This is a genomic window from Olivibacter sp. SDN3, from assembly GCF_014334135.1.
Classification (GTDB): domain Bacteria; phylum Bacteroidota; class Bacteroidia; order Sphingobacteriales; family Sphingobacteriaceae; genus Olivibacter.
The window spans coordinates 5,017,420-5,075,090 of sequence record NZ_CP060497.1 but is presented as its reverse complement, the minus strand read 5'-3'; the positions used below and the strand labels follow the sequence as shown (position 1 = coordinate 5,075,090).

50 protein-coding genes and 1 tRNA gene (1 of these 51 running past the window's edge) are annotated in these 57,671 nt (G+C 40.3%); 28 read left to right on the top strand and 23 right to left on the bottom strand.

What is annotated here, in order from left to right; all coding sequences use genetic code 11:
- The 6 genes from H8S90_RS21490 to H8S90_RS21465 all read left to right on the top strand — a co-directional run.
- On the top strand, nt 1–606 hold the 3' portion of the coding sequence (locus H8S90_RS21490; RefSeq protein ID WP_187339849.1) for a FecR family protein. 552 nt of this gene lie to the left of the window's left edge; only the last 606 of its 1,158 coding nucleotides appear in the window; its start codon lies beyond the left edge, outside the window; its stop codon occupies nt 604–606.
- Between the two features lie 99 nt (nt 607–705).
- A complete protein-coding gene (locus tag H8S90_RS21485) occupies nt 706–3,996 on the top strand; it encodes a TonB-dependent receptor (protein ID WP_187339848.1) in 3,291 nt (1,096 codons plus the stop codon).
- A 40-nt stretch (nt 3,997–4,036) separates the two neighbouring features.
- Entirely contained in the window at nt 4,037–5,500 is a 1,464-nt protein-coding gene (locus H8S90_RS21480) for a RagB/SusD family nutrient uptake outer membrane protein (RefSeq protein WP_187339847.1), read from the top strand.
- Nucleotides 5,501–5,537: 37 nt separating this feature from the next.
- Nucleotides 5,538–7,532 carry an FAD-dependent oxidoreductase gene (locus H8S90_RS21475; protein WP_187339846.1) on the top strand — a complete coding sequence of 665 codons (1,995 nt, stop codon included), beginning with the start codon at nt 5,538–5,540 and terminating at the stop codon, nt 7,530–7,532.
- A gap of 26 nt (nt 7,533–7,558) precedes the next feature.
- A complete protein-coding gene (locus H8S90_RS21470) occupies nt 7,559–9,259 on the top strand; it encodes an FAD-dependent oxidoreductase (protein WP_187339845.1) in 1,701 nt (566 codons plus the stop codon).
- Nucleotides 9,260–9,354: 95 nt separating this feature from the next.
- Nucleotides 9,355–9,798, top strand: a complete 444-nt coding sequence (locus H8S90_RS21465; protein ID WP_255501687.1) for an Hsp20/alpha crystallin family protein — start codon at nt 9,355–9,357, stop codon at nt 9,796–9,798.
- A 90-nt stretch (nt 9,799–9,888) separates the two neighbouring features.
- Here H8S90_RS21465 and H8S90_RS21460 read toward each other — a convergent pair whose 3' ends face one another.
- From H8S90_RS21460 to H8S90_RS21450, 3 genes are all read right to left on the bottom strand, one after another.
- Nucleotides 9,889–10,890 (bottom strand): aldo/keto reductase, encoded by a 1,002-nt coding sequence (locus tag H8S90_RS21460; RefSeq protein ID WP_187339844.1) that lies wholly within the window; start codon nt 10,888–10,890, stop codon nt 9,889–9,891.
- A 77-nt stretch (nt 10,891–10,967) separates the two neighbouring features.
- Complete coding sequence (locus H8S90_RS21455; protein WP_187339843.1) at nt 10,968–11,882, bottom strand: AraC family transcriptional regulator; 915 nt, start codon at nt 11,880–11,882, stop codon at nt 10,968–10,970.
- Between the two features lie 15 nt (nt 11,883–11,897).
- On the bottom strand, nt 11,898–12,356 hold the full coding sequence (locus H8S90_RS21450; RefSeq protein WP_187339842.1) for a DinB family protein: 459 nt from the start codon (nt 12,354–12,356) through the stop codon (nt 11,898–11,900).
- A 157-nt stretch (nt 12,357–12,513) separates the two neighbouring features.
- On the opposite strand from H8S90_RS21450, the gene H8S90_RS21445 reads away from it, so the two are divergent.
- Nucleotides 12,514–13,368, top strand: coding sequence for a lysophospholipid acyltransferase family protein (locus H8S90_RS21445; RefSeq protein ID WP_255501686.1), 855 nt, complete (start codon nt 12,514–12,516; stop codon nt 13,366–13,368).
- 122 nt (nt 13,369–13,490) lie between these two features.
- Here H8S90_RS21445 and H8S90_RS21440 read toward each other — a convergent pair whose 3' ends face one another.
- Nucleotides 13,491–13,733, bottom strand: coding sequence for a hypothetical protein (locus tag H8S90_RS21440; RefSeq protein WP_222852155.1), 243 nt, complete (start codon nt 13,731–13,733; stop codon nt 13,491–13,493).
- 114 nt (nt 13,734–13,847) lie between these two features.
- Between H8S90_RS21440 and H8S90_RS21435 the strand changes: the two genes are divergently transcribed.
- Nucleotides 13,848–14,498, top strand: a complete 651-nt coding sequence (locus H8S90_RS21435) for a hypothetical protein (protein ID WP_187339840.1) — start codon at nt 13,848–13,850, stop codon at nt 14,496–14,498.
- A 6-nt stretch (nt 14,499–14,504) separates the two neighbouring features.
- On the opposite strand, the gene H8S90_RS21430 is transcribed toward H8S90_RS21435, so the two are convergent.
- The 3 genes from H8S90_RS21430 to H8S90_RS21420 are packed head-to-tail and all read right to left on the bottom strand — an operon-like array spanning nt 14,505 to nt 17,207.
- Nucleotides 14,505–15,581, bottom strand: coding sequence for a dipeptidase (locus tag H8S90_RS21430; protein WP_187339839.1), 1,077 nt, complete (start codon nt 15,579–15,581; stop codon nt 14,505–14,507).
- Nucleotides 15,582–15,603: 22 nt separating this feature from the next.
- Nucleotides 15,604–16,725: a D-TA family PLP-dependent enzyme gene (locus H8S90_RS21425; protein WP_187339838.1), complete on the bottom strand. Its 1,122-nt coding sequence runs from the start codon at nt 16,723–16,725 to the stop codon at nt 15,604–15,606.
- Nucleotides 16,726–16,736: 11 nt separating this feature from the next.
- Nucleotides 16,737–17,207, bottom strand: coding sequence for a RidA family protein (locus tag H8S90_RS21420; protein ID WP_187339837.1), 471 nt, complete (start codon nt 17,205–17,207; stop codon nt 16,737–16,739).
- Nucleotides 17,208–17,835: 628 nt separating this feature from the next.
- Here H8S90_RS21420 and H8S90_RS21415 point away from each other — a divergent pair.
- The gene (locus tag H8S90_RS21415; RefSeq protein WP_187339836.1) at nt 17,836–18,807 is read left to right on the top strand and encodes a sugar phosphate isomerase/epimerase; all 972 of its coding nucleotides are present in this window, start codon (nt 17,836–17,838) and stop codon (nt 18,805–18,807) included.
- Here H8S90_RS21415 and H8S90_RS21410 read toward each other — a convergent pair.
- The gene (locus tag H8S90_RS21410) at nt 18,800–19,825 is read right to left on the bottom strand and encodes a LacI family DNA-binding transcriptional regulator (protein WP_187339835.1); all 1,026 of its coding nucleotides are present in this window, start codon (nt 19,823–19,825) and stop codon (nt 18,800–18,802) included. The genes H8S90_RS21415 and H8S90_RS21410 overlap by 8 nt on opposite strands.
- A 284-nt stretch (nt 19,826–20,109) precedes the next feature.
- Between H8S90_RS21410 and H8S90_RS21405 the strand changes: the two genes are divergently transcribed.
- The 3 genes from H8S90_RS21405 to H8S90_RS26010 are packed head-to-tail and all read left to right on the top strand — an operon-like array spanning nt 20,110 to nt 21,456.
- On the top strand, nt 20,110–20,856 hold the full coding sequence (locus H8S90_RS21405; RefSeq protein WP_255501685.1) for a rhamnogalacturonan acetylesterase: 747 nt from the start codon (nt 20,110–20,112) through the stop codon (nt 20,854–20,856).
- An 8-nt stretch (nt 20,857–20,864) separates the two neighbouring features.
- Nucleotides 20,865–21,230, top strand: a complete 366-nt coding sequence (locus H8S90_RS26015; protein WP_222852154.1) for a pectinesterase family protein — start codon at nt 20,865–20,867, stop codon at nt 21,228–21,230.
- Nucleotides 21,181–21,456: a pectinesterase family protein gene (locus H8S90_RS26010; RefSeq protein WP_222852153.1), complete on the top strand. Its 276-nt coding sequence runs from the start codon at nt 21,181–21,183 to the stop codon at nt 21,454–21,456. The genes H8S90_RS26015 and H8S90_RS26010 overlap by 50 nt, the downstream gene beginning before the upstream one ends.
- On the opposite strand, the gene pelA is transcribed toward H8S90_RS26010, so the two are convergent.
- Both pelA and H8S90_RS21390 read right to left on the bottom strand, forming a co-directional pair.
- Nucleotides 21,446–22,507 carry a pectate lyase gene (pelA, locus tag H8S90_RS21395; RefSeq protein WP_187339834.1) on the bottom strand — a complete coding sequence of 354 codons (1,062 nt, stop codon included), beginning with the start codon at nt 22,505–22,507 and terminating at the stop codon, nt 21,446–21,448. The genes H8S90_RS26010 and pelA overlap by 11 nt on opposite strands.
- A gap of 3 nt (nt 22,508–22,510) precedes the next feature.
- Nucleotides 22,511–24,160: a glycoside hydrolase 43 family protein gene (locus H8S90_RS21390; protein ID WP_187339833.1), complete on the bottom strand. Its 1,650-nt coding sequence runs from the start codon at nt 24,158–24,160 to the stop codon at nt 22,511–22,513.
- 332 nt (nt 24,161–24,492) lie between these two features.
- Between H8S90_RS21390 and H8S90_RS21385 the strand changes: the two genes are divergently transcribed.
- From H8S90_RS21385 to H8S90_RS21330, 12 genes are all read left to right on the top strand, one after another.
- A complete protein-coding gene (locus tag H8S90_RS21385; protein ID WP_187339832.1) occupies nt 24,493–27,591 on the top strand; it encodes a TonB-dependent receptor in 3,099 nt (1,032 codons plus the stop codon).
- 10 nt (nt 27,592–27,601) lie between these two features.
- Nucleotides 27,602–29,299 carry a RagB/SusD family nutrient uptake outer membrane protein gene (locus H8S90_RS21380; protein ID WP_187339831.1) on the top strand — a complete coding sequence of 566 codons (1,698 nt, stop codon included), beginning with the start codon at nt 27,602–27,604 and terminating at the stop codon, nt 29,297–29,299.
- A gap of 123 nt (nt 29,300–29,422) precedes the next feature.
- Nucleotides 29,423–31,072 (top strand): glycoside hydrolase family 28 protein, encoded by a 1,650-nt coding sequence (locus H8S90_RS21375; RefSeq protein WP_187339830.1) that lies wholly within the window; start codon nt 29,423–29,425, stop codon nt 31,070–31,072.
- 1 nt (nt 31,073) lies between these two features.
- Nucleotides 31,074–32,981, top strand: coding sequence for a DUF4350 domain-containing protein (locus H8S90_RS21370; RefSeq protein ID WP_187339829.1), 1,908 nt, complete (start codon nt 31,074–31,076; stop codon nt 32,979–32,981).
- A gap of 37 nt (nt 32,982–33,018) precedes the next feature.
- On the top strand, nt 33,019–34,548 hold the full coding sequence (locus tag H8S90_RS21365; protein WP_187339828.1) for a tagaturonate reductase: 1,530 nt from the start codon (nt 33,019–33,021) through the stop codon (nt 34,546–34,548).
- A 22-nt stretch (nt 34,549–34,570) separates the two neighbouring features.
- Complete coding sequence (locus tag H8S90_RS21360; protein WP_187339827.1) at nt 34,571–36,214, top strand: UxaA family hydrolase; 1,644 nt, start codon at nt 34,571–34,573, stop codon at nt 36,212–36,214.
- 133 nt (nt 36,215–36,347) lie between these two features.
- Nucleotides 36,348–37,772 (top strand): glucuronate isomerase, encoded by a 1,425-nt coding sequence (uxaC, locus tag H8S90_RS21355; protein WP_187339826.1) that lies wholly within the window; start codon nt 36,348–36,350, stop codon nt 37,770–37,772.
- Nucleotides 37,773–37,950: 178 nt separating this feature from the next.
- The gene (locus H8S90_RS21350; RefSeq protein WP_187339825.1) at nt 37,951–39,324 is read left to right on the top strand and encodes an MFS transporter; all 1,374 of its coding nucleotides are present in this window, start codon (nt 37,951–37,953) and stop codon (nt 39,322–39,324) included.
- Nucleotides 39,325–39,449: 125 nt separating this feature from the next.
- Nucleotides 39,450–40,616 carry an MFS transporter gene (locus tag H8S90_RS21345; RefSeq protein WP_187339824.1) on the top strand — a complete coding sequence of 389 codons (1,167 nt, stop codon included), beginning with the start codon at nt 39,450–39,452 and terminating at the stop codon, nt 40,614–40,616.
- A gap of 415 nt (nt 40,617–41,031) precedes the next feature.
- A complete protein-coding gene (locus H8S90_RS21340; protein WP_187339823.1) occupies nt 41,032–42,438 on the top strand; it encodes an alkaline phosphatase in 1,407 nt (468 codons plus the stop codon).
- A 163-nt stretch (nt 42,439–42,601) separates the two neighbouring features.
- Nucleotides 42,602–42,689 (top strand) — tRNA-Ser (locus H8S90_RS21335).
- Nucleotides 42,690–42,801: 112 nt separating this feature from the next.
- Nucleotides 42,802–43,014, top strand: a complete 213-nt coding sequence (locus H8S90_RS21330) for a hypothetical protein (RefSeq protein ID WP_187339822.1) — start codon at nt 42,802–42,804, stop codon at nt 43,012–43,014.
- Between the two features lie 92 nt (nt 43,015–43,106).
- Here H8S90_RS21330 and H8S90_RS21325 read toward each other — a convergent pair whose 3' ends face one another.
- Nucleotides 43,107–43,664, bottom strand: coding sequence for a hypothetical protein (locus H8S90_RS21325; RefSeq protein ID WP_187339821.1), 558 nt, complete (start codon nt 43,662–43,664; stop codon nt 43,107–43,109).
- Between the two features lie 197 nt (nt 43,665–43,861).
- Here H8S90_RS21325 and H8S90_RS21320 point away from each other — a divergent pair, with 197 nt between their 5' ends.
- The 4 genes from H8S90_RS21320 (at nt 43,862) to H8S90_RS21305 (ending at nt 46,119) form a co-directional block, all read left to right on the top strand.
- Nucleotides 43,862–44,119: a hypothetical protein gene (locus tag H8S90_RS21320; protein ID WP_187339820.1), complete on the top strand. Its 258-nt coding sequence runs from the start codon at nt 43,862–43,864 to the stop codon at nt 44,117–44,119.
- An 896-nt stretch (nt 44,120–45,015) separates the two neighbouring features.
- Nucleotides 45,016–45,300 carry a hypothetical protein gene (locus tag H8S90_RS21315; RefSeq protein ID WP_187339819.1) on the top strand — a complete coding sequence of 95 codons (285 nt, stop codon included), beginning with the start codon at nt 45,016–45,018 and terminating at the stop codon, nt 45,298–45,300.
- A gap of 102 nt (nt 45,301–45,402) precedes the next feature.
- Entirely contained in the window at nt 45,403–45,684 is a 282-nt protein-coding gene (locus H8S90_RS21310; RefSeq protein WP_187339818.1) for a hypothetical protein, read from the top strand.
- Nucleotides 45,685–45,795: 111 nt separating this feature from the next.
- On the top strand, nt 45,796–46,119 hold the full coding sequence (locus H8S90_RS21305; protein WP_187339817.1) for a hypothetical protein: 324 nt from the start codon (nt 45,796–45,798) through the stop codon (nt 46,117–46,119).
- Nucleotides 46,120–46,288: 169 nt separating this feature from the next.
- Here H8S90_RS21305 and H8S90_RS21300 read toward each other — a convergent pair whose 3' ends face one another.
- The 12 genes from H8S90_RS21300 to H8S90_RS21245 all read right to left on the bottom strand — a co-directional run bounded on the left by H8S90_RS21300 (nt 46,289) and on the right by H8S90_RS21245 (nt 57,401).
- A complete protein-coding gene (locus H8S90_RS21300; protein ID WP_187339816.1) occupies nt 46,289–46,795 on the bottom strand; it encodes a hypothetical protein in 507 nt (168 codons plus the stop codon).
- 11 nt (nt 46,796–46,806) lie between these two features.
- Entirely contained in the window at nt 46,807–50,907 is a 4,101-nt protein-coding gene (locus tag H8S90_RS21295) for a hypothetical protein (protein WP_187339815.1), read from the bottom strand.
- A 1-nt stretch (nt 50,908) separates the two neighbouring features.
- The gene (locus H8S90_RS21290) at nt 50,909–51,076 is read right to left on the bottom strand and encodes a helix-turn-helix domain-containing protein (protein WP_187339814.1); all 168 of its coding nucleotides are present in this window, start codon (nt 51,074–51,076) and stop codon (nt 50,909–50,911) included.
- Between the two features lie 284 nt (nt 51,077–51,360).
- Nucleotides 51,361–51,849, bottom strand: a complete 489-nt coding sequence (locus tag H8S90_RS21285) for a hypothetical protein (RefSeq protein ID WP_187339813.1) — start codon at nt 51,847–51,849, stop codon at nt 51,361–51,363.
- A 44-nt stretch (nt 51,850–51,893) separates the two neighbouring features.
- Nucleotides 51,894–52,346 carry a hypothetical protein gene (locus tag H8S90_RS21280; protein WP_187339812.1) on the bottom strand — a complete coding sequence of 151 codons (453 nt, stop codon included), beginning with the start codon at nt 52,344–52,346 and terminating at the stop codon, nt 51,894–51,896.
- Between the two features lie 17 nt (nt 52,347–52,363).
- On the bottom strand, nt 52,364–53,056 hold the full coding sequence (locus H8S90_RS21275) for a hypothetical protein (protein WP_187339811.1): 693 nt from the start codon (nt 53,054–53,056) through the stop codon (nt 52,364–52,366).
- 11 nt (nt 53,057–53,067) lie between these two features.
- Complete coding sequence (locus H8S90_RS21270) at nt 53,068–53,496, bottom strand: hypothetical protein (RefSeq protein WP_187339810.1); 429 nt, start codon at nt 53,494–53,496, stop codon at nt 53,068–53,070.
- Nucleotides 53,493–53,966, bottom strand: a complete 474-nt coding sequence (locus H8S90_RS21265) for a hypothetical protein (protein ID WP_187339809.1) — start codon at nt 53,964–53,966, stop codon at nt 53,493–53,495. Before H8S90_RS21265 ends, H8S90_RS21270 begins: the two co-directional genes overlap by 4 nt.
- Complete coding sequence (locus tag H8S90_RS21260) at nt 53,941–55,302, bottom strand: DUF3987 domain-containing protein (RefSeq protein ID WP_187339808.1); 1,362 nt, start codon at nt 55,300–55,302, stop codon at nt 53,941–53,943. Before H8S90_RS21260 ends, H8S90_RS21265 begins: the two co-directional genes overlap by 26 nt.
- Nucleotides 55,303–55,328: 26 nt before the next feature.
- Nucleotides 55,329–55,592 carry a hypothetical protein gene (locus H8S90_RS21255; RefSeq protein WP_187339807.1) on the bottom strand — a complete coding sequence of 88 codons (264 nt, stop codon included), beginning with the start codon at nt 55,590–55,592 and terminating at the stop codon, nt 55,329–55,331.
- 1 nt (nt 55,593) lies between these two features.
- Nucleotides 55,594–55,866, bottom strand: a complete 273-nt coding sequence (locus H8S90_RS21250) for a helix-turn-helix domain-containing protein (protein WP_187339806.1) — start codon at nt 55,864–55,866, stop codon at nt 55,594–55,596.
- A 950-nt stretch (nt 55,867–56,816) separates the two neighbouring features.
- Nucleotides 56,817–57,401, bottom strand: a complete 585-nt coding sequence (locus tag H8S90_RS21245; protein WP_187339805.1) for a hypothetical protein — start codon at nt 57,399–57,401, stop codon at nt 56,817–56,819.
- Nucleotides 57,402–57,671: the final 270 nt, after the last annotated feature.

Here is a 57,671-nt window from a genome sequence, read left to right as displayed (position 1 = left end):
CCACCTACAAAAGATTATAAGCTTACGTTGGCCGACGGAACAAAAGTTTGGCTCAATTCGTCTTCCCGATTAAAATTTCCCATGGCCTTTTTAGCCGAGTCAAGAGAGGTGTACCTAGAGGGTGAAGCTTATTTTGAGATTGCCTCCGATGTGGAAAAACCATTTATTGTGCATACAGCTGAGAGTACAATTCGTGTGCTTGGCACAAAATTTAATTTATCAGCCTATGACCAGCAGGCTGTTACCACCGCGCTCGTGGAAGGAAAGGTGCAAATGGAAACCTCGGGTGGGGCTGTAGTCGAACTCATACCGGGATACAAAGGTGTTTATGATAAAAACATGCTCTCAAAAGAAAGTTTTGACGCAAGTGAAGTACTGAGCTGGAAAGAAGGTGTGTGTTATTTTAGAAACAGATCGTTACTTGAGATCGGTAATATCATTTACAGATGGTTTGATCTACCAGTTTTTTTTGATAATGACAACATAAAATCCAAAACAATAACCGGTTTACTTGAAAAACAGGATTTGGAAGGGTTTTTAAATGATTTAGAAGCAAGTTTGAATATAAAATATCGACTCAGCGAGAAAGGTGTTTACTTTTATTAGTATCACGCTTTCATAAATATTTTTTTTCGTTCACCCGTTTTGCATAGTTACGTGTACTTATAGTAAAACCAGGCTAAAAACCAATTTAAACGTTGAACTATGCAAAAAAAATGGACCAAGCACAGGTATCTGTACCTGTATTTTTCGAGAACCTTTCTAATACTATGCTTATTCCTACATGTGGAGTTACACGCAATTTCTTTGTTTGCGCAGCATAAACTGACTATCAAAGGTGAAGGGATGACATTTAACCAATTATTCCAAAGTATTAAAAAGCAAACAGGTTTAACCGTCTTTTACGGTAATCAATTGTTGGACGACAACGAAAAAATTACGGTTAATTACCGTAATGCTTCTCTAGAGGAAGTTTTAGAGCCACTCCTAAAACAAAAGGGGATCGGTTATGAAATTCGCCGCGATAAAGTGATTGTGTTAAGGCCGGCACGAAAGAAGAATGTGACAGAACAAATTAGTGACAGACAATCTGCCGTTACCGGACGAGTGGTAGATGAATTGGGGGAGGCACTACCTGGCGTTTCAGTGGCTGTCAAGGGGAGTCCCGGTACAGGGACAGTAACCGATCAGCAGGGGAATTATTCCTTGAAGGCATCGTCAACGGCTATTTTAGTTTTTACTTATACGGGTTACGGTAAACAGGAAATAAGCCTTGACAATCGAAGTGTATTAGAGGTAACCCTCTTACCGGAAGAGGCAGCATTGGATGAAGTTGTGGTAGTAGGTTATGGTACAGTTCGTAAAGGTGATTTGACAGGTTCCGTTTCTTCAGTGAAATCGGACGATATTACCGCTCTGCCTTCAATCAACGCGATGCAAAGTTTAACGGGGCGTAGCGCGGGTGTGCAGGTGATCCAAGGCTCCGGTGCCCCTGGGTCGGGTATTAATGTACGTATCCGTGGTGGTAACTCTCTACTGGGAAGTAATGAGCCGCTGTATGTGGTGGATGGATTTGCCATTTCCGGAAGTCCAACCATATTAGACCCTGCAGATATCGAGTCAATGGAAGTACTCAAAGATGCCTCTGCAACTGCTATATATGGTTCCAGAGGGGCGAATGGCGTAGTAATTATTACGACTAAAAGCGGGAAGCAAGATGTCAATCAGGTCAGTTTTAATAGTTATGTGGGCTTTCAGAACGTTATTAAAAAACTAGATATGCTAAATGCCCGTCAATTTGCGGAATTGGCCAATGAACGTGCTAGCAATGACGGTGTCTCGCCTTATTTTTCAGCAGACGAAGTTGCTGGTTTTGGTGAGGGGACCGATTGGCAGGACGCTATTTTTCGGACAGCCCCGATACAAAATCATAGCCTTAATGTAGCAGGAGGAAATGAACGTACGCGTTATTCGGTATCGGGCAGCTATTTCGGCCAGGATGGTATTGTAATCAATTCAGGTTATAAACGAGGCTCTATACGATCTAACCTGGAACAGCAGGTGTCGGAAAAGTTCAAGGTTAACCTGAGTACGATCCTTAGCCGTACCATTAATAATGCCTTAACGAATGATAATCAGTCGAGAGGATCGGGTGTCGTCTCCGCAGCTCTGGTTGCTCCACCTACGATCCCCGTTTACGATGAGAACGGCAACTATTCCAACGTGGTGCCCTATTCTTTTAGTTCCAATGCCGCAGAAAATCCGGTGGCTTTGGCTTACGAGCGCTTGAATAGAACGACAGGTAGCGGCGTGCTGTCAAATTTAGCTCTTTCCTATACCTTTATTGAAGGCCTTACCCTGCGGGTTTCTGCGGGGATTGATTACGCGAATTCAAAACGTGACTATTATTCCTCGAGATTGATACGATCGACTCCCGCAGGAAATGCAACGACCGAATATTCAACGCGCACCAATTTTCTTAATGAGAATATATTGAATTACAACAAAAGTTTTGGTGAGCATCAACTGGATCTTACGGGAGGTATAACCTATCAATCGGAAGTCACTCAAGGAAACATTCAAAGTGCCAGTGGTTTTACAACGGATGTGTTGAAAAACAATAATTTGCAGGCCGCAACGGTTATCGGTACTCCTGAGGCTAGCGTGAATGAGTGGAAATTATTGTCGGGATTGCTGAGAGCCAATTATACCTTGCAGGACAGATACCTGTTTACGGCCAGTATACGTGCCGATGGTTCCTCACGTTTTGGCACAACAAACCAATGGGGTTACTTCCCTTCGGCCGCTTTTGCCTGGCGTGTCAATCAAGAGGATTTTCTGAAAGATGTTAACAGTATTTCCAACCTTAAATTTCGTGCCAGTTGGGGGCAATCGGGCAATACAGCTATCGATCCCTATGGTTCATTGAATGTATTGTCGGGTTTCAATATTATTCTAGGGGATAATTTATACACCGGTTTCGCTCCACAAGATATACGGCCTAACCCTGATCTGAAATGGGAAACCACTACACAAACCAATATTGGATTTGATTTAGGGGTTTGGAATGAACGCTTGCGCTTAACCGCCGATTATTATATAAAGAATACCAGAGATCTATTGGCCAGTGTGCCGCAGCCGACCTCTACTGGTTACCTCAGTCAGTATCAGAATATCGGAAGTATCCGTAATCAAGGTTTGGAGATTGAGCTGGGTGCCGATATTTTCAGGGGAAACTTTAGATGGGATGCGTCTTTCAACATGGCAGCCAATAGAAATAAAGTACTGGAACTGGCTAATCATGCCGATGTATTTGGGCAATCACTATCGATTCCTTTAAGCGTGAGCCCCAATTTAGTGCGTGAGGGTCACCCCGTAGGTGTGTTCTTTGGATTTTTAGAAGATGGCCTAAACAGTGAAGGACGTATACAATACCGGGATCTGGACGGAAATGGTGTGATCAATAATCTGGATCGTACGATTATCGGGAACCCGAATCCCGATTTTATTTTTGGCTTTAATAACAATTTTAGCTATAAGAATTTTACGCTCAATGTTTTCCTCCAAGGGGTACAAGGGCTTGATATATTTAATTTCAATCTATCCAATCATGCCAATGCCTTTAATTTTGGTGAAAACCAAACGGTGGCTAGCTTAGATCGGTGGACAGCAGATAACCAGAATTCCACTGCTGCAAACCCAATGGTAAGCGTTGGATCGAGTTTTCGGGAATCGGACCGATTCATAGAAAACGGTTCCTTCATCCGCCTAAAAAATATTCGTTTAGGCTATGACTTGCCGGTGAGCAATTTGAATTTATTTAAATCTCTTCAGGTATATGTAAGTGGGCAAAATCTGTGGACCATTACTGACTACTCATGGTATGATCCGGAAGTAAGTACACGTACCGGGCAGTCGGCCACCACGCTGGGGATAGACCAGTCGAGTTACCCGGTGGCGAAAACATATACAGTAGGCTTGCAGGCCAACTTTTAATACTCAACAGAAAATGGTTAAACTTTTTGCTATTATTGAAATGAAAACAAGACTATATTTATACCTATCTATTCTTTTCTTTGCAGGCTGCAGCAAAACTTTGGAAGAAGTGCCGAGCGATCGCCTGTCAGAAGAGATTTTTTATCAAACGGCACAGGATGCGGAAGCTGCCGTCAATGCTATTTATGAACCTTTCCGTGAATTGTCTTACTATGGAGGCTTTTATATGTTACTTACAGAATCGTGCTCCGATTATGCCAATGGCAGAGGTTCTTTTGCCCCGGTAAGTGAATATAATGGTCTGGATGGCGCAAATATTGCCCGGGCAGAAAGTATGTGGACGCTGGCTTATAGAGCTATTTTGCGGGCAAATACGGTCTTAGATAAAGTGCCGACTATAGAAATGGACGAAAATGATAAGGCCGGACTGCTTGCCGAGGCCAGATTTCTTCGGGCGGTGGCCTATTTCGACTTGGTCAGAAATTTTGGAGGAGTACCTTTGAGGCAATCCATCGATGATCCTACGGATCTGCCCCGCAGCAGTACAGAAGAAATATATCAATTCATTATAGCAGATTTAGAAAGTGCTGCCAACGATCTGCCTAATGTACCCTCCATTGCGGGGCGACCAAATAATTTAGCGGCAAAAACACTGCTGGCATATGTGTACCTCACGTTGGAGGACTGGGAAATGGCCCGTGACCTTTCGGGCGAAGTAATTGATGCGGGCAGGTATCAATTGGTACCGGTAGTCGAAGTAGAAGATTTTGAAAATCTTTTTGGGGCTGGAGTGATCAACAGTTCAGAAGAAGTTTTCTCCTTTAAATATTCCTCGGCTGGTGGGCAAGGGTTTGAATACCTCGTTTATATCCATGGGGAGAATACTTTGTATGCTCCGTATGGTTTTAGAACAATTTACGCAAGGGAGATTTTTCCTTTAATTGCCGACTGGTCGGATGAAGATCTGCGTAAGGAGTTCAATTTATATGACTCCTATATCCACCGCAATAGCGGGGCTACAGTACAATTACCATCCAATGAACCTTATCAATTTAGGAAATTTAAAGATTATTCATCGGTTGCTTCAGATGCCAGTGCAAACGATATGCCTGTATTACGCTACGCAGATGTACTATTAATCTATGCCGAATCGGCAAGTCAAGCAGCAGGTGGCCCAACACCGGAAGCCTACGAAGCCATTAATCAGGTAAGGCGGAGGGCATATGGCAAGGCTATTCATATTGCCGATGCCACCGTTGATTTAACGGGCTTGGATCAAGTTGGTTTCCGGGAGGCCGTATTTGAAGAAAGAGCGTATGAGTTCATGGTGGAAGGTAAACGGTGGAACGATTTAAAAAGGCTTGGTAACGAGCGGGTTAAGGCTATTATACAGGAAGCGAAGGGAAGAGCTGTGAGTGACAGTCAGTTTTTGTGGCCAATTCCGAGAGTGGAGATGGACAACAATAATGCACTGGATGCAAGCGATCAAAATCCTGGATATTAACAAAAAATGTTTTGATATGTTGATTATTAAGAAAAAAATGAAATCAATTATTGTCTATAGTTTATTATGCTGCTTGTTGTCAACCATTTCAGCAAAAACAAAGCAAACAACCGAATATGACCTCTGTATCTATGGTGCAACATCAGCAGGAGTTATAGCTGCTTATACGGCGGCAAAAGCAGGTAAGTCTGTTGTGCTGATAGATCCTGGAAAACGATTCGGAGGTATGAGCGCTGGCGGTTTGGGCTATACGGATATAGGTAATAAGTATGTGGTAAAGGGTTTGGCTCTAGACTTCTACAGAAAAATAGGTCAGCATTATGGCACACTGGAACAATGGATTTTTGAACCGAAAGTGGCCGATAGTATCTTTCAAAGTTATATCCAGGCTATTGATATCGATGTGCTTTTTGAAAAAACACTCATAGCAGTACATAAAAAAGAAACGCAAATCGCTAAAATAGAGGTTCAAGCAGTTTCCGAAGCAAATGAAGAGCCTTTAAGTGTAAGTGCCAAAATTTTTCTTGACTGCTCATATGAAGGAGATCTCATGGCTAAAGCCGGTGTTTCCTATCATGTGGGACGTGAAGATAATCAGGTGTACGATGAAACGCTAAATGGTGTACAATTAATGGATGGGCATCAGTTTCCCGATGGCATCGATCCTTACGTTATTCCAGGCGACTCAAGCAGTGGTTTGTTGTGGGGAATCAATGCACATACACTACAGCCTGATGGCACAGGTGATCAAAAAGTACAGGCGTACAATTATCGGATTGCCTTGACGAATGTTCCAGAAAATCGTTTGCCAATAGAAAAACCAACCAATTATGATCCGACTAAGTATGAGCTATTGAAACGGCTAAAAGAAAAAAGGCCATGGAAAGGACTCAATGATGTGTTTATATGGAGTTTGATGCCGAACGGTAAAACAGATATTAACAATCGAAATGGTTTTTCTACCGATATGATTGGCATGAACTGGGAATATCCAGAAGCCGATTTTAGAAAACGGCAAGAAATTATTAAAAACCACGAAGATTATACGAAAGGTTTATTGTATTTTGTTGGCAATGATCCTTCCGTTCCAGCCTTTATACGTGAAGAAATGCAAAAATGGGGGTATCCAAAAGATGAATATCTAGAGAATAATCACTGGACTCCGCAATTGTACATACGTGAATCGAGACGTATGATTGGTGAAACGGTGATGACACAACATCATTGCCAGGGAAGAACAGTTGTTGACGATGATATAGGCTATGCGGCTTATACAATGGATTCGCATAACTGCGACCGTTTAGTGGTCAATGGCATGGTAAAGAACGAAGGGAATGTGGAAGTGGGAGGTTTCCCTCCTTTTCCTATTGCTTATGGCGCCATTATACCAAAAGCAAATGAATGTACCAACTTGTTGGTGCCGGTATGTTTATCCGCTAGCCACATTGCTTACGGCTCCATAAGAATGGAACCAGTATTTATGGTATTAGCACAATCTGCTGCTTTCGCTGCGTGTGAAGCTATTGATGCAAAAAGTACCGTTCAACAGGTTCAAATATCAAAAATAAAGGAAAAATGGATACAAAATCCTAAAGGCGATGGAAGGGTACCTGATAGGTGGGTTGACAGTCAGGATGAAAAATCAGTAACTTATACGGGCACGTGGGAGCAGGAAACCAAAGGTGGATTTGGGCTGGCCTATAAAAAGGCTGATAAGGCAGATCAACCTAGTACGGCGAACTTCAAATTAATAGATTTAGAAGCGGGATATTATGATATCTATACCTATTTTCCTAAACTTGAGGGTACAAGCAATGTGGTTACCTACAAAATCTACAATGGAGATCAAGTTGTGACAAAAGAGTTAGACCTGGCAAGTGTGCAGATTGAAGGGCAGACTTCTGGAGAATGGTTGCCTTTAGGTAATTACCAGATTAATGGAAAACAATCTTTTATCGAAGTAAGTAACGAAGATGCAGACGGGATAATTACAGTAAATTCTTTACTATTTATACCAAAAGGAAACGATTAGTTAGCTATTTTTAAAAATCTTTATTTATGATCAATCAATTTTTTTTGATAAGCCGTACCTATAACAGTTGTGCTTGTCGTGAAGCCTATTTATTTCTGTGTTTAGTTATCTGTCTCTGCTTGTTTTCATGTAGATCAGAAAACAAAGGTGAAATTCACGAAGCGGATGTAATTATTTACGGTGGTACATCGGCAGCGGTAACAGCGGCTGTTCAAGTTAAAAGATCGGGTAAAACCGTGTTGGTGGTTTCGCCAGATATCCATCTGGGAGGCTTATCTTCCGGCGGTCTCGGTTTTACTGATACAGGTGATAAGTCGGTGATAGGTGGTCTTTCCCGAGAATTTTATCATCGTGTTTATCTGCATTATCAGGATAGTACAGCCTGGACGTGGGAAAAGCGTGAAGAATACGGCAATATGGGGCAAGGTACACCTGCGATTGATGGAGATGCCCGTACGATGTGGATTTTCGAACCCCATGTGGCTGAACAGGTGTTTGAAGATTTCGTGAACGAAAATGAAATAAAAGTGTATCGTGATGAGTGGCTTGATCGCGAAAAAGGCGTGGAGAAAGATGGTAACAGGATTACAGCTTTCAAAACCTTAAATGGCAAAATCTTCAAAGCCAAAATGTTTATAGATGCTAGCTATGAAGGTGATTTAATGGCCGCGTCAGGTGTTAGTTACCATGTAGGACGTGAAGCAAATAGTGAGTACAATGAAAAATGGAATGGCATTCAAACGGGCGTTTTGCACCACGACCATTATTTTAAACACGACATCAGCCCTTATAAAATTGAGGGTGATAGCACGAGCGGACTGCTGTTTGGCGTTTCATCAGCAGATCCTGGTAAATATGGTGAAGGCGATCATCGTTTACAAGCCTACTGTTTTCGCATGACTTTGAGTAACCACCCTGATAACCGTATACCTTTTCCTAAGCCAGCAAATTATGATTCCGCAAACTATGAATTGTTGGCGAGAGTATTTGCCTCGGGGTGGAGGGAAACGTTCCGGAAATTTGACAAAATTCCCAATAGAAAAACTGATACCAATAACCACGGACCCTTCAGTACAGATTTCATCGGTGAAAATTATGACTACCCAGAAGCTAGTTACCAGGAAAGACAACGGATTGTTCAGCATCATGAAGATTATCAAAAAGGATTGATGTACTTTTTGGCGAATGATCCGAAAGTACCTGAGGATGTTCGTGAGGAAATGAATCAATGGGGCTTAGCTAAAGACGAATTTACAGATAATAACAATTGGCCGCACCAAATATATGTAAGAGAGGCACGCCGGATGATTGGAATGTATGTAATGACAGAACATGACACATTCAGTGAAAGGGAAATTTTAGATCCTATAGGTATGGGGTCTTATGCATTAGATTCTCATAACGCACAGCGTTATATCAAGCCTGATGGTTTTGTGCAGAATGAAGGTGATATAGGTGTACATCCCAAGAAGCCCTACCAAATTTCTTACAGATCAATTTTACCGAAAAAAGAGGAGTGTGGTAACCTATTGGTACCAGTGTGTTTGTCAAGTTCGCATATCGCGTTCGGATCCATTAGAATGGAACCGGTATTTATGATTTTAAGTCAGAGTGCAGCGTTGGCCGCCGTACAAGCTATACAAAATGAATATTTAGTTCAAGATGTTGATTATGAGTTGTTAAAAGAGGAGCTTATGCAAGAAAAGCAGGTACTATCAGTGGATTAATTTCTTCTAAAACATTTTATTTTTTATACTGTTTTTATAAATGTAATCGTGGCCTTATTTGGTGGTTTAAATAGAAGGATTAAAAAAGGAGGTTTATGATGTCACTAATGAGAAGAAGCGGGAATAATTTTCCCTCTATATTCGATGATTTTCTTAATCAAGATCTTTTTAACTGGGGAAATGCGAACTTTTCTTCAACGAGTACGACAATCCCTTCTGTTAATGTTAGGGAAACAACGGATAGTTATGAAGTAGAGATGGCAGCTCCTGGTATGAAAAAAGAGGATTTTAAAGTGGAGTTGGATGGAAACCTGTTAACCATATCCTCCAGCAGAGAGCAACAGGAAAAAAAAGAGGATAATGGTTATTCTAGAAAGGAATTCAGCTACCAATCTTTTCGTAGAAGTTTCAATTTCCCAAAGGATGTAGTGGACGAGGACAAAATTGAAGCAAAATATGTGGATGGTTTGCTGCGTTTAACCATCCCAAAAAAGGAAGAAGCTAGAAGAAAAGGGCCACGGTTGATTAATATTTCTTAAAAAAAGCAAGTGTAGCGTGCAAATGCCACGCTTGCTTTTTATACCTTTCTTATACAGTATCAATATAGAAAGAATAAAACAATAGTAGGTTTAATTATTTACTAACTTTAGCGCGCCATCACTGTATCGTTTGCCTACATTGGGATACTTATCAATCAATTGCTTTATTTTGACTAAATCCGCCTTTGTCAAAGTAACCTCTACAGCATTGGCATTTTCTTCTAAATATTTCCTTTTTTTAGTTCCCGGTATGGGGATAATGTCGTCTCCTTGCGCAAGCACCCAGGCTAATGCCAATTGGGCTGAGGTGATATTTTTTTCTTTGGCTATTAGCGCAAATTCCCGCGCTAAAGACTGATTGTTTTTTAAGTTCTCACCACTATACCTTGGAAGTGTTTTTCTAAAATCACTTTCATTAAGTGCATTCACATCAAGCGTATTGGTAACAAGCCCTCTTGCCAATGGAGAATAAGGCACTAAGGAAATGCTTAAATCTCTGGCGGTCTGCAGGATTTTACCTTCTATATCTCTGGTTAAGAGTGAATATTCACTTTGAAGTGCCGCAATGGGATGTACGGCATGTGCTCGCCTGAGAGAATCCGCTGAAGCTTCACTGAGGCCTAAATACCGTACTTTTCCTTCTTTTACAAGCATTGACATCGCACCCACAGTTTCTTCTATCGGAATATTGGGATCAACACGGTGGGTGTAATACAGGTCGATAGTATCAATATTCAATCGCTTTAAACTATTTTCAACAGCTACCTTCATCCACGCTGGTGAACCATCAAAGTAAGTTCCCGCTGCAGCGCTCGGCCCAGCAACACCATTTTTGAAGCGAAAACCAAACTTTGTGGCAATAAAAACTTTGCTCCTATTTGAGGTCAGTACTTTAGAAATAAGCTCTTCATTTAATCCGTTGCCGTACATGTCCGCAGTGTCCCAAAAGTTAATTCCCAAGTCTAAGGCTTTATGAAGCGTAGCAATGCTTTCCGCATCGTCTGAGGGACCATAGGCAAAGCTCATGCCCATACAGCCTAAGCCTACGGCTGATAGCTTTTCAGCTGTGTTACTTAATATTCGGTACTTCATGTCTTTTTAGTTTTTAACAAATTTAAGGTGAAAGTCATATACATCTGCTATAACAATCAAGCAGAAGATTATAATATTCAAACATGAAGGTACTGCTCTCTGAAAATGCCTGGGGTCATTTTAGTATGTTTTCTAAAAAAATTATTAAAGTATGGCGGATATGAAAAACCTAAACTGTAGGCAATTTCGGCAATTGTCCAATTAGAGTGTATCAATAACGCTTTTGCTTCCCTGATTACCCTATCACTGATATGCTGTGTAGTAGTCTTGCCAGTGTTTTCCTTAACAGCACGATTGAGGTGATTTACATGTATCGCTAGTTTTGAAGCATAATCTTTTGCTGTTTTTAATTCGAGCGACCGTTCCTGGCTATCAATCGGAAATTGTCTTTCTAAAAGGTCCACGAATAAGTTGCTAATACGGACAGCAGATGAATGTGGTTGATAAGTGTTTGCAGGTTGCATCTTAAGCGCCTCATGTATAATGACCTGTACATAATTACGAATGAGATCATATTTATGGATGTAATCTGATTTTATTTCTTCTATCATTTGCATAAAAACACCACTAAGTGAAATCACTTGCTGGGGATTTAGAAAAAAGACATAGTTACCACCAACTTTAAAAAGAGCAGATTGATGTAATATAAAATGTTGGTGTTCGGCATGCATGAATGATGGCGTAAATAAGCAAAAGTATCCTGTTTGTTTATCGCTGATCGCCTCCCACGAATAAGGAGTCGATGGGTTAGAAAACAGCAAAGCTGGTTTATCGATATCCACACACTTGTCGGCATAATATAATTTACCAGAACCGATAATCAATGTAATCTTATAAAAGTCACGACGGCTATAAGGTGTTGATCTAAAGCAATTTTCCCTTGAAAACACATTAAAATGTCCAATGCCATTTGCATTGTTAACCGAAAGGCCACTAGGATTGGCTTTTGGATTACGTGCATAAAATTCCTGTACACTCTCTGTCTTGCTCATATAGACCAAATATTATCAGCTAACAAGCTGTTTTAAAGACTTAATACAGCCTATGTGAAGCCCTTCATGGAAAGGTAGAAAATTTGTGGCTTCTTCAATCGTATGAATGGTGTTTCCATAAGGCGTAGCCCATGTTTCATAATCCGCAAACAAATGACTGTTTAAATCAGCTTCAAACTGCTCCAAACTGAAAAACAATAGTTGTTTAATCTGTATAACCTCTGCTTCCTCTACAAAAACCGTTGGCTTAGTGCCTTTTTGATATCTTGCTATAAAGTTAGGTTCCACAGGAGGAGTAAGTCCAGATCTCATATACCATACCCGTTGATCTGTAGCAATTAAATGGCCGACATTCCAAACAATGTTGTTATTGAATCCTTGAGGTATGGTGCTCAGTTCTTTCAATGATAAATCATTTATCAATCGAAGAACGTATGTCCTCAGGTAAACCATAAGATATGTGTTATTACTCATATGTTTTGTATTAGTGTTTGTAATTCAGTGAAAACAGCTAATGATTGGTATTTTATAATTAACGGAAAAAAATAAGAGAAAGGTATATAGCGATTGTAATTTGATGTAGGGGTGAGGTGACTTTTGGTTGTCTTCACTATACAAACAAAAATTACATATGATAACGATAGCTGTTCACATAATTTCTTTGAAATTTTCAAATGTATTAACCAAAACCATTTTCGCTGGGTATCGAGTATGTGCAGAAGTACTATATTTTTTTATTAGATATATATTGAGATACCGCAAAGTAGTGATTTCAGAAAATCTTCAGCGATCGTTCGGTGATTTTTCGCTGGTCAACAATCAGCGAGTAATAAAATCTTTTTATCGCCATATGGCAGACCTCATCGTTGAACCGTTCTTAGCCGCTACTTTAGGTTATAACAGTATCGGGACCATTGTGAAATACAAAAACCTCTATTTGCTAAGTGAGCTTTACGCACAGCATAGAGATGTTGTACTAATGGCTGCTCATTATGGTAATTGGGAGTATATAAATACACTGCCAGCCGTAAGTAATTACGATGTGGTAGCTATCTATTCTCCTATAAAGAACAGTTTTTTACATAACAGCATGTTAAAGATGCGGCAGAAATACGGTGTGCGGTTGATGACTAAGCAAGAAGGATACCGAACAATCGTAAAGGAAAAAAGGACAAAGCCCACACTGTTTATTGTCATTGCCGATCAACGCCCCGCAAAATCAAAATACAACCTTACGTTCTTGAAACAAGAAACAGCTGTCCAAGTAGGGGCTGAAAAAATAGCAGAAAAGATAGGGGCGGCAGTACTCTTCCTCAATGTTAAAAAAACACTTAGATATCATTATAGCTACAGTTTTAACGTGCTGTCAATCAATGCTGCCGAAGAGAAGCCGTTGGTTGTTCTACAAAAATATTATCGGCAACTGGAAGAAGCTATTGTTAAAAATCCCGAATTGTGGTTATGGTCTCATCGACGTTGGTTATGAGCAAATAGATTAGATGGTACTATTTTTTCTATTGATTGCTATGCTGGTTTTGGCGATTTTAATTGTTATTATCGCTGTTCTTGTATTTTATCATGGGCGATAGGCTTGACGTTGCAAAACAATCAATGATGAACTTTTTCAATTTCTTCTCCGATAGATTTTACACTTTGTTTGTCTAGATTGCCCCAAAGCTGTAACCACGTATCATCGATATCATTTCTTATTTCAGACACTTGTTCGCCTGCAATTGAACAAACGTAATACGGCACACCGTCTGTAGTTTCTTCTGTTTTCACTGTAACCTTTTGTGGGATTCCGTTTATAATAGCTTCTATCTCAAACGAGGGCATATCGATGTGGGTCATTTTATTGTGTACTATTGATTTTATTTTGGTTATAAAACAGATAAGAGGAAGTATTGTTTGTATGTAAAAGGAATATAACCATACAAATTGGTGGATAATTCTAACGATTAAATCATGTTTTCTATCGCTATGCAAGCCTCAAAGAAAGATAACTTCATTAAACTTGGATTAGTTTTTATTGGCTGTTTAGTGGTCATCGGCTTCGTTAAGGGGTTAATGTCTAATTTTTTGCTCCATAAAACAGCTGGAGAAGTGGAACATATTACGCAGAAGTATACAGCAGAAGGAGAAATAAAGTTGATTTCTATTGTCTTCAAAAATGGTAAAGTATATAAACATGCCTACATCAATAAAACTTACTTGCCTAGTCCTAAGATTAACGAGTTAAAAGCGCACAGCTACTTGATAGTATATATCTCTAGGGGTAATAGTGATACTTTTTATGGACTTGAGTCGTCAGAAGGTGAAGTCATTCAATCAAAAAAAATCGACGTAATCGTACAATATTTTAATACCCCAATTATAGCCTTTTTTTTATTGTTTTTGCCTATAGTTATCTACATTATTGCCGGGCGCAAGTTATTGCAAAAGAAAAGCCACGCATCTGCCCTGTTATTGTATGCCTTTTTTTTGGCATACCTATGGGGCAAGCTACACCTATTTCTTATGGTGTTATTAATATTGGGATTGATTAATCTAGGAAAATATTTTTCCTCAAGAAAAAGGGACAAAGCAATTAATGACCCAGTAGATGTTCAAGCATAGATTCAGCTAATTACCCCATGCTCTCCTTAAAAATCTCAACCAATTGCCGTGAAAAACATGTTGTATATCCAAATTACTGTAACCACGCTTTGATAGTTTCTCCTTTAATAGCTGTAGATCTGCTATGCTGTGTAAGTCGTAGGGACATTGCTCACGGCCAAAAGCACCGTCAAGATCCGATCCAATACCTACATGAAGGCTGTTGCCGGCTAACTGACAAATATGATCTAGATGATCGATTAATACATCCAGGCTACAGGCCATTTCTTGCGGGGTAGATACGCCACGTTGCCAATTTGGTACCATCATCCAAGCATCTAAAGCACCACCAATTACTGCATCGCGAGCAATAAGTGCCTTTAGCTGGTCGTCACTGTATTGCCTGTTATGGTTCACCAACGCTCTACAATTGTTATGACTTGCCCAGACGTGCCCATTGAAATGATCCAATGCTTCCCAAAAGCTGTCATCACATAGATGCGTAGCATCTAATATAATATTCAATTGTTCCATTTCTCTTAGCAATTCCTTGCCTTTAGTCCCCAAGAAACCCGTTGCATCTGTTCCTTGTGCATACCTCCCAGGGCCATAATGTGCTGGTCCAAGTGCCCGCAAACCATTTTGCCATGAAATGTGCAAATTATCCATATTTACGATAGAATCGGCACCTTCTAAGCTTAAGATATAACCAATTGCTTTTGCTGAACTGGGAGCAGGGTCCTGCATCCATAAATGAAGATGATTTTCTAACGAGGCTAAATCTGTAATCTGTACCATTTCACCTTTTGCTTCCATAGCCTTATACCAAGCCAATTGCCCCTGTGTTTGCGCCCAAGCTTGTTCGGGTGAATGCCATCCAGGCAACGGATTATCGCGCGACACAAAACGGGCAATTTGAGTCGCCACAACCAGACCGATATTGCCCTTACGCAGGTCGGGCAGTGAAACTACTGCATTGCCTCTGTCGGGTTTGTCTGTTAATCCATGCTCCCGGGCATTTATCTCTTCCAAAGGCCTTGTTAAATCGCGATTCCATTCCAGGGCATTCATGCTGAGGTCGAGATGTGCATCTATCGTAAACATTTTTCTATTGTTTATCTTTTCTCTAAATATTTATTTTACGTTTTCTTGCCGGAATCTTCCACAAGCCTCGTGCTTGATGATCAATTACCTCCAACGCTTCTTCATACAGTGCCACGGTAGGGCAGATATGGTAAGGTAGTCCGTATAAAAAATCACCCACTTGGTAAGAATGGTTTTGACCCACATCCAGCACTAAATGTTCTTCACTTTGTGCAACAGGTTTTGCTTCGGGAGCGTTGAGAAAAAGGACGCGCTTAGCCAATTCGTTTTCTGCGGCAACAGCCTTATGACCAAGATCTACGCATATTTTGTTTTTAGAGGGAAGAGAGATTACCCGACTTAGGACAAGCGCAGCAGTCAAAAAGGGCTGTTCTGCGCAAAGGTTTTGGTAGCCGTAATCCCAATAGACAAAAGTACCAGGACTGCATTCTATATTTTTTTCCGAGCGTTCTATATGTATGGGAAAGGTAGGTGTACCTCCGATTACAATCGTCAATTCCTGGCCATAATCTTTTGCATATTTTTCAGTGATCGATAAAATAGGTAGAAAATAAGCTTCACATTTCGCACGTCTGTCGTCTAATGAGTGGTCGTGGATATGACCGTCATAGCAATGGATGCCGATTAGCGCCAAATGGGTTAGTGACGAACATCCGATTAGTAACTCCCATAAATAGTCGGGAGCAATACCGGTACGGTTCATCCCCACATTCACATCTATGTATACTTTTATGGTAAGCCTATTTTTAATGGCGACTTGTTCGAGATCCTGAGCAAGCGAGAAGTTGTCAACTAAACAAGCATAAGCTGTTTCGGGATATTGTTTAATTAATTGAATTAATCTTTTAATGTTAGCTCCTACAGGTTGATAAGCTATTAATACATCAGTTGCACCGCAGATTCCCAGCAATTCAGCTTCAGCAATCGTAGCGCATTTAAATTTGGATAGACCAGCTTGCATCATTGCTTTTATCGCATCTGGAGACTTACACGTTTTAATATGTGGACGTAGCCTAGAGGTATCACCACCAGCCATCGCTAATAGTTTTGTTATGTTCTCCTGAACCCTTTGTGAATACACCAGCAATGTCGGTGTGGCTATGGCCGAGACTTCATGAAGCGCATACCATTGATTATTCTCCATACAATCGCAGATTAAGCCAACTCAAACAGTGCCTCTACTTCGACAGGGATATTATCAGGAAGGCTGCCCATACCAACTGCACTACGCACACCGATACCATTTTCTTCTCCCCAAACTTTTGCAAAAAGTTCACTGCATCCATTAATAATAAATGGATGTTTTTCGAAATTACTCGTACAATTTACCATTCCCAACACTTTAATCACTCGTTTCACTTTATTGAGGCTGCCCAAATTAGTTTTAATGGTAGACAACATGGTTAAGCCCACCTGTTGTGCTGCTTCTTTTCCTTGCTCCATATTTAGGCTTTCCCCAATTCTACCGATAATTAAGCTTTTGTCATCTTGAACGGGGCCATGGCCTGACAGATATAGATATTTTCCGTCAATTAGATAGGGCTTATATACACCTAAAGGAGCAGGTGCAGGAGGCAGGAATAGGCCCAAGGCCTCAAAGTTTTTATCTGCATTAAAGTTTTCCATATTTTTATTCGGCTTTTACGTATTTATAAAATCGTGCAGTTAACATGCCCGATGCCGGGTAAAGTTAGATGATTGTTAACGGAACTCAAAATTTACCGCTGTTAAATAATCAATAGAGCACCATCGGGTCAACCGCTATCAGCTTTCTTGATGTGCTGGGAGTCATGGAGTAATTCACTTAAGTAAGTATAGCATGTCTTCGGATTAACTTCATACCTAATTCGGTGGTTTTCCAGATTTTTTACAGGTCTCGACAGGTTTTGATCAGGTTAACCTGATCAAAACCTGTCGAGACCTGATAAATACCTGATAAAACTTCGAAGACTGCTTGGAAATACTACGCTTTTGGTTAGGTGACTTATATTTCCTCTTGGGCTGATCTGCAGTCGATCTGCTCTATTGCTAGCCAGTAAAGCCCAATTTATTATCGAATGAGTGGCAGGCGGCCAACCAAGATCATAAATTGGAGCGTAGGAGATAGATGAAAATGGATTCAATAGAGGTAAAGTAGTCGTTTTAGGGTGCGAAATAAAGTTGTAAATAATCATTCGGACAAAAATCAATCTAGCATTTGATTTATCGGAAATAAGTGTAAATTAGACCGATCAATTACAAAATTCCCATGTTTATGATACCAAGAAGAAGATTTATAAAACAGTCAGGTTTTGCTGTTACTTCCTTGCTAGCTGGAAATGCACTTTTAGGTGCCTGTTCCAAAAGACCTCAAGAGTCAAAAATAGGTTTACAGCTATTTACCATGCGTGATGATCTGGCGGAAGATGCTAAAAAGACACTTATGAAAATAGCAAATATTGGCTATGGGCATGTAGAAACATTTTACGATTATCAAAACAATAAAGGCTCTGGGAAATTTTGGAACCTGAGCACAGGCGAACTTAAAAAAATATTAGCAGACAATAACCTTCGATCGTTCAGTGGTCATTATACTTTAAACAGTTATTTAACTATGGGTAAAGGAAATGATGATGAGCTAAAACAACAAGTAGAGATCGCAGCAAATCTAGGTCAGCAGTATTTCGTAATACCAGTGCCCCCCATGCAACTTTTAGATAAATTAACCCTACCTGATTTTCAATTCATGGCGGAACAGCTAAACAGAGGGGGAGAATATTGTAAACAGGCTGGCTTAAAAATAGGCTATCACAATCATTTCTGGGAATTCAGGGGAAATGAAGAAGATAACCAAACTGGGTATGAAATTTTGTTAAATCAAACTGAACCTGATCTAGTAACATTTGAGCTTGATTTATTTTGGACCGTTAAATCAGGTATTGACCCAGTTGAATTGTTTAACAACTACCCAAAGAGATTCGAAATGTGGCATGTAAAAGATATAGATCAGTCAAAACCAGAGGTTATAGTGGGGCATGGAAAAGATGCGTTACCGTCTATGGAAATTTTAGGAGACATCAGGTTTACAGAAGTAGGTAATGGCACCATAGATTTTAAGACTATTTTCAAAGCTGCAGATAAAGCAGGACTGTCGCATTTCTTTGTCGAACAAGATGGCATTTATATGGATAATCATTACGAAAGCATACGGAGAAGTTTTCATTATGTGAAGGAAAATCTTATTTAGATTTTCCTTTTACTCGTTCGATGAGTTCAGTATCTAATACAACCGACTGATGTTCATATATGGGATATTTACTCTCTATTAGTTGTATAAGTAAGTCTGTCGCTGCTCTGCCCATTTCAAAGGCTGGCTGGCGGATGCTGGAGAAATCCGATTGGAATAAATCGAGTACATCACTGTTTGAAAAACCGGCAATAGCAGGGTTGTAATCATTATCACTGAGTTTTTTAAGAGCTGTAAGGCAACCTATACTTAAGCGGTCGCTTGCGACGAAAATAGCATCTGGCTTTTCATTCATTGATAAGAAATACTGTACAGCGGTTTCCACTTCTTTTTGGTTACTGCCTCCATGGTGACAGTAGCTGATGTTTTTTTGATCCAAGCGGAAACCGTTTTCAGCTAATGCTTCCTGGTAACCTGCTAAACGTTCTTTAGTGATAGAAAGGTGGGGAGCGTTGGCGAGATGCGCTATTTTTCTATAACCTTTATTTATTAGGTGCTGAGTCGCCATTTTTGCGCCCTTTTTATTGTTTGAAGCCACTTTATGTGTTTCGATACCATCGTATATCCTATCAAAAAAAACAATTGGTAAGCCACCGGCATGAAGTTTTTTCAGATGTTCAAAATCTTTTGTCTCCGCAGAAAGAGATATCAGCAAACCATCAACAGACCGATTGGCGAGATGCTCGATATTGATGACCTCTCTCTCATAAGAATCATGGCTTTGACTAATAATAATATTATATCCCTTCTTATATGCAACTGATTCGATACCATCTATCGCCTGTGAAAAAAAGCTGTTGGCCACCTCACATACGATGATGCCTATCGAGTAACTTTTCCGCTGTTTTAAACTAAGGGCAATGGGGTTACGCTTATAATTGTTCTTCTCCGCATACTCCAGCACACGTTTTTTAGTGTCTTGATTAATTTCATAACTATCACTCAATGCTCTTGATACAGTAGAGGCAGATAAATTGAGTGCAACCGCTATATCTTTTATGGTTATTGGTTTAAACACATTTAGTTTTTTTGAAAATCAAAGTTAATGAAAATCCACCGTATTTAACAGGGACGACCGTTAATCTTGCTGTAGCTTTATCTTATGCTTAATAATAGTATAGCGTAATGCTTGGCATAAGGTACTTAGGTCGATATGAACTGCAATCGATCCCGGCATCGATTGCGTTTATTTTCTGTTTGATTTGTAATTTATGTGATCACCTAATTTCGTAAAATTGGCAAGAGTTAAGTGAGGCAACCTGTGTCGATGGGGGTATGTTCCATAATATAAATCTAATAATAATGATGTGTGGTAAGCTTTTCTTTTACGCAATCTTCTTTTGTTTAATACCTTTTACCTTGTACCCAACACCGGATAAACAAGAGAAGAAAATATGGATGATAGGAGATTCTACGATGTCGATAAAAGATGAGGATAAATATCCGGAAACAGGGTGGGGCATGCCTTTTACCACCTTTTTTAAAGGCAATATAGCTGTTGAGAACAAAGCAAAAAATGGAAGGAGCACGTGTTCCTTCATTAGTGAAGGCCTTTGGGAAGAGGTATATTATAATTTAGTGAAGGGGGATTACCTATTTATTCAATTTGGCCATAATGATGAAAAGGTAGATAAACCTGGCGTTGGTACCAGTCTTTGCGTTTTTAAGAAAAATTTAAGCAGGTTTGTCAGCGAAGCGAGAACTAAGGGGACAGAACCTGTTTTATTGACTCCCATTGCTAGACGACATTTTGAGAAAGGTGTTGTTGCTGATACGCATATGGGATATCCAGATGCGGTGCGCGAGGTAGCCGATAGCCTGAGCGTGCCTTTAATTGATTTAACGGTAAAAACGGGAAAATTGTTAACAGCATTAGGTGAGAAGAAATCAATAAGTCTTTTCTTGCATTTATCATCCGGACATGTAAACTACCCGGAAGGTGTTATTGATAATACTCACCTGAATAGGGAAGGAGCCTTGGCGGTTGCAAAACTTGCCGTAGAAGGAATGAAAGAACTCGATTTAGAATTAGTGCATGACCTAAAATAAAATGTCCTATGAGGGCGGTTGCGGTGAACGTTACGGATAATCGGGTGGCCTTTAGAAATTGTCGTTTTTTGGGCTTTCAGGATACATTGTATGCCAAAGGATCTCAGGACAATAGCGAAAATCAAAGCCTACAGTATTATGAGAATTGTTATATAGAAGGTAGTGTGGATTTTATTTTCGGTGCAGCGACGGCGCTATTTGTGGATTGTCAATTGCACAGTATAGGTGCAGGATATATAACTGCGGCATCTACTCCTCAAGATAAAGCTTGCGGTTTTTGTTTTTATAGATTGTCGATTAACAGGCGATATTCCAAAAGAAACAGTGGCTCTTGGAAGACCTTGGCGGCCCTATGCAAAAGTCGTTTATATTAACAGTGTAATGGAACAACATATTATCGCTGAAGGTCGGAATAATTGGAATAAGAAAGAAAATGAGTCAACCGCTTTTTTGCGGAATATGAGAGTAAAGGACCTGGCGGCAATGGTTGATAGCCGGTTGCCATGGATTGTGCAACTTGACACCCAACGTCTGGCCTTATATACAAAAGGTATTATCCTCGAAGGATGGAAGCTATTTTCTGATATACCTAATAGCTAGTTGGTGTGCGTTTTTTCCATATTTGATAGTTTTGTTTCACTTTTATACCCCAGTTGCCATACCAGGCGTAACCCAGTCTGCGTTCATCTTCGATGGAGGTGAGTTCTTTCTGCGGAGTGCCGTCTCGTCCTGCAAAAAGAGGTTCCTGTTTGTTAAGATCATAAAAGCGCGCCCAAGTAATCGCACCTACTCTTTTTATCAAAATTCTGTCGCGGCCACTTGCTGTTTCGGCACCGTTTACTATGGTGTCGGTTTTGTTCTGTATTTTGTGCTTTTCAAACCAAGAAGTTCCTGCTTCGATGGCGTGTTTAATGGCGACTGAAGGGCTGGGGAGAGACATCAAAAAGAGTAGGATATCGCTTGATTCTGCTGCAGCCAACGATGGCAATTCGTAGGAACGAGCTTGTGCAGGAACCAATAATTTCTTATCGTATTGTGCCGCCCATATGGTTTTCTTGCCGTCTATGACAACTTGTGTTTGTAGAATACATTGAATCCCCTTATCCAGTGCGCTTTTGGCACGCCGACGGTAACCAGTAGCTAAAATATCAAAACCATCTCGCCTATATACAATATCTCTTATAATTGACAGCACATTGATCATCGCACAGTCATTGTAGGTGATTTGCGCTCGGTATAAGCTCGTATCTGGATAATACTGTGGCCATCCTCCATTGGCATATTGCGCACGTAATAGGTAGTCAATTCCATTCTTTACGGCTTTTAGATAACGGTTGTCCTGTGTTTTATGGTAATACCACAGTAGGTACCGAATTTCTTTGCTGGTAGCGTCATTGTCTATAGTAGCATCTTTTTTATCTTGTTGTGCTTTTGCTAATGCAATTTCGTGGTCGGTAAGCGGCTTATCATAACGAACGGCTCGTTGATTGAAAAATTTAGACCATCCGCCATAATTACGCTGAAGTGCTAACATATTATTTGCAATAAGATCTTCTCTAAGGTTACGTTGGGCGAATAGTTGCTCGCAATATAAGACCGAAGAAAATCCGATAAGAATGTTTATCAAGTACTGAAAGAGCGATGCATACATAACTTATTTATTTTCTATACTGAACCAATCGTAATCACCCCAGCCCGAGTCGTTTATTTGTGTGCCACGCGTACTGAAAAGGCCTACTTTTGCACCGATCCATTGACCTGGTGTAGCCTGAAACACTTTGTAGACAGGCTCGAAATTTTTGCCGTCTTTACTGTAGCTAAATAGGCATTTTGCCCCATTACTAACAGTTACCCTGAGATATAAGGTGTTGGTGTTTAATTTGGAGAGCACAGTCTCCTGCTCAGGCGCACCTCTGTGGGCGTCAATAGCTTCGCCAAAAACAAGATACATTCCGTCTTTTTCACTGACCAGAGCTAAATTGGCATAACTTTGTCCCATAACTATTAAACCAGTTTTTTCTTTTTCCAATTTTTCATTTGGGTGAAACGTAACTTTGGTTGTAGCAGTGAATTCTTCTGACGGAAACTTTTGTAGTAACACATGAGGTACATCCCACAAATTCTGTGCGCTGTCTGCCACTAGCTGTGTATAGAGTCGAAGTACGCCCTTTTCGGGATATAAGAAAGACCATGTTGCACGCGGATTCGCTTGCCATTGCCATTGCTTACCCATGGTTTTACCGTTAAAGTTGTCACTTTCAACGGGTGTCTCTATGGGGTGTGTTTTTCCAACGTTTGGCTTTTTAAAAGTAAGAACAGGTTCTCCTGTTTGGCTTCCCGGGATCTGTTTACCAATCATTGGCCAGTCGTTTAACCACTTCATCGGTTGAAGGTGTACCACTCGGCCGTAAGCAGCTTTATCTTGAAAATGTATGAACCAATCTTCTCCAGTTTGGGTGTCGACCCAACCACCCTGGTGTGGGCCATTAATGGGAGTATCGCCTTGTTTCATAGATACATGGCGTTCATATGGCCCATAAATATTTTTCGATCGTAAGGTCAACTGCCATCCGGTAGACACACCGCCTGCCGGTGCCATGATATAGTAAAAGCCGTTCCTTTTGTAAAACTTAGGTCCTTCAATCGTAGGATCCATTTCGTGTCCGTCGTACACAATAACGCCCTCGTCGAGCGTTTTTCTCCCGTCGGAGCTTAATTTCTTAACTGCAATAACACTCTTAATGCCTGCGCGGCTACCGGCATATGCATAAGCGATATACGCTTGCCCATCATCATCCCACAAAGGGCATACATCAATCATACCTTTTCCTGCTTCTACCAACACAGGGGCTTCCCAGTCTGTCGCTGGGTCTTTCGTTTTGATCATGTAGATTCCAAAATCTGGATCGCCGTAATAGATGTAAAATTCACCTTCATGAAAACGTATTGAAGGTGCCCATACGCCATTTCCATGTTGTGTTTGAGAAAAGTGATCAAAAGGCTGTTGTCTTTTTAAAGCGTGACCGATAATTTTCCAGTTCACCAAATCCTTCGAATGTAAAATTGGAAGACCTGGTATCGCATCGAAACTTGAGGTTGTCATATAGAAATCGTCATCTACGCGGATAACATCCGGATCGGAGTAATCTGCATTCAAAATAGGATTTTTATATTGCCCATTTCCTTGATCGGCCACCCAGGCTTTGGAAATATAAGGTACATGCTGTTCTGTTTGCGCTTTTAATTGATTCGTATACCCAGTTAATAATACTATCAGAACTGTTGTTAATTGCTCGATCTTCATGGTTTATAATTATAAATTCTCGTACAAAGAAAATTTTATTAATTCGGTATGCTAAATGCCTCGTTCTTATTGGTTTTATAGCAAGGATAATCAGAATTTTATGAAATAAACCAAACAATAGAATGCATTTTTTACGCAATCGTTGCCGGTATCGATTGCGTAATTTAAAATCCTGCCAACGTTGGATAAATAAAGAGATAGTTCTATAATTGCTCCACGAAAAGCTAAGCAATTACAAAGTAGACCAAAAATAAATTTATTGTATTGAAAAAAGGACTATAGCCACCTATAACCTGAAAATAAACCAAATCATTTAACTAATTGTAACCACTATGATTAAAAAACTATGGACGCTTTATTGTTTGCTCCTTTTTAGTATTTTGTCGCTAAAGGCACAAACACGCCAAGTTTCAGGCACTATTTTAAATGCAGCTCAAGAACCTCTTGCCGGGGTTACTGTGCAGTTAAAAGGAACCGCTGTCACTACCAGCACTAATGAGTCCGGAAATTTCACTATTCCTGTACCCAACGCAGAAAACCAGCTACTTGTAATAACCTATTTGGGGTATAAATTGTTCGAATTACCACTAGAAGAAAGAAACAGTTATACCATCACCTTGGAAGAAGACGCTACTGGTTTGGATGAAGTGGTGGTGGTTGGTTATGGTACTGTAAAAAAAGGAGATCTCACGGGAGCGGTCGGAACGGTAAGTGCCGAAACCATCCAGTCTCGGGGAACAACTTCTGCCATGGCTGCTTTGCAGGGTGCCGTGCCGGGAGTTGATATCAGCTCAAACTCTGGTCGACCGGGCGGCAATTTTTCTGTACAAATTAGGGGACAGAATTCTTTGGCTGGAGGAAATCCATTATATGTAGTGGATGGCATTGTCATGGGGGACATTAACTTCCTGAATCCAGCGGATATCGAGGCTATTGACGTACTGAAAGATGCTTCATCAACGGCAATATACGGGTCTAGAGGGTCTAACGGGGTGGTGATCGTTCGTACCAAAAATGCCGGATCGAATACTGCTTCCCGTATGGCTGTAAGTTATGATGGCTTTTATGGTATTCGGACAACAGCTCGCATCCCACAGTTCATGACAGGAAGAGAGTGGGTCGACTTTCGTACCGCCGCCTATTATACATACAATCCTAACCTTGATCAGTATGAGTTAACGGAGCCGAATAGGAATTCTGTGTTGCAGCGTAGTCCATTACTGGAACAGCGCCTCTTTGATGAGGATTATGAAGATTGGTTAGGTCTAGCAACTCAAAACGGACAGCAACAAAACCATTACGTGAATATCGCCGGAATGACGAGTGATATATCGTATAACTTGGGGTTGGGTTATCAGAATGAAGAGGGTAATTTCATCAATGAAGACCTGGATCGATATAACATGAAACTGAGTATCGATCATAAAGGAAATAAATATTTCAGCACTGGTGGTAACGTCAATTTATCACAAACCATTACCAATCAGGGAAGTCAGTTTGGTTACCGGGATATTATGCGAATGCCAAATATTTTAAAAGCCTATGACGAAAATGGCGACCTGATTCCGCAACCGGGTATTGCTGATGCGATTTTAGGTACGGGTAATTTTACCAGTTCACCTAATCCGCTAAATGAAATCAATAGTGGTAACCAAGAAACCAGACGATACGACGTGCTGGGAAGTTTTTATGTGCAGGTTACACCTTTCGCAGGATTGAACTTTAAGAGCACGATCATGCCTCGTTTCACGAGAGAACGCATAGGGCAGTTTTATGACGTGGTGCCGGGCAACAGAAATCAAAATGAAGCGTACCAATCGAATACAGAAGCACTGGAATATACTTGGGATAACCAACTAACCTATTCAAAAACGTTTAATGATGTCCATAACTTAAACGCAACCGTTATCAATAGTGTATATAAAACCCGTTTTGAAAGAATTCAGGCTGCAGCGCAGAATTTACCTTATAATTCCTTATGGTATAATCTGTTCAGTGGAACAATTCAGAACGCAAACTCTAATACGGCATATAACGAATCGTCTTTGCTATCGTATGCCGCACGGGTGAATTATGATTATAAGGGCAAATACCTGGTTACCGGTACGGTGCGTTATGACGGTAGCTCTAAATTGGCCGACAAATGGGCGTCGTTTCCATCTTTTGCTTTAGGTTGGCGTTTATCTGAAGAAGAATTTCTTCAGAAGGATTTTATTTCCGATCTAAAAGCACGCTTTAGTTTCGGATACTCCGGTAATAATAATGGTATCAATCCTTATGGGTCTATGCAGACACCTATGACAGACCAACTGGTATGGTATGACTTTGATGGAAGTATTGTTTCAGGTTTTGCGCCCGGAAGTCCCGTAAATCCAAATATTACTTGGGAAAAAACACGTGAAATCAATTTAGGACTGGATTTTGGTTTCTTTAATCAACGCGTTTATGGTTCGCTAGATGTATACGATAAACTGTCAGATGGCTTGTTGATGAGTCGTACGTTAGCAATTGAATCTGGTGTGCCTAGTATGACGGATAACATAGGTTCGGTAAGTAATAAAGGTATAGAATTGGCTATCAATTCAACAAATATTCGTACCAATAACTTTCAGTGGACTACTTCTTTGAATTTTGCACATAATAGAAATGCTATTGAGTCGCTATATGGCAAACGGGAGGACGTACCTGGCGAAGCGAGATTTATCGGACAACCAATTGAAGTGATATACGACTATCGTGTGGTAGGTATTTGGAAATCATCCGAGATCGAGGAGGCCGCGCGCTGGGGGCAACAGCCTGGTCAGGCACGTGCAGAAGATGTGAATGGTGATGGTGCTATAACAGCTAACGATGATCGGGTAATCTTGGGCAGTTCGAACCCGGATTGGACTGCTAACTTACGCTCAAGTTTTACATATAAAAACTGGGATCTTTCTGTCGATTTGTTTACACGTCAAGGAATCTTCGTGAGTGATCGCTTTTTGGAAGAGTTCGGACCCGGGAATACACAAAGGGGTAGACCTAAAGTTTCTTTCGATTATTTTGTGCCCGCCGGTATTGATCGTTATGATTGGAATAACTGGGGGAGTGGGGCCAACGGACAACCCATCGCTAGCTGGGCGCCAGCGGCAGGTAATGAAGATGCTCAATATCCTGCGATTAATAATCCAGGACCATATTATGGCAGCAACGCACAATATACTGATGCTTCGTTCATTAAAGTGCGCAATATCATATTAGGTTATTCTCTTCCACAAACTATGCTCTCAAAAGCTCGTATTAGTCAGTGTAGGATTTATCTGAATATCTTAAACCCGTTCACTTTCACAGATTATCAAGGTTGGGACCCGGAGTATGCTACCACAACTTTGCAGAATGGAAATGGGCCCAGTAATATTATCTATCAATTAGGTGTGAACCTCAAATTTTAAATACATTGTTATGAACAGGCAAAATATATTAAATAAATTTTTGATTGTTATCATCTTATGTACTTTTTCGCTTAGTGGGTGTAAAAAACTGCTCGATGAAGATAATAAGGGCGGAATTTCTAATGACGAGTTTTATGAAACGGCTGCCGGTTATGAAACGTTGATTATTGCCTCTTATAATTCGCTTCGCGCTACTTTTCGTGAAACGCCATGGCTTCTGCTTGCGGGTACTGATATGTATCAACGGGGGCGTGGTACCGGCGATCGTTCCATTCAAGAGTATGAGCAATTATTTTCAAACGATTCGTATGTTAAAACGTATTACCAAAACTGTTATAGTGCTATCCAAACGATCAATATGGGCGTCTTCTATAATGATCTTCCCGATATTTCGGATACTCAACGTGCAAGTTATCTGGCAGAACTTCGTTTCCTAAGGGCTTTTTATCATTTTTTATTGGTTGAGCAGTTTGGTGGTGTATTCATTAATACTGAGGCAACTTTTGAGCCGAGGATGAATACACCTAGAAATACATTGGAGGAGTGTTACACCTTCATCATTGCCGAAATGGAGGCTGCTTTACCGGATGTGGGACAGGAGAAAGCAAGGGTTAACCAAACGGTGGTTAATCATTACCTGGCAAAGGTTTATCTGACCAGAGGCTGGGATTTAAATCAGTCGGCTGATTTCGAAAGCGCGAAAACATATGCTGATGCTGCAATTGCTGGTAGAAACATTAGTATTCCCTTCGAAGAATTATGGAGCCCTTACAATGAGAATAATGATGAGGTGATTTTTGCCGTGCAGTATAACGTTGAATCGATCGCTTCAGTAGAAGACGGAAATAATCAGCAAAGTCTTTTTGGTCCTTATTTGGGAGGTGCGGAATTGAACCATAAATATATGGCAACACAGCTTTATCCTTCTTGGAACCTACATAACTTCTACGCTGAAAACGATGCAAGGTACGATGCCACGTTTATGTTAACAATTTACGATCAATATTTTGACTATTACGATAAAGATACGGCTTCTATACAAATACGTGCATATTATCCAAGGGTTTGGGGAAGAGAGTATACTCCCGCAGATTCGTCGGCTTGGGCAGCTCAACACCAGGGTCGGATTGCTGGCAATTTTAGATACTATCCTTTTAGATATGATGAGGAAGCCTACCGGGCATTTTATGACGCAGATATGAGTACACCTGTTATTAAAAAATTTGATAGCCCACAAACCCGTCAGATTTGGAGTCAAACGTCCAGTGTACGTGATATCGTGTTAGCCCGCTTAGCCGAGACGTATTTCATTTATGCTGAAGCGTGCATCGCACTAAATGATTTTGCAACAGCAGCAAATTATGTGCAACAGGTGTTGGATCGACCCGGTAATACCAAAGATGGCGAACGCTTATATCCCAATATAGACATAGCAACGACTGGTAGCCAAGATGCAGCGCTCAATGCATATCTTATTGAAAGTGCAAAGGAATTCGCGGGAGAATATTTGCGTTGGCCAGAGTTAAGGCGTACAGGTAAATTGAAAGAATTTTGTGGTTTGTACAACTACGATATTAGACGTATTGGAGTCGATGCTGCCTTCAGAGGCTTGGACGGTCAAGACAAAATATATCGGCCAATACCCCAAGATGCTATTGATTTAAATGAAGCTGAAGTTATTCAGAATCCGGGTTATCAAGCACATTAATCCAATACTATGGGAAGCGCAATCGTTATCGGTAACGATTGCGCAAATAAACATGCTGAATTGTTTGAAAACCGCTAATTATAGCCTTAGAATTGTAGAAACAGAACCAATTTTTCCGTAGGAATGAATCAGATACTTAAAACAGTTGTGGGAGGTGCGGCGTTTTTGACCGCTTGTGGAGGAGCGCAATCCTTTAAAGAACAAAATAGTCAGATACCGGTTCCTACTTTTAGACAGGACACTGTCAATATTATCGATTTTGGTGCCGTTTCGGGTAACTTCCAAACCAATACCCAAAGCATTAATCATGCAATAGATAGCCTGCATCAAGCGGGGGGAGGTGTAGTGCTTATTCCGGCAGGCGTATGGGAGTCGGGACCAATCAAGCTTAAAAGCGATATTAATCTGCATTTGGCCAAGAACGCCTTGCTGTTATTTACGAAAGATTTCGATCAATATCCACTGATAGAAACCAGTTGGGAGGGCATTCCTCAGAAGCGAAACCAGTCGCCTATATGGGCATTAAACGAAAAGAATATAGCCATTACTGGAAAAGGGATCATTGATGGGAATGGGGACGCTTGGCGCATGGTAAAAAAAGGTAAGATGACTAGGTCACAATGGAACAAATTAGTGGCTTCTGGTGGACATCTAAATGAAAAAGGCGATATATGGTATCCTTCTGAAAGTTCCTTGAAAGGAGTGGAAAATAAAGATCCCGGTAGGATTACCGGAGATAAACCAGCTGATTTTTACCAGTCGATCAAAGATTTTCTCCGACCGAATATGGTATTAATTGAAGAATGTGAAGGTGTGCTATTGGAAGGAGTGACCTTCCAAAACTCGGCCGCTTGGAATATTCATCCACTGATGAGTAAAAATATTACTATCAGAGATATCAATGTTCGGAATCCATGGTATTCGCAGAATGGCGACGGTATAGACATTGAATCCTGTCAAAATGTACTTCTAGAGAACAGCACATTCGACGTAGGTGATGACGCCATATGTATTAAGAGTGGCAGAGATGAGGTAGGTCGTGAACGCGGGATGCCTACACAGGATTTATGGGTGAAGAACTGTACTGTTTATCATGCGCACGGTGGTTTTGTAGTAGGTAGTGAGATGAGTGGGGGTGCAAAGAATCTGTATGTAGAGGACTGTACTTTCATAGGTACAGATATTGGTTTACGCTTTAAGACTACAAGGGGTCGGGGAGGCATTGTAGAAAACGTCTATATCAAGAATATCTATATGAAAGATATTCCGGGAGAGGCGATCTTATTCGATATGTATTATGAAGGAACAGACCCAGTCGCTTTGATTGGTGAACGGAGAGAGCCACCGAAGGTGGAGGTGAAAGAAGTGACCGAAGAAACGCCTCAGTTCCGCAATTTCGAAATTTCCAATATCATTTGTGATGGTGCGGCGAAAGGTGTGTTCATCCGTGGACTTCCAGAAATGGCCATTAAAAATATTGAGCTCAACAATCTTAAAATCCAAGCAAAAGAAGGTATCGATATACAAGAAGGAAATAATATAAAAATAAAAAATGCATGGATTGAGGCCGAAAGTACACTCCCTCTGGTTTATGTACTGAACGGTGATCAAGTAGTGCTGGATAGTTTACAATATAATCAAGCGCAGGTGTTCATGCATGTGCAGGGTGATCGCTCGAAAAATATCGAAGCGAAAAACTCTGACCATACAAAGGCGGAGAAGATATTAATAACAGATCATGGTGCCAATGAAAACCTGGTAAAAATTAACTAAGATGAAGATACCTACATTACTGAAGTATATACTACTTGCTTTTCTGACGGTTTACATTATGAATGCCCCCGCACAGCAAAAAAAATACAGTGAACGTATGTCAGAAACGGCTATGCGTGTGTGGCCAGAAGCCTTTGTGCTAGAAAAAGGTAAATCAGCCAAGTGGAGCTACGACTTAGGTGTGATACTCAAAGGAGTAGAGGGGGTGTGGAAGGCTACCGGTGACAAAAAATATTTCGATTACATCCAGCGTAAAATGGATTACTATGTTCAGGATGATGGAACGATCAATGCGTATGACAGAGATGATTATAACATTGATTTTATTAACAATGGAAAGGTCTTGCTATTCTTATACCAGGTCACAGGAAAAGAAAAATACTTAAAAGCAAGTAAAGCCTTGAGAGCGCAGTTGGAAACGCATCCACGTACAAAGGAGGGAAGCTTTTGGCACAAAAATATATACCCACACCAAGTCTGGTTAGATGGTTTGTATATGGGGCAACCCTTCTACGCGGAGTATGCTAAACTTTTCCATGAGCCTGAGGTTTTTGACGACATCACACGACAATTTGTTCTTATAGAAGAACATACGCGTGATGAAGAGACAGGGTTGCTTTACCATGGTTGGGATGAATCGAAAGAGCAGCAATGGGCAAATAAGGAAACCGGCAATTCGCCACATTTTTGGGGCAGGGCTTTGGGGTGGTATGGTATGGCGATGGTTGATGCCTTGGACCATTTTCCAAGTGACCATCCTGGTCGACAGCGGATCGTTGAGGTATTGAATAGGTATGCTGAAGCTTTGGTGCGCTATCAGCAGAAAAATGGATTGTGGTACCAAGTGGTGGACTTTCCCGACCGCGAAAAAAATTACCCAGAAGCGTCAGCCTCCTCGATGGTTGTATATACCTTGGCCAAAGGGGTAAGACTAGGTTATTTACCAGCCAAATTTTTGAAGAATGCTAGAAAAGGTTACGAAGGGATATTAAAAGAGTTTGTAGAGGAAGATAGTCAGGGCAAGGTCAATTTAAATGGCACCGTCAAGGTTTCCGGCTTGGGTGGAAATCCATATAGGGATGGTAGCTTTGATTATTATATGAGCGAACCGGTTATCCAAAACGATCCGAAAGGAATCGGGGCATTTATAAAGTGTGCGGTAGAGATGGAAAAGCTGCATTCCTTGAGATATGCAAAGGGAAAGACGGTATTACTGGATTACTATTATAATAATGAATGGAAAAAAGATGCATTCGGCAGGTCAATACGTTATCACTATACCTGGGAGGAGCAATCAAACAATGGCTATTCCTTACTGGGCCATATTTTTCGAGATTATGGTGCACAGACAGATTCACTAAGCGTAAAGCCTACCCTGGCCAATCTGCGAAAGGCCGATGTATACATCATTGTTGATCCGGATACGGAACAGGAAACAGAAAATCCTAATTTTTTGCAGGAAGAGGAGATTGAAACCATCAAAAAATGGGTAAAGACCGGTGGTACTCTGGTGTTATTGGGAAATGATGCCGGTAATGCAGAGTTTGATCATTTCAATCGCTTAGCTAAGCCTTTTGGTATTCAGTTTAATAAAGATAATCATTTGATGGTTAAGCAAAATAATTATCAGCAAGGAGCGGTGCAGGTGCAAGAGAAGAACAGCATTTTCAAGAAGCCGTATAAGCTCTACCTGAAAGAGATCAGTTCACTTATAGTACACGCACCGAGTTCACCCATTCTGGGTACTGCAGATATTAATATTATGGCGACTACCAAATATGGAAGAGGTAAGGTTTTCGCATTGGGCGATCCCTGGATTTACAACGAGTACCTCGACGGAAGGAAGCTGCCTTCAGACTTTCAAAACTATCCAGCTGCACATGACTGGGTAAAATGGCTATTGAAATAGTAGAATCAAAATATAATAGGCGAATAGATTTTTTTTAATGAAGCAATTAAATAAAGCATTTATTGAAGGTAGAAAAGCTGATCAGTCCATGAGCTACCCGAAAGAAGATTGGGATAGATTACCTCCCAAAGTTCTTCAATTCGGAACAGGCGTATTGTTAAGAGGCTTGCCTGATTATTTCATAGATAAAGCCAATAAGGCCGGAGTATTTAATGGTCGCATTATTGTGGTGAAGTCTACTGCTAAAGGCAAAGCGGAAGGCTTCGACGAGCAGGATGGCTTATATACGATTTGTGTAAAGGGAGTACAGGACGGAAAAGAGGTAGATGAGCAGATTATAAATTCTTCCATAGAAAAGGTGATAACAGCAGCGCAGTGGGAGGAAATCCTGACTTATGCCGATCATCCGGAAATGAAAATCGTACTTTCCAATACTACGGAGGTAGGCATAGTATATGATAAACACGACTATCTTTTTGCTCTTCCCCCGGCTTCTTTTCCTGCAAAGCTAACAGCTTTTCTTTATAGACGTTACAAGTATTTTAAGGGTGACACGCAAGCTGGAATGGTGATCGTGCCTACCGAACTGATTAATGATAACGGTTCTATATTGAAAGAGATTGTGTTAAAATTGGCGCATACACATCAACTGGAAGAAGCATTTATAAATTGGTTGGAAAGTGCTAATTATTTTTGTAATTCTTTGGTGGATCGTATCGTTCCCGGTAAGTTATCCTATGCGGAACAGGAGGAAATGGAAAATCGATTAGGGTACAGAGATGATTTGATGATCATGGCAGAGCCCTTTAGATTATGGGCTATCCAATCTGATAGTGAAGAGGTGAAAAAAGTCTTGTCGTTTAGTGAAGTAGATGAGGGGATGGTGATAGCTGATGATATTAAAAAATTTAAGGAACTCAAGCTTCGTTTACTAAATGGAACTCATACGTTTTCCTGTGGATTGGCGGTATTGGCCGGTTTTGACACAGTAAAAGAAGCATTGGCAAATCCGGCCATGGAAACCTTCGTAAAAGGACTGTTATTTAAGGAAATTGTACCAACTGTTCTGGCGCAAAATTTACCTGAAGTTGAAGTTAATAGTTTTGCTAAACATGTGTTAGATCGGTTTCGTAACCAGTCACTCGACCATAAGTGGATCAATATTACATTGAATTATTCTTCTAAAATGGAAATGCGGAATGTGGCATTGTTAAATGGTTTTGCTAAACATAACGGTAATTCACCCGAATACATGGCTTTGGGTTTTGCTGCTTATTTATTGTTTATGAAGGGTAATAAGCGTATTGATGAGGTATACAAAGGTTATACTGTCAAAGGATACTACCCAATTAATGACGAACAGGCTGAATACTTTGCTCAGTTGTGGAAACAAAATGAAGGGGACGATGTGGTAGATAAAGCATTGAAAAATCAAAAACTATGGAAGACTGATTTAACTTTAATACCTCATTTTTCTGATCGAGTGAAACATTACCTGTCTGAGTTGCAAGCAAAAAATGTACTGCAGGTCATTATATCAGTAACAGGAGAAATGAGATCAGTTTAGATGATGAAAAAGGAATAAAATAATGGGAATGCGAGTTTTAAAGATACACCCAAACGACAATGTTTTGGTAGCCTTACAGGATATTACAGCCAATGAGCAGATAGATTATAAGGGTGAAACCTATCCGGTATTGGAAAATATACCAGCGAAGCATAAATTTTATATGTTCGACATGGAAAAAGGAGAGGAGGTGATTATGTACGGAGTGTTGGTGGGTAAAACGGAATGCACTGTGAAGAAGGGCGAACGTATGCGCACCGACAACCTGAAACATGCTGCCGCCACTTATACTTATCGTCCATATCAATATCATTGGGAAGCTCCAGATGTATCGCGAATTGCTCATCGTACTTTTATGGGATATCATCGTGGTAATGGCAATGTGGGTACCGCTAATTATTGGCTATTTATACCAACAGTTTTCTGTGAAAACCGGAACCTGGATGTTATAAGAGAAGCGCTACACAATGAATTGGGTTATGCTGTCACCGATAAGTATAAACAGAAGACAAAACTTCTAAAAGAGTGGTATCAAAGTGGAAAAGATGTCTCGTCTGTTGATCTAGGCTTAAAAGAAGCTGTTTTGCCAACAGATCGACTCTTTAAAAATGTAGATGGTATTAAATTTTTAAATCATCAGGGGGGCTGTGGTGGCATCCGGCAGGATGCCGCTGTGCTAAGTAAACTGTTGGCGGCCTATGCCGACCATCCCAACGTAGGTGGAGTAACCGTATTAAGTTTGGGTTGTCAAAATTTACAGGTGCAGGACTTTTTAACCGACCTAAAAGCGCGTAATCCAACATTCGATAAACCTCTGTACATCTTTGAACAACAACAATCAAAAAGTGAAGAGGAAATGATTACGGAAGCTATCCGCCAAACATTTATTGGTTTAGTGGAGGCAAATAAGCTGAAGCGTAAACCAGCGCCATTAAGTCAGTTGACACTCGGTGTTAAATGTGGAGGCAGTGATGGGTTTAGCGGTATATCAGCTAACCCGGCAGTAGGTTATTGCGCTGATTTATTGGTAGCCTTGGGCGGGAAAGTTTTGTTGGCAGAATTTCCCGAGTTATGTGGGGCGGAACAGAACTTAATTGATCGGACCAAGGATGAACATGCCGCTAAGAAATTTATCCAGCTGATGAAAGCTTATAGTCAGGCTGCTGAAAATGTAGGTTCCGGTTTTCATATGAACCCTTCTCCTGGAAATATAAAGGATGGTCTTATAACAGACGCTATTAAGAGTAATGGTGCAGCGAAAAAAGGAGGAACAGCTCCTGTAGAAGATGTATTGGATTATACAGAACCTGCAACAAAACCGGGATTAAATTTAGTCTGCACGCCAGGAAATGATGTGGAGGCGACTACAGGGAAGGCCGCCAGTGGTGCAACATTGATTTTATTTACAACCGGACTGGGAACGCCGACCGGAAATCCTATTTGCCCAGTTATAAAAGTAGCAACTAATTCGCAATTGGCAGAGCGTATGTCCGATATTATCGACATAGATTGTGGTCCCATCATATCTGGACAAAAAACGATAGAACAGATGGGGGAAGATATACTAGAATATTGTATTAAAGCCGCTAGTGGCGAGATAACTCCTAAGGCTGTGTCGTTAAACCAAGACGATTTCATTCCTTGGAAGAGAGGGGTTTCCCTATAAAAAAATTATTCTGACATCTTTAAACAGGTTAATAACTATCAAGTATTTGATAAGATAGTAGAAGATAAGCATAAGTTAAAAACAGTAAAGTTATCGAAACTATTGGCGATCGGTAGCCAAAACATAAATAAATATGAAACCTTTCTTAGATAAGAATTTCCTGTTGGAAAGCACGACGGCGCAGACTTTATATCATAATTATGCAGTGCAAATGCCTATTATAGATTATCACTGCCATCTGTCGCCAAAGCAGATAGCGGAGGATGTTCAGTTTGAAAACATCACGCAGGTTTGGTTGTACGGTGATCACTATAAATGGCGAGCGATGCGAACAAATGGAGTAGATGAAAGTTATTGTACCGGTGATCAGAGTGATCGTGACAAATTCTTGAAATGGGCTGAAACGGTACCTTATACAATGAGGAATCCGTTATATCACTGGACGCATTTGGAGTTACAGCGTTACTTTGACGTGCATGAACTATTGAGCCCTGAAACTGCCGAAAAGATCTATGATACGTGCAATGAACGGCTACAGGAAACCACTTATAGTGTGCGTAATCTGTTGCGTAAGATGAATGTGAAAATTGTTTGTACTACAGATGATCCGACAGATACATTGGAATATCATCAGCAGCTAAAAGACGAAGGGTTTGAAATTCAGGTATTGCCAGCCTTTCGTCCTGACAGCGCTATGAATTTGTCTGACTTACCTAAGTTCCAAAACTACGTTAAGAAGTTGGCAATAGTATCCGATATAGTGATTGGCGATTTCGAGGCCTTTTTACACGCTCTTAAGTCGCGTCATGACTATTTCGCCGCAAATGGTTGCTGCGTTTCGGACCATGGTCTGGAAGAGATTTACAATGTGGCCTATCAACCCGAGGATATCAGTGAAATATTTTTCAGAGCTTTGAACGGAAGTCCAATAACAGCGGATGAACATCGTCAGTTTCGTTCGGCAATGTTGACTCATTTTGCCCAATGGGATCACGAAAAAGGATGGGTGCAACAGTATCACCTAGGAGCGCTGCGAAACAATAATTCGCGAATGATGGGGCGTCTGGGACCAGATACAGGGTGGGACTCTATCGGCGATTTTTCGCAAGGAAAGGCCTTAGCAGGCTTTTTAGACAAACTTGATAGTCAAGACAAACTTGCAAAAACAATTCTGTATAATTTGAATCCTTCCGACAACGAATTGATGGCAACAATGATCGGTAATTTTAATGACGGATCGGTTGCCGGAAAAGTACAATTTGGATCTGGTTGGTGGTTTTTAGATCAGAAAGACGGAATGATTCGGCAGATGAATGCTCTGGCAAATATGGGTTTGATTAGTCGGTTTGTAGGGATGTTAACCGATTCGAGGAGTTTTCTATCTTATCCGAGGCATGAATATTTTAGGCGAATATTATGTAATCAGTTTGGTGATGAAGTTGAGCGTGGTGAACTACCGCATGATTTACCGTGGATAGGCAAAATTATACAAGATATATGTTATAATAATGCAAAACACTATTTCAATTGGCCGAAAAAATTAGATACAACGTTGTAATCGAGCAACAGGTGGAACGTGACAATAGATAATGTATAATTGTGATAGGGATTGGATGAAAGCTTTGGAATTGATGAAAAAATTGATATCATTGTAGACGAAAGAGGCGTTTTTAATAAAATTAATACGTGCAAACGTTTTCTTCTTTTCACCTAATTAAATGATATAACCAGAAATAATGAACCAAAAACAGACCATCGGCAAATACAGGTGGACGATTTGCGCCTTACTCTTCTTTGCTACAACAGTAAATTATCTCGATAGACAGGTTTTAAGCTTATTACAACCCCGATTGGAGGAAATTTTCGGGTGGACAAACACCGATTATGCAAACATTACTGCAATATTCCAGTTTGCCTATGCGATTAGTATGTTGTTTGCAGGACGTATTATTGATAAATTAGGAACTAAATGGGGATATGGTTGGGCTATTATTGTTTGGTCTATTGGGGCAATGATCCACGCATTGGCTATTCCTATTGGCGAGTCATTGGTTGCCATCTTGGGCTTCGTTGGTTTATCGGCGTTTTCGGTTTCGGTTGTCGGTTTTATGTTTGCGAGGGCCGTTCTAGCTTTCGGTGAAGCAGGTAATTTTCCAGCGGCAATTAAGGCAACTGCCGAATATTTTCCAAAGAAAGAACGCTCTTTGGCAACAGGCATTTTTAACTCAGGAGCCAATATAGGTGCAGTTCTTGCACCGCTTACTATTCCTTGGATCTATAGCCATTTAGGCTGGGAAGCGGCATTCATTATTGTTGGTGCCGTCGGTTTCATCTGGCTTATTCTTTGGTTCATCTTTTACGATAATCCAGAAAAGCAAAAAAGATTATCTTCTGAAGAGCTGGCATATATAAATGACGACGATGAAGCACAGGAAGTTGTGCAGGAGCCAGTAAAGCCGGCGGACAAAGTTTCGTGGTTTAAGCTACTTGGGTATAGGCAGACTTGGTCTTTTACCGTTGGTAAATTTATGACCGATGGCGTTTGGTGGTTTTTTTTATTTTGGCTTCCAGCATTTTTGAAAGCACAATATGATATTGTTGATGAAGGTGTCATGCTCCCGCTAGCAGTGTTATATACGATGTCTATGATAGGAAGTGTGTGGGGGGGCTGGCTTCCGATGTTTTTTATACGTAAGGGGTACTTGGTTTACGATGGGCGGATGCGAGCTATGTTTGTGATTGCGCTCTTTCCATTAGTGGTTTTGGCAGCTCAACCATTCGGACATATTAGTCACTGGGTGCCTGTTTTATTAATAGGAGTTGGAGCAGCAGCCCATCAGGCATGGAGCGCTAATATTTTCACCACCGTATCTGATATGTTCCCTAAGAAAGCAATTGGTTCTGTAGTTGGTATTGGCGGCATGGCCGGGGGAATTGGCGGCGTCGTGATGTCTAAACTTGGTGGTGCATTGTTCGATCATTATAAAGCTCTGGGACATATACAAACAGGCTATACCATTATGTTTACCATATGTGCACTGGCATACCTTATTGCCTGGGCTATTATGAAATTTTTGGTGCCTAAATATAGACCCATTAGCGATTTGTAACCTATAGACGCATAAAACGACTTGATCAGCTGGCGTATAATCTATCGATAAGAATCTTTTAAAATATCATAGATTATACGCTTTCTTTTTATAAACTTTGTGTTGAAAAAGAAAGCGTCATTTTTGTGAAAAAAGAAGTTCAAACAATCGCTACGTATAACCGTGATCGCATCCGTTTAGCTGTTTCACTGTTTTATTTTGGTCAGGGTTTGGCTTTTGCTTCCTGGGCAAGTAGAATACCAGATATCAAGACTGCTTTAAACCTTTCGGAAGGCCAACTCGGAAGTTTATTATTTGCCCTACCTTTGGGGCAACTGGCCACTATGGCAATTTCAGGCAGCTTAGTTACCAAGTATGGAAGCAAAGGTGTGTTGTCTATAGCTGCAGCACTTTACGCGTTGACACTAACAAATTTAGGACTGGCCAGTCAGGCCTGGCATTTGGGAGTTGCATTATTCTTATTTGGCGTAGTGGGTAACATGTGTAATATCGCGGTTAATACCCAAGGAGTGGCAGCAGAAGGCTTGTTCGAAAAACCTATTATGTCATCTTTTCATGGTGCTTGGAGTATTGCTGGCTTCACGGGGGCATTGATTGGTTTATTGATGATAAATCTACAGGTGAGTCCTTATACGCACTTCTGGTTTATAACTTTTCTGGTTTGGATAAATATATTTGTCAATAGAAGATTTTTAATCGGTGGAGTAACTAATCCATCTGCGAAAAGAGGGCGCCTGTTTTCAAAACCCGAAGGCGTTCTTTTACAATTAGGTGTAATAGGTTTCTGTAGCATGGCTACTGAAGGCGCTATGTTCGATTGGAGTGGGGTATATTTTAAAGAAATTGTACATGCGCCGCAATCCTTAGTGATTCTCGGTTATGCATCCTTTATGATCATGATGGCTGGTGGTAGGTTTGTGGGCGATCAATTGATCGCCCGGTTAGGAAGAAAAAGAGTTCTTCAAATTAGTGGACTATTCATTTCCATCGGAATGTTTATTGCCGTCCTGTTTCCGTTTATCGTCCCCGCAACTTTAGCCTTTATGTTGGTTGGTTTAGGAGTTGCCACAGTCGTGCCTACAGTTTATAGTGTAGCGGGAAGAAATGCGAAAGTACCGCCTGGTATTGCGTTGGCCATGGTTTCAAGTGTGAGTTATTTGGGTTTTTTAATGGGACCACCGTTAATCGGTTATGTGGCTGAATTGGCCAACCTGAAATACTCTTATGCAATCATCGGCGCCTTCGGGTTATTGATCAGCTTATTAGTGTCTAAAATTTCTGCAATAAGATGATCTAATATATAGGTGCTATATGAGCGTCTGACTGTCAATTATGTATATCTATTCGCTTCTTTCTAAATCAACATTGAATAAACCCTTTCTTGTTATATTAATGGACCCTTACTAGACCTTGGCTTTTCCTTATGAAGAACATATCCAGAATACTGATTACACAATTTAAAACAAAAAATTGAGGAGAGATGGAGTAAGCGTAAGCCTTAAGGTTGGGCGACATTTGTTTAGCTGATGAAATTACCAGAAACCTGATGCGCAAATGGAGGACCAAAACAATTAAGAATTTATCGATGACAATTAGTTAACACAAAATTAAAATGAAACTTAGTTGCATTTTATTGTTAATGGGATATATTTGTGACTTCATTGGAAAACCCATGTAATTGATTGATAAAACAAATAACGAATTTGCATGAAGCGCAGAGACTTTTTTAAGAATACAGCATTGACCGCCTTAGGCACCTCTTTCTTATCTCCACTCGAGTTGTTGGCAGGAACCTCTTCAATTTCGCCAGACAAGACGTTAGGAAACAGGGCGAAAAATATAATTTTTATGGTGAGTGACGGTATGAGCATCGGTACACTAACAATGACCGATATGTTCTTGCGACGTAAGGAAGGGCGCTCAAGTAATTGGCTATCGTTGTATGAAAGAGGGCATGTTTCTCGGGCACTGATGGATACGGCTTCCGCCAATTCGTTGGTTACCGACTCTGCAGCTGCCAGCTCAGCATGGGGAGGCGGGGTGCGCGTAAATAATGGTTCGCTTAATGTAAACGCGGATGGATCTTTTAATGAGCCCATATTACAAAAATTTAAAGCAGCAGGTAAATCAGTAGGATGTGTTACAACTGTTCCTATTACGCATGCCACCCCTGCGGGATTTTGTGTAAATAGTAGCATACGCGATGATCAACCTGGTATTGCAAAGCAATACAACAATTTACGCTTTGACGTAATGATGGGAGGTGGGCTTGAATTTTTTACTGCTGAAAAACGGGAAGATAAACAAGATCTTTTTTCGCTTTATAAAAAGGATGGTTTCGAAGTTGTAAGGAATAGAGACGAAATGCTTGCGTTGAACGTGTTGAATAAGCCGCTGTTAGGTGTTTTTTATGAAGATGGATTACCGTATGCATTAGATCGTGCGTCTGACGAAGAGTTGAAAGTAGATACACCTTCGTTAGCGGAAATGACGCGTACGGCAATCAGTCAATTACAGCATAATGAAAACGGTTTTGTGTTGCAGGTCGAAGGCGGGAAAGTAGACTGGGCTGCTCATGCTAATGATGCTGGTGCGTTGATTTATGATCAGCTAGCTTTTGATGAAGCAATAGCAGAAGTTATGGGTTTTGCTGAGAGGGATGATGAAACGCTTGTAATTATTACAACTGATCATGGAAACGCAAATCCAGGACTATTCTCGGGATCAAATGCTAATAGTAACTTTGATCGCGTGCAAAACTTCAAACACACCAACGACTGGATTTTAACTGGTGTGGATCGTTCATATACGGCATCCAAGTTGATTGAGCGTATAGAATACGCGCAGGGCTATCGTCTAGCTGATGCGGAAGCTAAAGAATTGTTGTCACACTACAAACAATTAGACAGCGATGGGTTGTATAATCCGCGTAAATTACCTTTTGGATTTTACGCAGAGATTCAGAAAAAATACTTATCAATTGGATGGGGTTCGATGGATCATTCATCGGATTTTGTTGAATTGACCATGTTTGGACCAGGTAGTGAAACACTTAAGCCGTTTATAAAAAATTATGAGCTACATAACTTCATGTTAAAAGCAACGGCAGTTTAGGTACATAAGAAAAACGATTAGATATTGAAAAAACGTTTTTGATGAATTTTTCAGGTTTAAAACATTTAATATCAATTCTTTAAAAAAGAATCCTATTTAATTTTTGACAACTGGTTTAAAGACGCTATTTTTGCTTTCCTTTTTAAGGCAATGAATTTTATTTGGAGAGGTGTCCGAGTGGTTGAAGGAGCACGCCTGGAAAGTGTGTATACGTCAAAAGCGTATCGAGGGTTCGAATCCCTCTCTCTCCGCACCTATGAAAGGCAATTAGTTGATTTTTAACTAGTTGTCTTTCTTTTTTAGATAGGGGTGGTAAAAAGGGTAGTAAACCAAACAAATTGTTAAACCATTAATTTTCCAATTATGAAATTATCTCGTGAACATTATGAAACGCTAATAGGGTTAAGCTCTCGCGGAGATTACAAATCATTCAATCCAAGTGTTATTGAACATTTAGATAAGGAAGGGCTAGTTGAAATAATTCGAATAGAACAACAGTCGGAACCTTATCGGGTACTTGTTACGAAAGCGGGAAATGAGGCTATTCAGGATTATGAAAATAAATCTGATCAATAGTTTTTACTATATTTGTATCACTTCATAAATTGCTGTGAAGGTTAAAACTCAAAGCCCCTGATACGATTGTAACAAGGGCTTTTTTATTTGCTTTACCAATCGTCAGATTTTGTTACAATAGCTTTCTTGAGCTCACTAATAAATGAGTTAACGGATTCTTCTACTGCTTGATTGCCTTTTTCCCTAGATGCCTTACCTTTCTTATTAAACATGCCGGTTGCTGAACCCAACACCCCGGCGCCTATTAAGGTGATCTCAGATGCATTCTCTGAATTCCGTAACGATTTGAACAAGGGCGCGAAACGTATTTTCCCGTCCTTGAACTGCATTTCATATTTATAGGTGAAATTCCATAAGTTAGGCCCGCTAACGTGGTATATGACGCGAATATCCTTAGAATCGCGTCCATCAATTACTAGTTGTTCATTTGATATTTCACTCGATACAGTTTTCGGACTATTGTAACTTTGATTGACAAACTGCTTAGCCTTCTTGAATAGATTGGCCTGACTTACGCCGTCGAAGGTTAGGACCACGTAACTTTTGCTGTTGTCGTCTTTGTCAACGAATCCATTAGGCGTTAATTCCATAGTCTGACAAAACCCGAAAGCGGGCAAAAAGACCATAAGCGATAGTAGTAATTTTTTCATTCGATTTAGTTTAGGGTGTTTGGGAGTATGTCCTTTTTTTTCGTGTTACCTCCCGGTTAATGATTAATAATAGTTTAAATTGATAATACTGTGCAAAAGTATGTAAAAATTTCTATGAATATGAGAAAATGTGTTCAGGATTCTGTTTTGCTGAAACTCGTGATTTTTCCCTATAATTGCTAATAATATTAGTAAATATGGAGCGCAAGGGGACGATAACAATTGACTTTGATGGTAGGCTTATTTTCATAGAGTATACGCTGTTTTTTTATGCGGATAGCTATTACATAGACCTGCCAGATAAAAACGGGGTAAGGCATCGCTTTAGGCGCACAGGTGATACGTGGAAGTACTGTTCGCTAAAACGTTTAAAGTGGCCTAAATTGTTTGTGGAGATTGCTTACCGAAAGATGGACGAAGCACTGCTTGAATATACGGATCATATAAGATTATAGGCACTTTAACGTTAGTGCCGGACGCCGTGTGAGAAACCGGATTACATCTTAACGCTGATGTGTGCGCCCTTGTGGTGTAGGGCTTATATCTTATGTCGGCTCCCTATAATTTAGTGAATCTCTTTTTATTCAAAAAGTTTGTAAAGTATCTGGGCAACGGAAGTACGCTTGCCAGTGTTACTATCATTCCGATTATCAATGCTGCTATTGCCATGGGTTTTATCCTTTAAACGTATAGATTGGCGTATTTGTTTTATGTGGGACGGAGTCATAGGTAGGGAAAAGGTGGAATATTTTATATATATTTACTCCGCTTTACCGCGCTTTGTTGCATAGTTTGTAATAGTAATATAAAAATAGTGTTTCAATTTTTTAAAACTTGTTCGAAATTATGTATGTTTGCATGGTATCAACGTCTCACATTTTTTAATTGATATGGGTATCCTAGTTCCTCAAACACATTCAGGTAGTAGCCTTAAGGCGCAATACGACACTATGGTTTCTTTGTCTCCTATAAAACCATTGAATCAATATAAAAAGGCTGGCAAATCAAATTTCGTCAGGAGGGCAACAAAAGATTTAAAAAACTCAAGATGTTCTGCCTATAAGTACCTAGTCCCCTAATGTTCGACGGGTCATACCATTTCCAAAAGGTTGATGATCAGATTTCACATGGAAAGAAATATTTTGAACGTCTAATAACGTTTAAGTTTAAAACAGACCCCTCCCAATTTGCCAGACGCGGCAGGATATACATCGTTGAAGTTGAAAAATATACTAATAACATTTACGTTATTAAGTATTACCCGAAATACCTCAAAGGCAGTAGTAAGCGATTTAATATACTTACAGGTGAACATAGGTGCTCTAGGATTGTTGCAACATGCCTTAAGATCATGCTTTATCTACTGAAAAAAGACAAGTTTGCTAACTTTGGGTTTTTAGGGTCTACCAGCTATGATCCGGTTAACAGGATAAAAGAGAACAGAAGAAATACAAAGCGATTTAGAATATACAGAAGGGCTATAGAAAACACATTTGGAGAAAAACAATTTAGTCATTTCGAAGATATTAATAACAGTACATACCTTGTTCTCAACAATAACAATGATGGTCATGAGGATATATCCGAGTCTGCAAACAAGATGTTCGAGTACCTTTTCCCGGATTTAGAACCATAAAAACCTGCTCAGTTCCAATGCATCACACCACAACACTTCACCGTTTTTTGTATTTATATTTGTATTGATCAGTAATGGTGCTGAATATATATTATATTACTTATGTTACAGAAAGATTTAACTAAATACCAGAAGTATCAGTATCCATTTAACCCTGTTTACCTTAAAGATTGTGCTGACAGATTAGGAAATCCTGGAGTTGTAGAGGGCGCATATGTGGTGTTTGATATAATTCACGGCAACGAGATAAACGGGAAGAGAACATTTGAAAACGTGGATGAATTTAAAGCCTTCTTGAGTAAATATTATGAATTTAAGCATGTTGAAGGCTGGGAAGGCGACGGCGGTCACCATGTCGTTTATCAGATCACTAGAGTGTTATAACCCCTCCTCACTCTAGCAAGATCGGAGGGGCGTTCAACCTAAAACTGTACCCCTAACAGAAATGTTTACCCCTAACAGAATCTAATTTATTTTTCAAGTACCTTTGCTATTATGGCATTAACGAAAGAAATAATATCTGAAAAGGTTAAAGAAGAATTCGGAGGTATCCGGGTAGAGATTAAAGATGGCGATCTGAACGATAAAAATGGAGAAATAAGCGGCACCTATCGTAAAAAACTAAATCCTAATAGAATGCAAGCTCATTGCTTCCGTATGAAGGTGGAGAATGGCTGCATTACAGAGTGTGATAGCTACCCGACCAACGTAATATGGGATCGCATCCTAGATGACAAAATTCAACATCTAACTGACTCTATTGACGGTTTGGTACATGCTGAGTACCTGGATTACACCTCTAAAGAACCCCCCGAATGATCTCTATAACCACAACGATATCATCAACCGCCCGCACGTGGTAGGTACGGACGGTAATCAGAGCATCAGCTGCCCTAAGTTTTACATAATCAAGAACCCCTCCTTAACTACTTGGGCTTTCGTATGGAAGGGTCAAATCAACCTAAACCTGTGCGAAGGTGCTAAAAAATCAATAGCATGCCTTATTCTTCTGATTAACGATCACAGCGCCTTTTGATCGATCAGTCCATGTTACAACAGCATTCCCGTAAACATTGGCCACTACCTTTGATTTTTCGGAGGCATCAATATTTACAGCGCTATCGTCAAAACAATCGATCATTACATAGACTTTATCAGATGCCAATATTGCCACGCTGGAATTATCCTTTACATACGCCTGAGCTACAGTGTAACCATCAAAGATTAAATTAGCGTCACAACTTCCCAATAGCACGTTAAATTCGTGATTTTTTGAAGTGAATGTCTCATCCACATGTATACCATACTCTTCTTTATTTGGGCTGTTATCCTTCCAGAACCCACAAGACGGAAAATTATGCTCCATACCGAAATCAATAGCATCCTTATAGAACTGTATCAGATTTTCTTCTGTGTTGCATCTATGTAGCCTCTTCAAACAATCCGGGCTTATACCGGCAGATTTAGCATCTTTTATCAATTGTTCTCTATTCATTTTTATCTTATTTATCCCAATCCTTTATTTCTTGCAAGGTCATATTGCGGGCGAGTGTTAGTGACCACTAAGTCCAACCTATTTACCACTACTTTAAGTTGTCCTACTGTTTCAGCCGTATTTCTCTCGATACCCAAGGCGGTATCGAGATTCTTTTGAGCTATCGACACGTATGACTGCATCAATTTTGAATGCGACTGTATTTCCGCGAATTGATTTTTCGCTATAGTGTACATATTCAGCTGGACGCCCATCCATTTGTTGGCTGTGTCCTCAGTTATTGCGCGGCCGATCATCCCGGACATGCCGCGCGGTTGAGATTCTTTTTCCGTCGTGAGACCCAACCCTTTATATGCTTCTTCGAGTGCTTTATTGAAATCTTTGCCCGCTTCGTTGAGTTGATCCCTCCAGCCGGTAAAATCATAGCCCACAAGCGACTTATTGTTGTTCAGCATGTAGTCTGTTAAATCTTTGGTCATCTGTTCCATAAGAGGCTCTATCATGGCTAGTTTGAGACTATTGGCCAGAGCATTCTTAATAAAGGCGTCAAATGTTTTATTCATTGACTCTATACCATCCTCACCTGCTTCAAAGGCGCTTAAAAGAGCATTGGCTAGGTTGTCGGATAAGGTCTTGAAGTTTGTTTGTAACAGATTTTCGCTTATGCTTTTTTGAAGGTCCTGTATTGTATTATTGACGGCATTTATCTGGTCGTTGTAAGCTTCTATTTTCCCCTGGTCGGCTTTTTTCTTCCGGCTTTCGGCGTCCCGTGCCGCTTCCAGATTTTTTATTTGTTGACGTAGGTTATTGACTGCAGCCGCACTGTCATCGTAGAATGAATTCCCAACACTGTTTTCGATCGATCTCTGTAGCTGGGTATACTGCCTTTCCAGTGATTTAAGCGCATTCTCATAGCCTTCAATCTGTTTTTGGATACGCTTATCTTTGGTATTGAATAATCCAATAACACTCGATAGGGTACGTATAGCGCCTGTAATTATTGTAACCGGATTTTTAGTGGCTAAACCCTCACCAAGCTCAGAGAGCCCTCCTAGAACATTACCAACCCGCCCTAAAGTTTCAACTAGTCTATCTCCACCTATACCCGCCTCTCGCAAACCGTCTGCTAACGTATAAGCTACATTGTTCAAATCTCCGAAAGCAACATTTGCAGCGGCACCGATTTTTCGCAGCAGTTCCAGTTTTTCCGATTCCTTTTTGTTACTATCGGATAACGCCTTGATGTACCGCTTTATGTGGGTAGTAAGTGCTATGAAAGGGTTGCGGTGCATCAGTTGTTCATTACTCTGATTCAACTTATCAATCCATTCCTGATAATCCTTTGGCGAAAGTTTACCGGCTTTGTGTTCTGCGTCAACCCTTTCCTGAACTTGATCTAGGTACGTTTGAACAGATTTCCGCCCTAAACCTTCCATTACCGAAAACATATTTTCCCAATCGTTAATGATAGCTAGGTTCGCAGAAGTTTCCTCGCTCACGCGCTGATCTCTGACGCGTTTTAACTCTGCCAATTGATCCTTAGATGCGGTTTCGCCTAAAGCTTTCACTTTAGTATGGTAATCCCTGTCAATTTCAAGCATTCGCTGATTATGGGTAATAGCCGCCTCAAAAGCTTCGATGTACCGTTGTTCTTCCTGTTTGGCAACATCTGCATTAGCTTTCTTCAGTTCTTCCTTTTGGGCTTTTAAACGCTCCTGCTCAGGGCCTGTAAGATCTCTGGTTGCTCCGGTATCTTCCAGCTTTTTCATTTCGTCTTGGAGTTTATCAACATACGATTTAAATCCATCTAGATCTTGTGAGTAGCGCTTATCCGCTTCATCTTGGCCGTACTTTGTCTTAAATGATTCGTAATTTTGAAATAATACCTTTTGTTCTTCGAGAGACTGCATATATCGCTCCGTTTCCTGACGATACTTAAGATTGTCTATAGCGCGCTGCTCATCAATATCTATACCGTCCAGACCTATTTTTTCACCTTTGGCTTTTGCATTGAAATCGGCAATTATCTTGCGTATCTTCGAGTATTTATCGCGGACTGACTGTATCTGAGCCTCGTCTTCGTTCATTCCTTTACGGGTATATTCCGTAGTAACATCCGCATACTGCTCCAATATCCGTTTACGTTCCTTCCCTTCCTGCTCTAATGCTTTTATAGCCGATTCACTATCTTTTTTATCCTGCTTACCTGTCCTCTTGTCAAGTAAAGCCTGCAGGTCGGTTATCTCTTTATTCAGAGCCTTTAGCCGTTTCTCATCATATTTGCCGAAAACAATCAGCTGGTCAGCCTCTAACTGCTTTGCCTGTATTTGTTGCTTCAGCTCTTCATTGGATACCAACCCATTTGAAATACGCTCCTGTTTGGCAAGCTCTCTATTCTGCTCTCTAAGATAGCTCAAACCGTTTGATAACCATTGTTCCCGCTCACGTAGGCGCTGTATTTCCGCCATTATCGATGCTTGCTCACCGGAGGTGCGGGACGCATCCCTTCTTGAAGCTTTCTCCTCCAGTTCATCAATCTTTTGCTGCACCTTGATGATCTTTTCACCTTGAATCTCTATGGCCCTAACGCGCTGTTCCGGATTGAGCCTATCTATTGGATTGTTTCTTTCAAAAGCTTTTGTCATACGGCCTATCTTGTCTGTGTCAAAAGACGAGAAGACGCCGGCTATCTGAGTCTTAAGATTCGCCCAAATAGTGGCTAGAGCGCTGGATCTGTCAGACAACGTGGTAACCGCACGCCCACCGGCCTCCATTTCCCGCTGTATGATATTCCCTGCCGCTTGAGCGAAATCACCAGTTTTTTTAATTTCCTGTTGTAACTCCGAAGCAGATATACCAAGGTTGTCCAATACGAGTGATGATTTTCTCCCAATACCATCTACAAAAGAGTTGACCAGGAAATCTACTTCTTTTCCGGTATCAGAAGCACGCTGTTTCGCAAACTGTAATCCTTTTGCCAGTACATCCAACGGGATCTTGAAATTTTTTGCCCGTACAGCTGCTTGCATGAGCTCTAAATCGTTTACGGTACCCTTTGTTGCTTCGCGTAAGTTTTGAAGATCATTTGAATCACCTATTCGTGCAAAAGCTATCCTCACACCTTCTGACTTCTTAGCTATATCAAACAGCTCCATACCGAAACTGATTAATTGCTGCGTACCAAAAGCAATTCCTGCCGCAGCTGCTATCCCCTTGAGTCCGGTTAGAAGCCCGCCCAATCCCCCGACCGATGATCCCTGCAGATCTTTGTTCAGTCCTTCTACTTCTTTTGACAGGGCCTGGTATTCTTTACGGAGCCTGCCGCCAACTTTTTCATTTTCCCGCTGAGCTTGAGACAGGGCGGTATATTCTTGCTGGAGCTGCGTTAATTTTGCGGTCTTTTCTGCAATAGATCCTATAGCTGCTCGCTCAATGTTGCTGTTTCGCTGTATCTCGGCGTTAAGTTGCGAGATACGCTGCCGGGTTTCATTTTCCTGTACAGAAAGCGCTCTAGAGCCTTCAAGGAATTGTTTTTGGGTGATATTCCCGGAATCATAGGATTTCGATAGATCTTTCTGAGCAGCAGCTATATTGGTTAATTCAATTTCCAATTTTGACAGTCTATCGTACTGACGTTGAGTAGTGGCGGACAGTGCCTCAAAACCGGAAATACTATCGCTTACCAAGTTTTTGTATTTGTTGCCAACTTGACTTAAAACGGCTAACTGCTTAGCGTTCTGTTGGGTAAGTTTCTGCGTTTCTTCGTCCATGTACTTTACGGCACCGGCGGCAGATAACAGCGAATCATGGGCATCTTTCGCTGCTTTGTCAACTTCTTTTAGTGCAGCGGCCTCTTTTTTTACACTTTCGGTAGCTTTATCGGTTCCTTCCGTAACGTCTTTTGCCGCTTTTGCAGCGGCCTCTCCCTGTTCCTGTACGGCTTTAGTAACCTCTTTCGCAGCCTCCGCCTGTTTTTTAGATCCGCTTGCGCCTTTATCGGCGGCGTCCGTCATTGCCTTGCCGGCATCCGCAGCCATTTTATTTGCCCGCTTCAAGGCTTTTTCAAGGCTTTTATCATCCCTAGCGGTAATAACATACTTTAACTCAGGCATATTATACTTCTCCTTCTATTAGTGATCTTAAATATGACTGTTTGAAATATAACAGCTTTCCGCGACGTAAAGGGGTGATATTACCTCTAGACACCTGTATATACAACGCTTTTTTAGTAATACCGAGAAACTCAGCGGCATCATTAATCCTTAAAAACTCCTTATTCATTTTTATATCTCTTGAAAACACTATATAAAAGTAGGGTAGAAGCGAGCACTTACGAAAACGGATAGTGTTCAATCAGGCCAATCGGAAAAACAAAATAAAATAAGGCAACGAATTGAAGGTTGTTTGCTACCAAAATTGCTGCCTAAAATAAAAAATACACCTGTATAGTCCAGATAAGAATATTTATTTGCGCTTTTGTGAGAGTGATGAGGATTCGAACCTATGATTTCAGGGTATAAATGTTTGTTTTGATAGCCTAAAATCGAGTAAGCCCGATAGCAAACTTAATCTTCACAAATGATGTACTCTCGAAAATAATACTTAACATACATTTCGTATTGACCTGACCACACTAGCCTATCGCCATCAAAGTGATAATTTGAAGGGTGTAGGAGATCGTCTTTACCGAATGGTCGGCCGTCAATGTTGCTGTGCTGGTTTTTATCGAGCTTAATTATACCTTTAAAAGCATCTATCGCTTGATATAGCTTTTCAACCTTCGCCATATATAAGACAAAATCTTTCGTGCCGTAGTGGCTTTCAATTTTGTCAACTACATCTTGAATAAAGGCCGGGTCCTTATAGATTTTAACCAGTGTGCCTTGCGAAAAACTATCTTTTGTGACAGTAGACAACTCATTGTAACATTTCCTAATTAGGTCCACTGCGGGTATTAGGGATAGGTAAGTTGCCTTCCACTGCTGAACATCATCCATGTTGGTTATGACGACCGGTTCTTTGGTGAGTAGGGGGGGGCTGTTTTTTTTATTCATCGTTACATTAAATTAAACGCCCCTGTTTACCAGGGGCGGTAATGTTAAATACGAATATTCTTCATAACCTCGTCAAGTACCGGGTCGTCAATAGAGGCGACGCCAGAATTACCAGGTATACCCGGCTTGGGAAAATCCTTTCCAAGCTTCGAATTCGATTCCTGTTGCTGAAGTGTTTGCACGTACGCCTTTTCATCTTCAAGGAATTGGTTAAAGTCGTCGTCCGACGTGAAACTCATCCTTTCGAAGCTCCTCAATACCTTTTGCTTGTGTTCTTTGCTCGATTCTGTAATTGCTAGTAAAAGATCCTCTTTTCTACTTTGGTTTAATTTATCAGCCTGACCGGATGTGGGATTCGCGCTCTTTAAAGCCTGTAGTTCCGCGGCCATCTGTTTCATTAGATCAACCATTTCGCTAGCAGAAGCTTTTTGAGCCCCTTCTTGTTCTTTCTTTTTTTGATCAGCTACTACTTTTTGGGCAATTCTATGTAAATCCATATTTATTTCCTCCTTATTTATTTAGTTGTTTTTTTCCTTTCTTCAATTATCCATGCAAGAGTTGTACTTGAAGGCATTTTCAAGGTCGAACCGTCAGGACCATCCGTTTTCATACTAGATAATAGATGATAAGAATAGTCCCCCAACTTAGACTTCATTTCGTCCCATTCCTTTAATAGGTTTTTTACCAAGGTTAAAATTTCGGCATCCTTCTCATTGGTTATATATTTATTGAACTGCTCCTTCACCAATGCTTTATATTCCTCTGTTACCACGATTTCACCGGTATCATTGATGGGCAGGAAGTCTGCTGAAGTTAAATTGCTTGGGTAATAACCGTGTACGCTATCCATTCTAGACCTTTCCACAGCCCGGTTAAAAACATATACTTTAGCGTCAAATTCTTCCCGTGGGCGGGCAAGCTCTTTATCTACGGCATTTCTTAGGTATTTGTTCTGTTTACCAATGAAATCTATACATAAACTGTCTATCAACGCTGTCATTCCACTATTTATAGCGATTTTAGCGGTTTGTTTATTCCATACCCCACCAATGGGTTCCGCAAATTCTATAAAGTCATTTTTCAGTTTCCGCAAATCTATCCCTAATAGCGATAATTTTGAAAGAAACCCATTAGCATCCTTGACTCCGTCATAGATCAATATAGGCTCAAAAGCCTTTTCTTTTTGTTTTTCAATTGCTGTGTTCATATTGATTGTTTTTATTTGTTTATTTCTTGCTTTAGCAGGGTTCTCATCGAATCTACTATTGGAAATTCCTCTCCCGTACCTGATAGGTTGTTTGCTAAATCCAGCATTTCATCGCTGCCCGCCATTTCGTCAGCGTTTCTGTATCCCATTGATCTAGCAAACATGTCGTCCATAATAAACCCGAATTTCCCTATCTCTTCGGCATGGAAAACACACACTGGAAATCCGTTTCGAATTCCTAAGAAGAAATTAACGTTTCGGTGAATGAACATGCAGTACAGGTCGACAGGATCAAAGAGATCGGGCATTCCCTTTATGTGTGATTTGTTTTGTATAGACATCATTAACCTGACGTACTTGGAAGGTATCAGGTCGGTTATTTTGATGCCTCCCATTTTGGATGATCGTCTACTAGATCGGTTTTTTTTGTTCTTCTTCATTGTTCTGAATTGCTTAAATTAAAAATTTCGTATACATTCCTTATCTGATCTTGCCAGTAAGTGTTTTCTTGCCGTCCCAATGTGCATCTATATCCCTCCCATATAGCTCTTATAGTGCTCTTGAGACATGAAACCGGCTCACCTCCGACAGTACAAGATATATTGTCTTCCAAAAGCCTTTGAATCTCTTTAAATAGATTTTTTAGCTGTTTATTTGGGTCAACTACTGTTACTTGATCCAGCTCAATAGCGCTTCCAGATATTACTTCGTAAAACGATTTCATCTGACATATTATGCTTTGATCATGTTGAGCCATTAGAAACCTATCAACCAGTGCGCTTATAGCGGAAAATACACAAGGCCATGTAACACCTCCCACTCTAATGGGAATAGCCTGCCGTTTGCCGTTGATCTCGGGCACATTGGCTCTAAAATCCTCCAACTCAACCATTAACTTTACTGGTGTCATTTCTTAATGTTTTTGCGTAATGACCATGTTTAATCTTCTCAAAAATCCTATCAGGATCTTTCCTTTGCGAATTATCTTTTAACCACCGCTCCGCACTTCGCGGGCTAATACCTATCATTTCAGCAGCAAGCTTAAAAGACGCCGTATTAAATGTTGCTCCATCATCTGGCAGCATGTCGTACAGTTCCTTCCAATTGCCGGTCAGCATGTCGGATTTTGGTTTTAACCGAGTTCTATCAGCCATGATTAAGAAGTAATTACATAGACTCACAGCTGCGGTTGCGGCTTCAGTGGATATATAAGTCATTTCATCGTCTATAAGATCGTCTGAGACGTTGTAGGCTATCTGCATAATGAGCGCAAACCGGTGTATGTAAATATCCAATTTTGCTCTTATACCGCGTTCTCGCTCTGTTATTTCATCTATGTTCTCGTGATCAATGTTCGCCATTACCCAGTTATTCACAATGTCTCCAGATTCTCGAGAATAGGACAATTGTATTATGTGTTCTCCCGTTTTTAACTTGAATTTAAGAAGACGCGTTAGCATTGAAGAATATTCCCCCTCAATCGCAGGGTCTAACCATCTATGCGATGGGTATGGCTTCACTGTTCGCTCAGGCCAACAAAGAAGAAATCTATCAAATAGTCCAGACTCTTCCTTGTCTTGAAAGCATTGCTCTGCTACCGCTGGTTGTATAGTTCCGACGATTGAAAGATACATGCTAGCTATATAAACATGATCACTTCCTACACGCTCCTTGCTATAAGATCCGCCGCTCCATGCCGAAAGGTAAAATTCTTGGTCGCCGCCTTCCCTGTATTTATTAAATGATTTTAGCAGTCCGGCAAGCTCATCGACCTTTATAGTAGTACCTTTATAATTGTTCGCTAACTGACTTATGACAGCTTCCTGTGTAGCATCATTTATTATGGGTTTTAAAAACAACGGTTTTATCGCGCCCTCGTCTTTATTTTCTTTAGCTTCACGGTAATCCTCCATTTCCTCTTTGTATTGCAAATAGAGTTCAGAAGTGTATTCATCCACCGGCTTAAAGGCGTCATTCACGGCTTCTGATTTATTCAGGCCTCGACTACCGACTATCGCTAAATATATATTTGATTTCACCTTATATCCGTCTATGGTTCGTAGTGAGTAATTACTGCCGATGCTTGCCGACAATGCCGCTATTACCGACGACCCAAAGTAGTCTATCGGATAACCTTTAATGGATGAGTAGTGATTTAAGATTTTCTGAAACTTCTTAGGAAACACTTCAATCGGAAATGAACAACCCTGTTTTATACTTTCAGATCTTGCGATAAAATCGCTCATTGACTTCACTAAACTCCCGGCCATTGTTATCCCTCCCAATTTTTTAAAGCAAAATGCATAACCGTACGTCCAGTGTTCGGACATTTTTTACGGTACGCTATCTTCACTTGCCCGGTGTAATAAACTAAGTTGAACAATACACGGCACAGAGAAGCTATCTCGATATTGGTAGCATTAGATAACTCACGCCGAGTAACCGGCTGGTTTTTATATAGCGCTTTGAAAATCAGTTTCTCCTCGTTATATTTGTCATGTTCTGAGTTGAGAGCGGGGGTTAGATCTTTTCTCATGCTATGCCCCCTTTCTTTCTAAATCCTCAAGGACATGTTTCCAGTTATATCTATACGTTCCCCCAACTTTCATGTACCTAATTTTACCTTTGTTGCGCCACTCAATAATCGTAGACCTTGCAACATTAAGCCTTTCCATCAGTGTGTTATTGTCAATAAGCTCTTCAACAGCTAAATCTTTAGTTGCTGTCTCTGATCTCTTCAATATCCCTGATTCAATCAAAGATTCGATAAGCAATCTTTTAAAATCCTCTTTACTATTAATTACTAGCATAGCGTGTGATGTTTTGATAATTCAAAGATATTGTGGTTTCACTAATAAACCTATAGGTTACATTTGTTTTTACTCGATTTGTATGTAAACGATTGATATATAGTGTTATAAAATGTATTATTCTTTTCGGATTTGTATTTATGAATAGTTAATTTATAACTTTAAGACATTAAGGTCGGTAAAGTCAAAAAAGTAGGTTATAATCCACATTTCTCTTAAATTTTGTATTTAAATATTTGATAAATAGATAGTTAAAAAATATGGTAGCTTTTATGGTAGTAATTAAAGCATATTAAACGGCTTCATAGAAGTAAATACCAATGGTACAGTTTCCGCCAAACCGCCAAAATGATTTTACTTTGGCGGTTTTCTTAATAAGTTAACTGTCAGTGTTTTAAATGGAGTTCCGCCAAAACCGCCAAAACCGCCACTAAATAACATTTAATAACAATAGTATATAAATCGCCGTATATGTTATATTTATATAATAATAATAGAAAATAGCTTTTATAGGCGGTTTTGGCGGTTTGGCGGTTTAAAGTATAATTCATTAAAAAACAATTAGTTATAAAAAAATGTAATTGGCGGAAATTTGGCGGTTTGGCGGTTTGCTATTAGTAGCGGTGGGAATATTGGCGGAATCGACCTCCTTGCCCTTATGAATGGACTCGCAGAATTCAACATGAACCTTTTTCAATGGACTCGGAAAATACTTTAAATCGTTCGTAGCGCTATTTAGAAAACTCAACCGACGTACTGGACACTTTTTTTTATGGAGGCGGAAAACTCTTTGACGGCTATATATTTGGACTCGCAAAATTCTTCGTGCACTTTTTGCGATCGATTTTTATAGTATTGTGTTTTGTTAGGTTTTGCCCTTTTTTATGGACTTACAAAACTCTTCATGGTCGATTTTAGGGAGGGAGGGGTGACTAGACCGATTGTTCTTATTAAGTAAGAAGCAACCACCCGTATTTATAACCGCTTCTTTGGTAAGCTACTTTATCAACGTTAGCAAGCATTGATCTTGCCTCCAATATAGGGCTAAGCCATTTTGTCGGTTTGCCATTGTAATAGAATTTTCGGTAATTCTTTTCAAAGGACATCGTAGTCAATCGATCAACTTCATTGGCCGCTTCGGCAATCCTTAGGTAGTTCTTCTGATTAGGGGTCAGTGTTTGAGATCTGTAAATATGGTCAAAATTGTGCCGATCCCTGAAATATGATCTGTACAAATATATTTTCCGACATCTACGACCTGTGAAAGGACATATAAAGTACCACACGCGGCTATTTCCGATATTAGAAGGTATTGATGCCAGACGTATAGTTTGGTGCAGCTGAGAGCCTCTAATTGAGTATTTTAGATTTATATACCCTTCGTTCCCCTCAATCTCGATGGCTCCCGATATATCTACCCATACACCACTCCTATTACAAAGCAGCAATTTGAATATTTGGGTGCCCGATTTAGGCATCTTGTAACAGAGGTCCTGGATAGTGAAATTATGCAATAGATCTAGTCGCTGGCTCATTTTATCTAAATATCTAACGAAAAGTAAGTTATACACAAATATAGGTAAGGATAGAACAATATCAATAAAGAAATAATGTTAAATATTATGAAATATAATCCTACAAATTTGTGATATAATGTATATATGTAGCAATTTTTACACACTTAAAGTTAATTGAAGTTTTATTTGCTAATATTGTTTCCCGTTCGTACTATTGTAGTGCGAAACACATCTGAAGAGATTCAGATAAAAAATTTATTAATTATAATGCCGGGCGATCGGGTGAAA

Excerpts from the sequence above, each read along its gene's own strand:
- H8S90_RS21485 (WP_187339848.1), top strand. The coding sequence starts at position 706 with ATGCAAAAAAAATGGACCAAGCACAGGTATCTGTACCTGTATTTTTCG.
- H8S90_RS21480 (WP_187339847.1), top strand. The coding sequence starts at position 4,037 with ATGAAAACAAGACTATATTTATACCTATCTATTCTTTTCTTTGCAGGC.
- H8S90_RS21475 (WP_187339846.1), top strand. The coding sequence starts at position 5,538 with ATGAAATCAATTATTGTCTATAGTTTATTATGCTGCTTGTTGTCAACC.
- H8S90_RS21470 (WP_187339845.1), top strand. The coding sequence starts at position 7,559 with ATGATCAATCAATTTTTTTTGATAAGCCGTACCTATAACAGTTGTGCT.
- H8S90_RS21465 (WP_255501687.1), top strand. The coding sequence starts at position 9,355 with ATGATGTCACTAATGAGAAGAAGCGGGAATAATTTTCCCTCTATATTC.
- H8S90_RS21460 (WP_187339844.1), bottom strand. The coding sequence starts at position 10,890 with ATGAAGTACCGAATATTAAGTAACACAGCTGAAAAGCTATCAGCCGTA.
- H8S90_RS21455 (WP_187339843.1), bottom strand. The coding sequence starts at position 11,882 with ATGAGCAAGACAGAGAGTGTACAGGAATTTTATGCACGTAATCCAAAA.
- H8S90_RS21450 (WP_187339842.1), bottom strand. The coding sequence starts at position 12,356 with ATGAGTAATAACACATATCTTATGGTTTACCTGAGGACATACGTTCTT.
- H8S90_RS21445 (WP_255501686.1), top strand. The coding sequence starts at position 12,514 with ATGATAACGATAGCTGTTCACATAATTTCTTTGAAATTTTCAAATGTA.
- H8S90_RS21440 (WP_222852155.1), bottom strand. The coding sequence starts at position 13,733 with ATGACCCACATCGATATGCCCTCGTTTGAGATAGAAGCTATTATAAAC.
- H8S90_RS21435 (WP_187339840.1), top strand. The coding sequence starts at position 13,848 with ATGTTTTCTATCGCTATGCAAGCCTCAAAGAAAGATAACTTCATTAAA.
- H8S90_RS21430 (WP_187339839.1), bottom strand. The coding sequence starts at position 15,581 with ATGTTTACGATAGATGCACATCTCGACCTCAGCATGAATGCCCTGGAA.
- H8S90_RS21425 (WP_187339838.1), bottom strand. The coding sequence starts at position 16,725 with ATGGAGAATAATCAATGGTATGCGCTTCATGAAGTCTCGGCCATAGCC.
- H8S90_RS21420 (WP_187339837.1), bottom strand. The coding sequence starts at position 17,207 with ATGGAAAACTTTAATGCAGATAAAAACTTTGAGGCCTTGGGCCTATTC.
- H8S90_RS21415 (WP_187339836.1), top strand. The coding sequence starts at position 17,836 with ATGATACCAAGAAGAAGATTTATAAAACAGTCAGGTTTTGCTGTTACT.
- H8S90_RS21405 (WP_255501685.1), top strand. The coding sequence starts at position 20,110 with ATGATGTGTGGTAAGCTTTTCTTTTACGCAATCTTCTTTTGTTTAATA.
- H8S90_RS26015 (WP_222852154.1), top strand. The coding sequence starts at position 20,865 with ATGAGGGCGGTTGCGGTGAACGTTACGGATAATCGGGTGGCCTTTAGA.
- pelA (WP_187339834.1), bottom strand. The coding sequence starts at position 22,507 with ATGTATGCATCGCTCTTTCAGTACTTGATAAACATTCTTATCGGATTT.
- H8S90_RS21390 (WP_187339833.1), bottom strand. The coding sequence starts at position 24,160 with ATGAAGATCGAGCAATTAACAACAGTTCTGATAGTATTATTAACTGGG.
- H8S90_RS21385 (WP_187339832.1), top strand. The coding sequence starts at position 24,493 with ATGATTAAAAAACTATGGACGCTTTATTGTTTGCTCCTTTTTAGTATT.
- H8S90_RS21380 (WP_187339831.1), top strand. The coding sequence starts at position 27,602 with ATGAACAGGCAAAATATATTAAATAAATTTTTGATTGTTATCATCTTA.
- H8S90_RS21375 (WP_187339830.1), top strand. The coding sequence starts at position 29,423 with ATGAATCAGATACTTAAAACAGTTGTGGGAGGTGCGGCGTTTTTGACC.
- H8S90_RS21370 (WP_187339829.1), top strand. The coding sequence starts at position 31,074 with ATGAAGATACCTACATTACTGAAGTATATACTACTTGCTTTTCTGACG.
- H8S90_RS21365 (WP_187339828.1), top strand. The coding sequence starts at position 33,019 with ATGAAGCAATTAAATAAAGCATTTATTGAAGGTAGAAAAGCTGATCAG.
- H8S90_RS21360 (WP_187339827.1), top strand. The coding sequence starts at position 34,571 with ATGGGAATGCGAGTTTTAAAGATACACCCAAACGACAATGTTTTGGTA.
- uxaC (WP_187339826.1), top strand. The coding sequence starts at position 36,348 with ATGAAACCTTTCTTAGATAAGAATTTCCTGTTGGAAAGCACGACGGCG.
- H8S90_RS21350 (WP_187339825.1), top strand. The coding sequence starts at position 37,951 with ATGAACCAAAAACAGACCATCGGCAAATACAGGTGGACGATTTGCGCC.
- H8S90_RS21340 (WP_187339823.1), top strand. The coding sequence starts at position 41,032 with ATGAAGCGCAGAGACTTTTTTAAGAATACAGCATTGACCGCCTTAGGC.
- H8S90_RS21330 (WP_187339822.1), top strand. The coding sequence starts at position 42,802 with ATGAAATTATCTCGTGAACATTATGAAACGCTAATAGGGTTAAGCTCT.
- H8S90_RS21325 (WP_187339821.1), bottom strand. The coding sequence starts at position 43,664 with ATGAAAAAATTACTACTATCGCTTATGGTCTTTTTGCCCGCTTTCGGG.
- H8S90_RS21320 (WP_187339820.1), top strand. The coding sequence starts at position 43,862 with ATGGAGCGCAAGGGGACGATAACAATTGACTTTGATGGTAGGCTTATT.
- H8S90_RS21315 (WP_187339819.1), top strand. The coding sequence starts at position 45,016 with ATGCTTTATCTACTGAAAAAAGACAAGTTTGCTAACTTTGGGTTTTTA.
- H8S90_RS21310 (WP_187339818.1), top strand. The coding sequence starts at position 45,403 with ATGTTACAGAAAGATTTAACTAAATACCAGAAGTATCAGTATCCATTT.
- H8S90_RS21305 (WP_187339817.1), top strand. The coding sequence starts at position 45,796 with ATGGCATTAACGAAAGAAATAATATCTGAAAAGGTTAAAGAAGAATTC.
- H8S90_RS21300 (WP_187339816.1), bottom strand. The coding sequence starts at position 46,795 with ATGAATAGAGAACAATTGATAAAAGATGCTAAATCTGCCGGTATAAGC.
- H8S90_RS21295 (WP_187339815.1), bottom strand. The coding sequence starts at position 50,907 with ATGCCTGAGTTAAAGTATGTTATTACCGCTAGGGATGATAAAAGCCTT.
- H8S90_RS21290 (WP_187339814.1), bottom strand. The coding sequence starts at position 51,076 with ATGAATAAGGAGTTTTTAAGGATTAATGATGCCGCTGAGTTTCTCGGT.
- H8S90_RS21285 (WP_187339813.1), bottom strand. The coding sequence starts at position 51,849 with ATGAATAAAAAAAACAGCCCCCCCCTACTCACCAAAGAACCGGTCGTC.
- H8S90_RS21280 (WP_187339812.1), bottom strand. The coding sequence starts at position 52,346 with ATGGATTTACATAGAATTGCCCAAAAAGTAGTAGCTGATCAAAAAAAG.
- H8S90_RS21275 (WP_187339811.1), bottom strand. The coding sequence starts at position 53,056 with ATGAACACAGCAATTGAAAAACAAAAAGAAAAGGCTTTTGAGCCTATA.
- H8S90_RS21270 (WP_187339810.1), bottom strand. The coding sequence starts at position 53,496 with ATGAAGAAGAACAAAAAAAACCGATCTAGTAGACGATCATCCAAAATG.
- H8S90_RS21265 (WP_187339809.1), bottom strand. The coding sequence starts at position 53,966 with ATGACACCAGTAAAGTTAATGGTTGAGTTGGAGGATTTTAGAGCCAAT.
- H8S90_RS21260 (WP_187339808.1), bottom strand. The coding sequence starts at position 55,302 with ATGAGCGATTTTATCGCAAGATCTGAAAGTATAAAACAGGGTTGTTCA.
- H8S90_RS21255 (WP_187339807.1), bottom strand. The coding sequence starts at position 55,592 with ATGAGAAAAGATCTAACCCCCGCTCTCAACTCAGAACATGACAAATAT.
- H8S90_RS21250 (WP_187339806.1), bottom strand. The coding sequence starts at position 55,866 with ATGCTAGTAATTAATAGTAAAGAGGATTTTAAAAGATTGCTTATCGAA.
- H8S90_RS21245 (WP_187339805.1), bottom strand. The coding sequence starts at position 57,401 with ATGAGCCAGCGACTAGATCTATTGCATAATTTCACTATCCAGGACCTC.